The following is a 55995-nucleotide window of genomic DNA, read 5'->3' as shown; positions in this document are numbered from 1 at the left end:
TATACTTTTGGAAGTCCGCCAAATGGGTGAATGGGCTGCAGTTCACGACGCGTGATGAAGCTGGCTTCTGGGAACTGCGCGGCTATCACATCTACGGCGATCCGTGGCGCGAACAACGGTACACCCATGACTGAGATCGACGCGCAACCCGCGTCGTGGCAGTCATGTGTGATCGACGAGATCGTCCAGCAGACCCCAAGTATAAAGAGCTTTTTCCTGCTGCTACGGGAGCCTTTCTTCCATACCGCCGGCCAGCACGTTGACGTGCGCCTGACCGCCCCCAATGGCTATCAAGCGATGCGCAGCTATTCGATTGCATCGTCGGCTGCCTCGTCCCCGATCCTCGAGTTGGCAATAGAGCGTCTGCCCGATGGCGAAGTCTCGCCGTTCTTCCACGACGTCGCCGCTCCTGGCGACGAAATCGAACTTAGAGGTCCTCTCGGTGGCCACTTTTTGTGGCCCGAACCTGCTGACGACCCGGTGCTGCTGATCGGCGCAGGTTCGGGCTTGGTCCCACTGATGGCAATGATCAGGCAGCGCCAAGCACTGGCCCAGGCCGTTCCAGTTGCGCTGCTCTTGTCCGCTCGGACCAGTCGCGACGTACTCTTCTCCAGCGAACTTCGCTCGATCGAGATGCGTGATTCTGCGTTGGTCCTAGCCGTCGCGATAACGCGCGAAGCGCCAATGCGCGCCTCGGACTTTGGCCGACGGATCGACGCCGAGATGGTCAAGGAGACGATCGCCCGCCTGGGTCGAGATCCTGCCCACGTGTTCGTTTGCGGGTCCAACGGTTTCGTCAACATCGCGACGGACGGCGCGTTAGCGGCCGGGCTCGACGCCTCGATCATTAAGACTGAGCGCTATGGAGGGTAGAGGCAGCGAAATGGTCGAATCCCTCCAGACGAAAGCGCTCAACTACGGCCCAGGCCGGGGAGCCTGAGCGCACTACGCCGCGTCGCTTATTCGAACCTTTGTCTTTCGGGAGACCACTGTGAGCCGCTTTGCAGAACCAGTTTTCGTAGCCGCAGGCCTTCGGACCCCTTTTGGGCGCGGCGGGGGAGCACTGGCGAATTATGACGCGGTCTCCTTATCCGTGCCCGTCGTTCAGGAGATGGGGAAGCTTGCCGAGCCCGACCTCGTTGTCTGGGGAAGCGTCATCCCAAACCTGGGCTGGAGCAATATCGCTCGTGAGGTATGGCTAGACGCGAAACTCAATCCCAATGTCCCGGCATTCTCCGTTGTTCTTGCGTGCTCAACCAGCATGACCGCGTGTTTCGCTGCGGCCGGCATGCTCGGTGGCGGCCTTAACTTGATCATGGTCGGCGGCTCTGAGGTCATGAGCCGGCCATCGCTCGCGCTTACCCCCGAGGCATCAAAGCGGCTCACCGATTTGTTCGCGCAGGATGCCGCAGCAGCACTTGCCGCCTTGGGGGCGCTGGCTCCTACCGACTATGTGCTCCCGACGAAGGGATGGGCCAACCGCCTTACCGGCAGGACGATGGGCGATCACATGGAGGAGACCGCCAAGGCGTGGCGGATCTCGCGTGAGGCACAGGACGACTGGGCTCTCAAGAGCCACCAGCGAGCGATCGCCGGTTGGGACAGCGGTTTCTTCGATGACCTCGTGATTGCACTGCCGGAACTTGCCCGCGATGCAAACCCGCGTGCGGACACGTCCGCCGAACGGCTGTCAGGTCTGAAGCCGGCCTTTGATCGCGAGAGCGGCATGGGTAGCCTGACAGCTGGCAACAGCTCTCCGATCACAGATGGGGCGGCCGGCTGTTGGGTGTCCAATGAAGAAGGTTTGCAGAGGCTCCCCGAAGGCACGGCTCACGTGCGGCTCGTCGACTTCGAAATATCTGCGGTCGACCTCCACACGGAGGGGCTTCTGATGGCACCGTCATATGCCATTCCGCGTCTGCTCGCGCGACATCAGCTGGCATTCTCCGACATTGCCCTTTGGGAGATCCACGAAGCCTTCGCGGCACAGGTCTTGGCCAATGTCGCAGCCATCACCGATCCGAATTGGGTCCGAGAGAAGGCCGGCGTCTCGCCCGAGATGGGTAACTTCGACTGGGATCGCGTCAATCCCAACGGCGGTTCGGTAGCTATCGGGCATCCCTTCGGCGCGACTGGCGCGCGTGACCTCAGCCAAGCCGTCAAAGAGCTGTGGGCCATGCCGGTCGGGTCTCTCGGGATCGTCAGCATCTGTGCCGACGGCGGTCAAGGCACCGTCGCCCTCCTCGAACGCGTCTGATTGGGGGGTATGAGATGAAGGCGATCCGCTTCCATGAGTTCGGCGCTCCCGAGGTCCTCCGCTATGAGGATGCGCCACTAGCTGTCGCGTCAAGCCGGCACGAGGCTTTCCTCCGCGAACTGGGTGCTGACGAGTTCATCGACTACACGCAGACCAAGCCCGAAGACGATGTGCGCGACGTCGATCTCGTCGTCGACGCTGTCGGCGGCCCGGCCGCGAGCCGCTTTCTGCAGACCATCCGTCCGGGCGGCGCGCTGTTCCCGATTTTTCCCCTCGGCTTTGCCGGACACGACGAGGCTGCCGGCCGGGGGGTGACCGTTTCGGCGACTCAGGTTCGTTCCAACGGCGATCAGTTGGCCAAGCTAGCTCAACTACTCGATAGCGGTGCGGTTCGCGTCGCCGTGGACAGCACATTCCCGCTTTCCGAAGCGGCTGCCGCTCATCATCGAGCAGAGGCAGGCCACATCCAGGGCAAGATCGTTCTGACTATTGGTGCCGCCGCCGATCAGAGCCGCGACACGGGGGGCCCGTCATCGCAGTGGCCGCCGCGCGTGAGGGGGCACTGACGTGACTAAGCCAAAGCGCATGATCGGCCATGTTCAGGCTTCAAGGCCCCGACCGGGAGAGCTCTGGTGAGCCTGAACTCTGACAAAACAGATTTCGGGCCGGCACAGCGGGCGAAGGCGCTTGCGGACCTCATGGTCCTCGACACGCCGGAAGAGCAAGCCTTCGACGATCTCGTTTTCGTCGCGGCAAAGGCTTGCGACGTTCCGATCGCGCTCATCACTCTCCTCGACACCGACCGTCAATGGTTCAAGGCCAAGTACGGGCTCGAGGTGTGCGAGACCGAAATCGAACACTCGGTCTGTCGGATCGAGATCGATCAGGGCGACCTCTTGGAAATCGTCGATCTCACAAATGACGCGCGGACCAAGCGCAATCCGCTCGTCACCGGCGTCAGGCACTTTCGCGCCTACGCTGGCGCACCGCTCATGCTGCGATCCGGCGCGATCGTTGGTCGGCTCTGCGTCATCGATACCGCTCCGCGGCCTAAAGGGCTCAGCGAAGCGGAAAAGGCGATGCTTCAGGCACTTGCTCGCCTCGCCAGCGAAAATCTTGAACTGCGCCGTGTCGCCAACGCGAGCGAGCGCCTCACGGGGCTGCAGACAGCCTTGGTCGAGATCGGCGAGACCATACGAAGCAGTCACGACACCGCCGAGATGGCGTCGGCTACCGCCGCCATCGTGGGCAGGGCGCTTGCCACGGACCGGGCCGGGTTCGGATCCGTCGACGATGACGTCGAGACCATTGACGTCGAAACAGATTGGACGGCGCCCGGGATTATGAGCATCGCCGGCCGCCACCGTCTCGAAGAGTACGGAAGCTTGCGCAAGCCGCTCGTCGGTGGCGACCCCCTGATCGTTTGGGACGCCCTAACCGACGACCGCACGCTCCATAATCTCGAGAGCGCAGTGCGTGTCGGCGTTCGGTCTCTGGTCGACATGCCAGTGAGAGATCGAGGCAAGACCATCGCCGTCTTCTTTGTCCATTCGGCGCACCCCCGACCGTGGCCAGCAGAAGAAATCTCGTTCCTGCGGAGCGCGGCGGACCGGCTCGAGGCTGGGGTCGCGAGGCTCCGCACCGAGCAGCAGCAAGTCATCGTGAATGGTGAGATCGCTCACCGCTTGAAGAACATGCTCACTATGGTTCAGGCCATCGCGAGCCAAACGTTGCGAAACGTCACCGATCGCGATGCAGTCTACGCCTTTGAGCGCCGTCTGATGGCTCTTAGCGCGGCGCACGACGCCTTGCTTCAAATGAGTTGGACGCAGGCTGACTTGCAAACGATCGCCGCGACCGTGATTGACGCGATAGGATTCTCGGATCGGGTCGACATGAGTGGCCCTACGGTGGCCCTTGGGCCGCGAGCGGCGCTCTCTTTTTCGCTGATAGTGCACGAGTTGCTGACCAACGCCTGCAAGTACGGCGCGCTGAGCAATGATCACGGCGAGGTGTCTCTGACGTGGGGCATACTGAACGGGCAGGAGAGCGATCTTCTAAGCATCCAATGGCGTGAGCGCGGGGGACCACCCGTCGTCCCGCCGACGCGCAGAGGTTTTGGTTCGAAGCTGATCAACATCGGCCTTGTCGGCACAGGAGGCGTCGATGTCCGCTACGAGCCCTCCGGGTTAGCTGCTGATCTACACGCCTCCATGCGTCACCTGGTTCAAGGTTGATGGGAGTATGCGTGGAATGGTGAAACCCGTGGTGCTCGTCGTCGAAGACGAGCCACTCCTTCGTCTGTTCGCATCGGACATGATCGAGGAAGCAGGATTCGAAGTGCTTCAGGCGTCGGATGCGTCCGATGCGCTCGTAACTTTGCAAGATCGGCTCGACATCCGTGTCGTCTTCACTGATGTGAACATGCCCGGCGGCATCGATGGAATCATGCTCGCCATCCGCATTCGCGAGCGCTGGCCCGCCATCCAGATCATCATCACGTCCGGCAGGCCGTGGCCGGAAGCAGCGGTCGTGCCGCAGGACATCGTCTTCTTTCAAAAGCCTTATCGCCGGGACCGCGTCTTAGACACGGTCCGAAGGATGGCAGCGTGATGGCCCAACTCATCCGCAATCGGACTTTCGAAACCGAAACCCTTGAGCCCGCCGCTCGGTCCCATGCCTACACCTTCGCAGAGGTCGACGTCCCCCAAGCATCGGCCGCAACCCCACACATGAACGATCGGAGACGAGGAAATGAAACCAGACATCCTCCTTTACACCACGAGCTGGTGCCCGTTCTGCCGTCGCGCGAAGGCACTTCTCACTGAAAAAGGCGTGCAGTGGACCGAGCACGACATCGAGTCCGACCCGGCACACCGAAAGACGATGATCAAGGCGTCGGGCCGCAGCACCGTGCCCCAAATCTTCATCAACGGAACGCACGTCGGTGGCTCCGACGATCTCGCCCGGCTCGATGCCGATGGCGAACTGGACAAGCTTCTTGCGGGCGGGGCGCCCGCGAACTGACTGGGCTTCGCCTCGGCCTGCCGGCCCGAGGGCGATAGGCGACACAGGAGGTTTTTATGGTCTCAGCAATTTGGAAAGACGCCACCATCGCTACGAGCGACGAAACGGTAGTCGTCGACGGCAATCACTATTTCCCGCCCAAAGACGTCGACCACAGCCGGCTCGAACGGAGTGAGCAGACTTCGGTCTGCCCTGTGAAGGGATCCGCCCACTATTTCCACATTCGTGTAGGCGGCGAGCGCAACCTAAATGCCGCTTGGACCTATCCTGACCCAACGGCCAGCGCTGAAGCGATTAGAGGCTACTTTGCTTTCTGGAAAGGCGTGGATGTTGCGTAGCGGTCGGTCATTTTCCAACGCTCACAAAGCTGGGTTTCTTTGGGATGATAACGTGCGGATGACGCTTGGCCGACATTAGAAGTCTGAGCGCGGTCGGCTGACTCTGGACTCGTTGGCCGTTAGGGAAACAACGGGGTTCAAACCGTCCTTCAGATGAGTGTGGTGGGGTCGGATGGAGCGGGCAAAGTTTGATGCGGCCTTCAAGGAACTGCCGGAAGGTTACAGCGAAGGCATCTACGACGGTCGACGGTTCGGCGTGACCGTGCGTCGATCGAAGGATGGACGACGGAACAGTCTTTTCGCCCGGGAGTTGGCAGGCTCAGACCTTATCAGCTTCAATCTTTATCGCGTCTCTTCCGGGAAGGCGTCGCTCAAGCCGTGTGAGATGTCGGCGGATAAGGTTGTAGCGTTCGTTCTGAGCTATCGACCGGACGCCTGAAGAACAAGGCGCTCGCAGCGTCCCTAGGCATCGAATTTCAGCAGCGCCTTTCGGCTCCACCAAGGATATCGAAACTATAGCGACGATTTATTGGACGGGATCATTCAGTAAATCCTTCTTCTACACCGCAGCGTCAGAGGAGGCACGACGCTGATATCCCGCAGAATATTCAATCGAGGAAGTCCTAGCGATGACGAAATCTAGTTCCGCACCCGCTCCGACGCCATCTGACCTCGACGAAAGCGCGGCCATGACTGTCGCCGATGCTCTCAAGATCATCTTGGCGAACAGCTATGCTATTTACCTGAAAACGAAGAACTTCCATTGGCACGTCTCCGGGCCATATTTCAGGGATTATCACCTGCTCCTCGACGAGCAGGCGGCCGAGATACTCGCTGCCACTGACGCGATCGCAGAGCGCGCCCGGAAGACGGGTAACACCACGCTACGATCGATCGGCGATATCGCTCGCCATCAAACGATCAAGGACAACGACGCGGATTTCGTGACGCCGCAGGACATGCTCGCTGAGCTGCGCGCTGACAACCTACACATGGTGGAGTCACTGCGTCGCGCCAAGGACGTGGCGGACAAAGCCAAGGACAACGCAACTTCCGGCCTGATCGACACCTGGACCGACGAGGCGGAGCGACGCGCCTGGTTCTTGTTCGAAGTCGGTCGACCAGCCTGAAGCTCGATCTCACGGGAAGGGAAACTCGATGGCCTCGTCTCTTGTCCGCACCGAGTACATTGAGGTCGACAGCGGCCGTATCGCCTTCGACGACACCGGCGGTCCGGGGCACATCGTGCTGTGCATTCCAGGGATGGGCGATCTGCGATCCGAATATCGGCTCCTAGGGCCCGACCTAAAGCAGGCAGAATTCCGCGTCGTCACGATGGATGTGCGGGGATTCGGCGAAACGTCAGCGCGATGGACTGACTACTCCGCCCGGTCAGTGGGCCTGGACGCAATCTCTATCGTGAGACGCTTGGGCGCAGGCCCTGCCACCATCACTGGCAACTCTTTCGCGGCCGGGTCATGTATGGATGCCCCCGTTCATGCAAGCAGTTCTTCGAGCGGTTTTGAACGTGTGATCGGGTGCGGTCATGTATCAGGCCTGTTGTGCGGCTCGAGTACGACCGCTGGCCGGTATGGAGCTACGCGGACCTGGTGCAAAATCAGCTCTACGAGCTCGTGGCTCACTGACCCGGATGCATTTCCAGACCCACTCTCACCGATCTTCATCCTTACCGTTCGCTGACCTCCTCACACGCCGACGATCCGTCCTGACTTCAGCTCAGTACATACTACGCTGCAGCCAGAGCGGAATCTTTGTAATCTTCGTTCTTGGTCATCATTGCCCAGATGGATCGAGCCATTTTGTTGGCGAGGGCGATTGCAACTAGCATACGAGGTTTGCGCGCCAGCATCCGTGCCAGCCACGAGTTCTCGGGTGGAGCTTTCCGGCATGCCCATCGAATGACGGTCATCGCGCCGATGATAAGAAGCCGACGGATGTCGCGTTGTCCCATCTTCGACGTTCGACCGAGCACCTGCTTCCCTCCGCTCGAATGCTGTTTTGGCACCAAACCGAGCCAGGCCGCAAAATCTCGTCCCCTTCTGAAGGTCACCATGGTGGGCGCGAAAGCCTCTACTGCCATTGCCGTAATTGGTCCCATTCCGGGCATGGACATAAGGCGGGCGGTACTCTGCGAACGCTTCGCTTCCGATCTGAGAGCCTTTTCCAGCGACTCGATCCGAGAAGAGAGCGCCCCTATCTGGTCCAGATACAGTCGAGCGGTCTCCACAACAATAAGGTCGAGGCCCGTGTTGTGATCTTCAACAATCTCCGCCAACAAGGTCAAGCTCGCAATTCCCTGTGGTGCAATGACGCCATGCTCGGCCAGATGTGCGCGAAGGGCATTGATAAGCTGAGTTCGCTGGCGGACAAAGAGGTCCCGCGTCCGGAAGAGCATGGAGCAGGCCTGCTGGGATTCAGTCTTTGGAACCACGAACCGCATCGACGGTCGGGTGGCTGCTTCAACGATCGCTTCTGCGTCGGCCGCATCATTCTTCTGCCGTTTGACAAAGGGCTTAACGTAGGCCGGCGGGATCAAGCGAACATCATGGCCAAGTTTCCCGATCTCACGCGCCCAGTAATGCGCGGTGGCGCAGGCCTCCATTGCAACCTTGCATTTGGGCAATTCCGTAAAAAAGGTGACGACTTGGCCGCGAGACAGTTTCCTACGCAAGACCACGCTTCCATCGCTTCTGGAGGCATGAACCTGAAACACTCGCTTTGCTAGGTCCAGGCCGACGATGCTAACTTCCTTCATGGATGCTCTCTCCTCTAAGTGACGTTTTGGCGCACATCACTCTGGCACATTGCGATGCCGTCGGGAGGGGGCATCCACTCCATCAGCTCTATAGGGCGGCGAGAGAGAGTCCGGACCTGGTCCGCAGTGTCGTGCTCCTCGGTCCGATAGTCCGAGACCTTCCACTGACGAGCGTCCAGAAGCTCGTCCTTTCGATAGGGTTCGCCGGGCCATGGCGGACGTGGTTTTGGACGACATACTGGAGCAGCCTCTATCCAACGAAGCGAGCTTTTGACCACGAGGCGATCAAGTCGGCCATCGCTCGAAATCTCAGAGAGCCGGGACGGATGCAGGCGCTGCTGACGATGCTCTCGCTTTCGAAAGCCGACACGGCCGCCATTCTAGATGACAGCGCCGTTCGCGCGCTTGTTGTGATGGGGACGAAGGATCCGGACTTCCCAAACCCGGTCGAGGAAGCTCAGAACCTAGCAAGCCGGCTGCATGCCGAGACAATGATCGTGGAAGGTGCCGGCCATTATCCCCACGTCGAAATGGCCGACCAAGTGGCGCCGCGGATCATCTCGTTCCTCGGCAGCTTATCGCCCGCGCCGGCGGCGGCCGGGATCACCCGACTGCATAGGAGCTGATGAATGGAGAAAGTCGGCTTCGGCGGCGGATGCCACTAGTGCACCGAGGGCGTCTTTCAGGCGCTGCGAGGCGTCTCCCAAGTCGATCAGGGCTTTCTGCAATCAGAAACGCCGGCCGACACGTGGGCCGAAGGTGTGGTCGTAAGTTTCGACCCTGCGGCTATTGGATTGGCCACGCTCGCCGAAGTGCATCTAAGGACGCACTCCGCCACAAGAGCTCGCTCACCGCGCGGAAAATATCGAAGCGCCATCTATGTCTTTGAAGTCGGTCAGCGGATAGAAGCCGAGAAGGCAATCGCGCAGTTTGCCGCTGAAACAGACAAGGCTGTCCACACTCTGGTGCTCCCGTTCAAGGGTTTCAAAGCTTCGGACGAGCGCTATCAGAACTATTATCGCACCGATCCAAGCAGGCCCTTCTGCCAGCGCTACATCGATCCAAAGCTGGATTTCATCCGGAAGCATTTTTCGGAGATCGCGTTGCCGCGATGAATGAATAATTGGGCTGTCGTGCAGGTCGCGATCTCATATCCCAACTGTCTGTAGGATGCAGTCAATCAGCTTTCCGGGCAGCGGAGGACTTAGGCGGCGATCGGGAACGGGGTTCCTTACGAGACAACGTCTCTCATCACCCATTTAGGGTGCCGCTTTGGGTAGATGGTGCGGGCGGTCGGATTCGAACCGACACGTATTTCTACGGCGGATTTTGAAGTGAGTCGCGGCTTTCATCGGGCTGCTATTCCACGGATGACGGCGCTTCAAACAAGAACCCAAGGGTCAGCCGACACTCCTAGATGGCACTTGCCCGTTGAGACGGCCCGTCCGATGTGCACGCTATAGCCCGATATTACCGCATCCCTTCACGCGGCGGCTTCAAATCGGAAGATCTATCGCCTTCTATCTCCACAAGAGTAAAGAAGTGGAGATACGGTATGAGCGTTGCGCCGCATGTCGCCCGCAGGACAATTCGCCGGCATCAGCTACGAGAGATCGTGCCGCTTGCCGACAGCACAATCTACGACATGGAGCAGCGAGGAGAATTCCCGCAGCGCTTCTATCTCACCTCGCGTTGCGTCGTCTGGGATCTGGCAGAAGTCGAAGCTTGGCTTGACGCTCGACGCCGTGCCTCTCGGGCCAATGCTATCGAACGCGCTCCAAGCCCCGACGTGAGATTGCGCCGCTCTCGGCCTGTCAAACACTAGGCTCGAGCTCAAGCAGCTCCATCGTGGCCGGGAGCAGGGTCGGCACATACTTCCGACCCGCGACCCAAGCGTCCACCAGGTTGGACCACTCCTGCATCATATGCCGGCGCTGGTGCTCATACTCCGCCTTGTTGTAGACGCCACGCGAGGACCGTCCGTCCTCATGCGCCAAGCACTTCTCGATCCAGTCGCTGTTGAAGCCGAGTTCGTTCAACAAAGTGGACCCGGTGCGTCGAAGATCGTGAACAGTGAAGGGCTCAAGTGGCAGCCCCTCCTTTTTCGCTCTAGCGACCACGGCGGTCGTGATCCGGTTGAACGTCGCCCGCGACATTGGCGCGTCAGCGTCATATCGCGACGGAAGGACATAGCGCGAATTGCCGGCGCAGGTTTTCAACGCGATGAAGATGTCGATGGCCTGCTGAGACAGGTAGACGTTGTGTGCCTTCGACCGCTTCATTCTTTCCTTGGGTATCGACCAGACGGCGTTCTCAAAATCGACCTCATCCCAGGTGGCATCCTGGAGCTCGCTCTTCCTGACCATCGTCAGGAGGAAAAGCTTCATTCCCAACCGTATGGTCGGCAGTGTCGGCACATGCTCAAGCTGACCGAGCATGACGCGGATCTCCGCGGGCGATAGGGACCGATCCTTCGGCACGAAGGTCGCGATGGACGCAGGCCCAACCTCATCCGCTGGGTTGGCGACCTTCTCGCCATGCAGGATGGCGAATGCAAAGATCAGCTTCACGATATCGCGCACATGGACGGCCGTGGCTGGAGCGCCGCGATCCTTCACTTTCCCACACATCATACGGAGATCGTCCGGCGTGATCTCCGTTAGGAGCCTGTTTCGGAATGTCGGCAGAATGTCGCGCTCGTAGATGGAGCGCCGCATAGCCCGCGTGCTGTCCGCCATGCGCGACTCCTGGAACCACTTTTCGCCGAACTCGCCGAATCGCTTCGCCTCCTTCAGTCGCCGCTTGTCATGCTGCTTCTCTTGAGCAGGCGACCGCCCCTCTGAAATGGCCCGCTTCGCATCGATCAGCTTCTCGCGAGCCCTGGCAAGTGAGAGGCCGTCAGGGCCATATCGGCCGAGCGTCAGCGTCTCGCGCCGTCCGTTGAGTCGATAGTCGTACCGAAACACGATCGCCCCGGACGGCTGGACCACGACATACATACCGTCACGGTCACTCACCTTGTACAATTTCTTCTGTGCTTTCAGCGCCTTAATCGCTGTGTCCGTGAGCATGGAGACCTCCAAATCTGTCCAAAAACAGCAGAGAGGCACCGATTATACCGTCAGCCCAAAACTGGGGTCACTGAAAGTGAATTTCATTCGCTCTTTCAATGCCTTAAGGCCAAAAACTATACCGTCAGCAGCTCTCTTGGCCATGACGGTATAGCGAAATCTCTAACCGAACAAGTTCCCCCATACCGTCCACTATACCGTCAAACCGGAGCACTGTCCCTCGATAGATGGCGATAGACGATGACAGTTTTATCTTTGTTATTCAGATACTTATGCCGTACCCTGGCGTACAATCGGATACTGCCGGAGGGGCAAAAATCATTCCCACTCGATCGTGCCTGGCGGCTTCGACGTGACGTCATAGACAACGCGGTTGATGCCCTTGACTTCATTGATGATCCGCGTGGCCGCCTGGCCAAGGAAGCTCATGTCGTAGTGGTAGAAGTCGGCGGTCATGCCGTCGACGGAAGTGACGGCACGCAGGGCGCAGACGAATTCGTAGGTCCGGCCATCGCCCATGACACCGACGGTCTGTACCGGCAGAAGCACGGCGAATGCCTGCCAGATCACATCGTAAAGGCCCGCCTTGCGGATTTCGTCGAGATAGACCGCATCGGCTTCACGCAGGATTTCCAGCTTCTCGCGGGTGATACCGCCGGGGCAGCGGATGGCAAGGCCGGGACCGGGGAACGGATGGCGGCCAATGAAGGAATCGGGCAGTCCGAGTTCCTTGCCAAGCACGCGTACTTCATCCTTGAACAGCTCACGCAGCGGCTCGACCAGTTGCATGTTCATGCGCTCGGGCAGACCGCCGACATTGTGGTGCGACTTGATCGTCACCGAAGGGCCGCCGGTGAAGGAGACGCTTTCGATCACGTCGGGATAGAGCGTTCCCTGTGCGAGGAAATCCGCACCGCCAAGCTTCTTGGCTTCTTCCTCGAACACTTCGATGAACAGGCGGCCAATGGTCTTGCGCTTCTTCTCCGGATCGGATTCGCCTTCCAGCGCGTCGATGAAACGATCCTGCGCGTTCACAAGAATGAGCGGCAGGTTGTAATGTTCGCGGAACATGGCAACCACATCGGCTGCCTCGTTCTTGCGCATCAGACCGTGGTCGACAAGAATGCAGGTGAGCTGCTCGCCAACCGCTTCATGGATCAGCAAGGCAGCGACGGAGGAATCAACACCGCCCGAGAGGGCGCAGATCACCTTCTTGTCGCCAACCTGCTTGCGGATCGCGGCGACGGCCTGTTCGCGATAGGCGGACATGGTCCAGTCGCCCTTGATGCCGGCAATGCGATGCACGAAATTCTGCAGGAGCTTGGCGCCGTCGGGCGTGTGCACGACTTCCGGATGGAACTGCACGGCATAGAATTTCTTGGCTTCGTTGGCGATGGCCGCGAACGGCGCGCCGGTCGATGTGCCGACAACCTTGAAACCGTCGGGAATGGAAACGACACGGTCGCCATGGCTCATCCAGACCTGATGGCGTGTCCCCTTGGCCCAGATGCCGTCGAACAGGGCGCATTCTTCCTGAATGTCGAGGAAGGCACGGCCGAACTCGCGGTGATGGCCGCTTTCGACCTTGCCGCCAAGCTGTGCGCACATGGTCTGCTCGCCATAGCAGATGCCGAGAACCGGGATATCCGATTCAAACACGGCCTGCGGCGCGCGCGGGCTGCCGATATCCACGGTGGAATGCGGACTGCCGGACAAAATGACCGCCTTCGGCTTGATGCGGCGGAATGCTTCGTCAGCGGATTGGAAAGGAACGATCTCGGAATAGGCACCAGCTTCGCGCACACGACGTGCAATCAGCTGCGTTACCTGGCTGCCGAAATCGACGATGAGGACTGTATCGGGATGAGTGGGTGTGTTCATGGCGGGCCTTTAAAGCAATTGCCGGGTCGATGCAATGGGTCACTCCACCACACGCGGATGCCAATTGCATTTGTTCACAATTTGAGAGGAATCATCCTTGTGTTGTGGTGTTTGTTCGCATCCGAACCTCTAGCGCAACGATCGCTCCAACGTCATGACAACCCATTTGTTGAGACTCACCCCGGCGCGGCGCGCGGCACTGGAAATGGCCTTGTGCAGGACCGGTTCCGCACGCACGACAAACTGACCGGAAAATGGCTTCTCCGGCTCCTCGCCACGCTCGGCGCAAAAGGCCAGATAATCCTCGATGGAGCCGGCGAGCGCTTGCTTCAGCTCTGCCGCAGATGTTCCCTGAAAGGTAATGACGTCGCGAAGATTGATAACCTCACCGTGGAAAAGAGAAGCATCTTCGTCGTATTCGATAACCGCTTCATAGCCTTTGTAATGCATCGTACTCATGGTCGTATCTCCGCTTCCAGCAGAAAGCGCCTCACTGATTTCACTGCGCCCTTATCCGTTTCCTTTTGCGGATGCGGCCGATGAAACACCGCACGGATGCCATTCAGGGCGATACGAACACGCGAGCCCTGCCCTTCCGTAATCTCGCCTCCACAAGCGAGGATGAGCGCCTCGATATCCCGCCAAGCAATACCTGCACGGACGGGTTCGGCAAAAATGGCGGCAAGCGTCGCCCGATGCTTCCGGTTGAGATCCATATAATGATATCACTTTTCAGTATCAATAAAATAGTCGATAAGAAAATCAAAAAATTATAGCGTGATCGCTCCGGTCTCCAGCGCCTGGCCCATGGCTTCCACAGCCAGCGCCAGTTTTTCGTCGATCACATGCAGATATTCGGTCCAGTCGCCGACATGGCGCAGATCGGCAGCTCCGTCGGAAATGCCGCGCAACCCGATCAGCGGCAGGCCAAAACGCTGGCAGGCGCGCAATATGGCAAAAGTTTCCATCTCCACCATATCCGCATCGATCCGGTCATAGGCGCTGCCCGAGACGATGTTTGCGCCGGTTGAAAGCGATGCTTCCTTCACGCCCGGGATGCGCAGCGGCAAAGGTACAGTCACGGGCAGATCGAGAAACGGCGTTGCCCCCTTGGTAAAGCCAAGCGGCGAAGCGTCCATGTCGCGATAGGAGACGCTTGTCGCCTGATAGACTTCGGTCTGCTCCAGCGTCCGCGACCCGGCTGATCCCAGCGATACAACGAGGTCCGGTACGATTCCATCCCGTTCCAGCGCGGCGAGATTGGCCGCAAGGCTGACCGCTGCCTCCACCGGCCCGACACCGGTCATCAGCGGCCGGAACAGCCGCTGCAGATGCGCACCATACTCCGCATCCACAGCCATGACGAACAGCACCTGTTTGCCGCCAATAGCGGCCAGTTGATAGGGCAAACTCATGTCAGGACACCGGATTGAGCAGATACAGCGATGCGTTGAGAAGCGTGGCGAAGGCGACCCAGACGAGATAGGGAATGAACATGAGCGCGGCGGGCCGTTCAGGCTCCCATGTCACCCGGATGAAGGCGATGATCGAGACCAGCAAAAGCGCGATGACCAGCAAGGCAAATCCCATCTGCTGGAAGCCGAAAAAGGTCGGAGACCACAGGAAATTCAGGACGAGCTGCGCCCACCAGAATTGCTGGGCGGAGGTCATATCGAGATCCCACACCCGCCACCCGGCAACGGCGATCAGGATATACAGGATCGTCCACACCGGCGCGAAAATCCAGTTCGGCGGGTTGAATGAAGGCTTGACCAGCCCGGCATACCATTCGCCAGGCAGCGTGATATAGCCGATGGCAAGCCCGCCACCGACAGTCAACACGAGAAACAAGAGAAACCCTACGGACCGGGACATGGTAGAACCTTTCCTGCGGACAATGTCGCGGATGGTTGTACCGTTATTTCTCGCGTCTGAGAACAGAAATGAAGAAGCCGTCTGTCGACGTCGACAATGGCGACAGGATCGTATTGCCATCCTTGAACAAGGGCCCGAGACCGTCGCTCGCCGAGACCGCCTCCTGCCAGAGCGGGCGGGTATCGACCGGGGTATAATCAGGGTTTGCCCCCAGGAACGCAGCGACCTGCTGGCCGTTTTCCGGCGCAAACAGCGAGCAGGTGATGTAGACCAGCCGCCCGCCCGGTTTCACATAGGCCTTGGCCGCGTCAAGCACCTCACGCTGTTCCACCTCGCGCCGTTCCAGCTGCTGCTCGCTGAGGCGCCACTTCGCGTCCGGCCTGCGCCGCCAGGTGCCGGAACCGGTGCAAGGCGCATCGACCAGAACGAGATCCATCTGGCCTTCAAGCGGAATGAGTTCGCTGGAATTGGCGTGGGCCTGCGCATTGCGCACCCCTGCCCGTTTGAGCCGGTCAAAAATGGGGGCAAGCCGGGCACGTTCCGCGTCATAGGCGTGAATCTGCCCCTTGTTGCCCATCTGAGCCGCCAGCGCCAGCGTCTTGCCGCCGGCTCCGGCGCAGTAGTCCAGCACCTGTTCGCCAGGCCTCGCACCGCTGAGTTTGGCAGCGATCTGCGAGCCGAGATCCTGCACCTCGAAAAGGCCGCGCTGGAAGGCCGGTTCCGCCTGCACGTTCGGATGACGGCCCATGGCGCGCAGTGGCGGCACCCGGACGGCGGTTTCCAGCAGCGGCGCCGCATTGGCACCGGCGCGAACCAGTTCCTTCAGCACCTTTTCGCGATCGGCCTTCAGCGTGTTGACGCGCAGATCAACCGGCGGGCGGTCGCTGAGGGCAGCGGCTTCACCCACCCAGGCATCGCCGAAAATCGCCTGGAAATGCGGCACACACCATTCTGGCGTGTCGGCGCGCACATGATCGGGCGCCGCCGCGAGATCACGCTCCAGCCAGATGGCCATGCGGTCGGCTTCGAGCGGTGCGGGCGCAAACTTGTCACCATCCAGCGCGGCATTGATTTCATCGATAACCAGTTCGGCATCGGACAACAGCACGCCAAAGGCAATATGACGGGCCGCGTTGCTGTCCATGCGCCAGCCGAGCGACAATTTCCGCCGCAAGGCATCATAAACGATATTGCCGATGACCGCGCGGTCACCCGCACCGGCAAAGCGGTGCGACAGTCCCCAATCCTTGAGCGCATCGGAAGCCGGGCGTTTGCGGGTCTCAATATCGTCCAGTACTTCGATTGCCGCCTGCAGGCGTCCGCCAAGTCGCATGGGAATTCCTTCTTGTTGTCTACCGGCTTCGCATACATGGCAAAGCCAATAAAAGAAAGCCGGAGCATCACGCTTCGGCTTTCACATTGAACAACAAAGTTGTTGCAGGCAGCGATTACTCGGCCGCGGCGTGCTTTTCTTCGTTGGAAATCGCGTTGGCTTCATAGCCATGCGCTTCCTTGAGGGCAGCCCGCACGCCGGCTTCATACGCGGGATGAACGCGCTTGAAGTGCGCCAGCTGGCGCTCGATGATAGCACCGGGAACACCGCCCATTGCCGCGGCAATGTTGGAGAACAGGCGTGCACGCTGACCGGCGTCGAACAGGTTAAACAGTGCCGTCACCTGACCGTAGTCATCATTGCCGATGCGGTGGTTGTAGCGATCCGCATTGCCGGAAAGAGCCAGCGGCGGCTCTTTTGCCGACGGCTGTTCGACGGCGCCCGAGAAGCTGTTGGGCTCGTAATAGGCATCGACATTGCCGGTCTTCTGGCCAAAGAAGTTCATCTGGCCATCCTTGTGGTAGTGATGGACCGGGCACTTCGGCTGGTTGACGGGCAGTGCTTCATAGTGCGTGCCAAGGCGGTAGCGATGCGCATCCGCATAGGAGAACACACGGGCCTGCAGCATCTTGTCCGGCGAATGACCGATGCCGGGAACGACGTTCGACGGCGAGAAGGCAGCCTGCTCGATCTCGGCGAAATAGTTGTCGGCATTGCGGTTGAGTTCCATGACGCCGATTTCGATCGGCGGGAATTCAGCATGCGGCCAGACCTTGGTCAGATCGAACGGATTGTAGGAAGTCTTTTCCGCATCGCTTTCGCTCATGATCTGAACCTGAACGGTCCATTTCGGGAATTCACCGCGTTCAATGCCGCCAAACAGCTCTTCCTGGTAGGTTTCACGCGACTTGCCGATCAGGGTTTCAGCTTCCGCATTGGTGTAATGCTTGTGGCCCTGCTGGGTCTTGAAGTGGAATTTTACCCAAAAGCGCTCGCTATTGTCATTCCAGAAGGAATAGGTGTGCGAGCCGTAACCGTTCATATACATCGGCGCGACCGGCAGACCGCGATCCGACATCAGGATGGTGACCTGATGCAGGCTTTCCGGCGACAGCGACCAGAAATCCCACATGGCGGTGGCCGAACGCATGTTGGTGCGCGGATGGCGCTTCTGCGTGTGAATGAAATCAGGGAACTTCAGCGGATCGCGCACGAAGAACACCGGCGTGTTGTTGCCGACCAGATCCCAGTTGCCTTCGCTCGTGTAGAATTTGAGGGCGAAACCGCGCACGTCGCGCTCGGCATCGGCGGCGCCAAGTTCACCGGCAACCGTGGAAAAACGCAGCAGCAACGGCGTTTCGGCGCCCGGCTGCAAGGCCTTGGCCTTGGTGTAACGGGAGATATCGCCGGTGATCTTCAGCGTGCCGAATGCGCCCCAGCCCTTGGCGTGAACAACACGTTCCGGGATACGTTCACGGTTCTGGTGGGCAAGCTTTTCGAGCAGCTGATAGTCGTCCAGGAGAACAGGACCGCGTTCGCCCGCAGTCCTCGAATTCTGATTGTCTGATACCGGTGCACCGGCAGTTGTTGTCAACGTCGGACGGTCAGCCATTGGCTTCTCCTTGAATTTCGTTTTTGACACTATTTTCAGAATCGCACGGCGCGCGGGCTCTCTGCGATCTCAGGGGTGACCATAGAACTATTCCAATCATAGTTTCCAATTGAATTTAGAATTATTATTGATAGGATTTGGTTATCATGTTTTCCGTCCGTCAGATGCGCTATTTCGATATCCTCGCCACCACCCTGCATTTCCGCAAGGCAGCAGAACTCGCACGCATTTCGCAGCCGGCGCTTTCGGCGCAGATCGCGGAGATGGAGCAGCGGCTGGGAACCCCCCTGTTCGAGCGGACGCGCCGCACAGTGGTTCTGACCGATATGGGCAAGCGGCTTTTGCCGCGGGTTCGCGGCATCCTGAACGGCATCCGATCGCTGGAGGAACTGGCGTCGCAGCGGCGCGGCATTCTGCAGGGCCGCCTGCGGCTCGGGATCATCCCGACCATAGCGCCCTATCTCCTGCCCATTCTCATTCCGGAACTGCGCGAAGCCTACCCTGAGCTGACCATCGAGTTGCGCGAGGCGGTGACGTCAAAGCTGGTCGAGGATCTGCGGCTCGGCGATCTCGACGCGCTGATCGCCGCCTTGCCGATCGACAGCGATGGCATTGTCGCCAAACCGCTGTTCCGCGACCGGTTTCTGATTGCCACGTCAAGCAACGATACCGACATTCTCACCTCGCCGATGACCCAGGAGAGCGTGGCGCTGGAACGGCTGCTGCTGCTCGAAGAAGGCCACTGCCTGCGCGATCAGGCCCTGGCGGTGTGCACCAGCGTCAAGCAGCGGCAGCTGGTCAATTATGGCGCCACCAGCATGACAACCCTGCTGCAGATGGTCAGCCATGGCATGGGCCTGACGCTGATCCCGGAAATTGCCGTGCGCACGGAGGCCAGCCGCAACAATGTGCGCATCCTTGCCTTTGCCGATCCCGAACCCTCGCGGGAGATCGGCCTGATCTGGCGCCGGCAAAGCGAAAGGCGCGACGATTTCGAGGCCCTTGCCGCTACGATTGTCGAGTGCGGCAGGCGATTGCTGATCTCAGCCGACGAGCTGGACGATCTGGCGGCTTAGTTCCTGACCGTTCCCTTCAATCCCTTGACCGCTTCTAAGCCGTTGCGGGTATCGCCAGATGCAGCGCGAGTATGAGCCAGAGAATACCGTTCAAGAGATAGCCGATGGTGAAGATCGGCTGGCGCAGCCTCAAACGGTTCGACGTCACATGCACGACGGTGTGGGCGACGCGTGCTGCCACAAACAGCCAGGCAACAATGACGGCAAGAAACGATGAGCCATTGACCACATAAAGCGAAATGCAGACGGCGTAGAACAGGACGGGCAGCTCATAAAGATTGATCAGGTTGCGGATCACCGTGACGCTGACCTCCGGCTCCTTCAGCGGCAGCTTGAAATCGCGGGGCGACGCCTGGCCGCTCTTGACCGCCTCCATGCGGCGAAGGAATACCAGGCCGTAGACGATATAGATCAGCGCGGTCAGTGCGATCATCGGCCAGAAAATTGCGGTCTGCGACATGGTTCCTCCAACGTTGGCGCATCTTACGTCTACGTTCATTTTTTTCGCAAGCTGTTAATTCAACCCGGGAATTCCGGACAAGCCAGCCGCGAGATGATCGACAAACGCCTTTACCTTGCGCGGCAGAAACTTGGCCGAGGCATAGACCACGTGCATATCCATGGGGGCATAGCGGTAAGCGGGCAGCACGCGAACCAGCGTGCCGTCGTCGAGCAACGGTTGGACCAGCGGCACCTGCGCCCCGCCAATGCCCACGCCCGCACACAAAGCCTGATTGAGCACGAAAGCGTTGTTGGCAAGAAAGCCTGATTTGACCGGCACGACAATCGGCCCCTCCGGGCCGATCAGCGGCACCGCCTCGCCCTGCGGCGACCAGATGAACCTGACATGCCGGTGCTCTGACAGTTCCTCCGGCAGCAGGGGGCTGCCATGGCGCGCGAGATAGTCCGGCGAAGCCACGAGAATACGCTCGAACGTCGCCAGTTTCCGTGCCACCAGCCCCGAGGAGGCCAGTGCGCCGAAACGGATGGCAACATCCACGCCCTCGGCCACCAGATCGGCAAAGCGATCATCGAGAATGAATTCGACAGTCAAATCCGGGTGCTGGCGCTGAAAATCGATCAGCACCGGCGTCAGGTGCATCTGGCCGAACCCGACAGGCGCATGCACGCGAAGGTTGCCTTGAATCGAAGCTGTTAGGCCAGCCACCGCCTCTTCCGCCTCGTCGACGCTCTGCAGGATATGCCGCGCCCGCTGGTAATAGGTCTCGCCGCTGTCGGTCAGGGCCAGCTGGCGTGTCGAGCGATGCAGCAGCCGCATGTTCAGATGACGCTCCAGCGCCGCCATCTGCTGGCTGACGGCCGGTTGCGTGAGCCCCAGCTCCCGCGCCGCCGCCGACAGCGAGCCAAGCTCCGCCACCCGTACGAATGTCTTCATTGCAGCAAAGCGATCCACTCATCACCTCAAATATTTTCTTATGAATGATATCACTATTGATAGGCTACGCAAACCTATGCAAATGGATGATGCTGACGGCACCAACAAATATGGAGCTGTTGAAATGACGCAGGACATGAAAAAGGCCGTGATTGTGGGTGCCAATGGCATCATCGGCGGCAACCTCATTGCATATCTCAAGGAATTGGGTGACTGGCAGATCGTCGGCCTGTCCCGGCGCGGCGGGATTGCGGATGGCAGGCTCAACCACATCGCCGTCGATCTGCTCGATGCGGCGGATGCCAAGGCAAAGCTCGCGCACCTCACCGATGTCACCCATATCTTTTATGCGGCCTATCAGGACCGTCCGACCTGGGCCGAGCTGGTGCCGCCGAACCTTGCCATGCTGGTCAACGTGGTCGATGCCATCGAACCCATCGCACCCGGCCTCCGGCACATCAGCCTCATGCAGGGATACAAGGTCTACGGTGCGCATCTCGGCCCGTTCAAGACACCGGCGCGCGAGAGCGATGCCAATCACATGCCGCCGGAATTCAACATCGATCAGCAGGACTTTCTCGAAGCCGCGCAAAAGGGGAAACGCTGGACATGGTCCGCGCTGCGCCCGTCCGTCGTTATCGGATACGCGCTGGGCAACCCGATGAACCTTGCCTCGGTAATCGCCGTCTATGCCTCGATGTCCAAGGAGCTCGGCATTCCCCTGCGCTTTCCCGGAAAGCCCGGGGCCTATGACGGCCTGCTTGAAATGACCGATGCCGGTCTGCTGGCGCGGGCGACGGTGTTCATCGCCACCGATCCGGCTGCAGGCAATCAGGCCTACAACATCAACAATGGCGATCTCTTCCGCTGGAGCGAGATGTGGCCGAAAATTGCCAAGTTTTTCGATCTGGAGGTTGCCCCGCCGCTGCCCATGTCCCTGAACGTGGTGATGGCCGACAAGGAACCGCTCTGGGAGAAAATGGTTGGAAAGCACGGTCTTGCGGCAGTCCCCTACAGGGATGTCTCGTCATGGGGATTTGGCGATGCGGTGTTCGGCTGGAATTACGATTTCTTCGCCGACGGCAGCAAACTGCGGCGCGCCGGCTTCCACGACCATATCGATACGGAAGAAATGTTCCTGAACGTCTTCCGGGATCTGCGGGCGCGGAAGATTATTCCGTGAACTGCCCCCTTTAGGGAGGTCAAGTCGCGAAAGGTTCGCCCTTGCGGCGCGCAATATCGTAGTTCAGGAAAAACTCATCAAGCTGCGGCGGGGGCACTTTTGTTCCCGCCAGCATCGCATGTGCCTGCCCGCGATGATGAATCTGGTGGACGAACAGATGGGACAGAACAAGCCGGATCGGCTCCTGTGAAACCTGCCCGTCCTGCCATTCGATCATAACGATCCGGTCGAGATCCGGCGCACTCAGACTGTCGCAAAAGGCGATCAGGTCGGCGTCGAAAACGTCCTGCGCTTCTCTGAGATCAGCCAGTTTTGGAAAGGGAATATCCCCGACGAGGCTGATGTTCTTGCGCCCGACGCCGGTCATGTCAGCCAGATAGATGTGATCGACAATGAGATTGTGGTTCAACGTCATCTGCAGCGACGGGAAGAAACTGACCCGTTCCTGCGCGAATTCCGCATCCGTCAGCCCGGCACAGGCGCCAAGCAGCCGATGGTTCGACCAGGCGCTGTTGCGCGCCATGGCCGAGAAGTGGTCGCGGAGGGCGTTGTCAGACATGGCCTCCGCGCCCCGATCAGTTGCCGCCCGGATAGTTCGGGCTTTCGCGCGTGATCGTCACGTCGTGGGTGTGGCTTTCCCGCAGGCCCGCATTGGTGATGCGGACAAAGGTCGCCTTGTCGCGGAACTCTTCCAGGTTCTTGGCACCGACATAGCCCATCGATGCACGAAGACCGCCGGCAAGCTGATGCAGCACGCCCGACACCGGCCCCTTGTAGGCCACCTGGCCTTCAATGCCTTCCGGCACAAGCTTGAGCTCGTCGCGGACTTCCGCCTGGAAGTAGCGATCCGCCGAACCGCGGGCCATGGCGCCGACCGAGCCCATGCCGCGATAGGCCTTGAAGGAACGCCCCTGGTAGAGATAGACCTCCCCGGGGCTTTCCTCGGTTCCGGCAAGGGCGGAACCCGCCATGGCAGCGGCGGCACCGGCCGCAAGCGCCTTGGCGAAATCGCCGGAATATTTGATGCCGCCATCGGCGATGACCGGAACACCGGCCTTGTGCGCGGCTTCCACGGCCGACATGATGGCGGAAAGCTGCGGCACGCCGACACCGGCAACGATGCGCGTGGTGCAGATCGAGCCCGGTCCGATACCGACCTTGACCGCATCGGCACCCGCATCGATCAGCGCCTGCGTGCCCGCAGCCGTTGCGACGTTACCGGCAATGATGCGCACGGCGTTCGACATCTTCTTGGCGCGGGTGACCGCATCCAGGACACGCTGCGAATGGCCGTGAGCGGTATCGATGACGAGCACGTCGACACCGGCGGCAATCAGCCGCTCGGCGCGTTCGAAACCGTCTTCGCCGACGCTGGATGCAGCGGCAACCCGCAGGCGTCCCTGTGCGTCCTTGGCGGCATTCGGGTTCAGCTGCGACTTTTCCATATCCTTGACGGTGATCAGACCGACGCAGTGACCCTTGCTGTCCACCACCAACAGCTTCTCGATGCGGTGCTGGTGCAGGAGGCGCTTGGCTTCCTCGTGCTGGACATTGTTTTCGCGCACGGTGATGAGGTTTTCACGCGTCATCAGCTCGTAAATCTTCTGATTGGGATCGGACGCAAAGCGCACGTCGCGGTTGGTCAGGATGCCAACGAGACGGCCCGGCTTGCGGCTGCCCTCGCCGGCGTTCTCGACCACCGGAATGCCGGAAATGCCATGGGCGCGCATCAATGCCTGCGCATCGGCAAGCGTTGCGTCCGGGCCGATGGTGACCGGGTTGACGACCATGCCGGATTCGAACTTCTTGACCTGCCGGACCTCTTCGGCCTGCAGCTCCGGTGTGAGATTGCGATGGATGACGCCCATGCCGCCAGCCTGAGCCATGGCAATGGCAAGGCGCGACTCGGTAACGGTGTCCATGGCAGCGGAGAGCAGCGGCAGGTTCAGTTCGATATCGGGAGCAATGCGGGTGCGAATGTCAGTCTGGCCGGGCATGACTTCGGAATGACCCGGCTGAAGCAGGACATCGTCAAATGTCAGTGCCAGCGCGCCCGTCGCGGATTCAACAATTTTTGCCATAACCAATTCCTTAAAATGCGACAAGCGCACCACGATGGCGGTGCGCCGAGTCAGTAATGTTCCGGTGAATTGGCACGGGCTGGTAACATGGATATGTCGGTTTGGAAAGGTGGAAACGTATTTATTCCGCAATCAGGGATACGCGATCTCCCTCTAGGGGTGGATGGAAACCGGCCTTACTGCGCATAATATTGAAGTTCCTTGATGCGCGCCCGCACGGCGTCCACATTCAGCGCCTCAATATCCATGCTGGCAATGGAACCCCGGTCGGCGCGCCATGGGCCGTTGTCGGCCTTGATCTGGGCCTCGCGCCACGCCACCCATTTGCGCTGCGCATCGCGAATCTGTTTGGCTGATTCCGGATCGACCGATGCCAGGACTTTCTTGTAGACAGCGTTCAGCTGCTTGTCATAGGCGACAAAGGCCTTGTGCGAGCAGTCGACCATTCCTGAAGTCGTCTGCCCTGCCGGGCTGTTCAGACATTCCGTTGCCGCCTTGTCGATCGGATCGACCTTTTCTTCCGGTGAAGCGGCGACCGCTGACGACACAGCCCCGAGCGACAGTGAGACACAAAGCATGGCAAAGAATCGTTTCATGGCGTCCTCCTTGGTGGCAAAATGCCCTATGCATCTTGGCAGTAAAAGGGTGAATTGTTGAGACTGGCCCATCGTTTTCCCGCATGTTAGGACCATACGACCCCTTGGACGGTTGAATGCAGGAGATATGGTGCGCCCGATTTACCGAAAAGTTTCCTTCCTGCGCCGGTCCCGTGCCATGTGGGGCAACACGCGGGTCTGGCGGCCGCGCCTGGTGTTCTGGGCGGGGGCGGTTGCCATTGGTGTGATCAGCGTCCTCTTCGCCAAGCTGGCGGATCTTGCCCAGGAAACGTTTCATGGCGTGATCGGAACCAGCGGCTGGACGACATTCCTGCCCTTGATCATCACGCCGCTCGGCTTCATCTTCTGCGCCTATATGGCCTACTGTTTCTTCCCCAACGCCCAGGGCAGCGGCATTCCGCAGGCCATCGCGGCCCGTCATCTCAACGATCACGAGGATCGCGTCAGGCTGCTTTCCCTGCGCATGGTTTTCGGCAAAATCCTTTTGACCGTTGTCGGCCTGTTTTCCGGCGCCTCCATCGGCCGCGAAGGCCCAACCGTCCAGGTCGGCGCGTCGCTGATGCTGCAGGTGGCGCGCTGGGGCGGCATGGCGCAGGCGCGCGGGCTCATCCTTGCAGGCTCGGCCGCCGGAATTGCCGCGGCGTTCAATACGCCGCTCGCCGGTATCGTCTTTGCCATCGAGGAAATGGGCCGCTCCTATGAGGCACGCACCAACGGCCTTGTTCTGACCGCCGTCATCCTCTCCGGCCTCGCCGCCATCGGGCTTGTCGGCAATTACACCTATTTCGGTGCATCCGTTGCCGTTGCAACCAGCTTTTCCGATTGGCTTCTGGTGATCCTGTGCGGTGTCGGCGGCGGTGCGTTCGGTGCCTTTTTCAGTGCCGGTGCCGTCAAGGCATTGCGCAGGATCAAGCGCTGGACGGCACCCGATCCGTTTCGCCGTACCCTGCTGCTCGCCGCTGTGTGCGGTTTTGCCGTGGCGCTGATCGGGGTCGCTTCAGGCGGTACAACCTTCGGCACGGGCTACGAACAGGCGCGCGGCGCCGTGGAAGGCCATGCCCTGCCGTGGTATTTCTTTCTGGAGAAACTGCTCGCCAGTTTCCTTTCCATGGTCTCCGGCATTCCCGGCGGCATTTTTGCGCCTTCGCTGTCCGTCGGCGCGAGCTTCGGCAGCACAATCGGTCTGCTCACCGGCAGCAATATCGGCCTCGCCGCCGTGCTCGGCATGGCCGGCTATTTCGCCGGGGTGGTGCAGGCACCGATGACGGCTTTCGTCATCATTCTGGAAATGACCGGCAGCCATGACAGCGTCATTGCGCTGATGTGCACATCCATGCTCGGTTACGGCACGGCACGCATCATCTCGCACGAACCGCTCTACCACGCATTGTCACGGGTGTTCATTGCGGATGCGATCCGGCGCAAGCGCGCCGAAGCCGCATCGGCAACGCCCGCACAGGGTCAGACATCGAACTGATAGGTCACCGGTACGAAACGGTAGCCGCTTCCCTGCCGGTCGAGATAACCAGCCGACGGGAACGGCATGTGATAACCGATGAACGGCACGCGGTCGGTGGCGATCATGTCGAGCACCCGTTTGCGCGTCTCGATGCCCTTGGCCCGGTCCGTATCGAAAGCCACCTCCCATTCCGGATGCTGCAGGGCTGCAACGTAGTGATTGGCGGTATCGGCGGTCAGCACCAGACGCTTGCCCGCGGATTCCACGTGGAAAATCATGTGGCCGGGCGTATGGCCGTAAGCCGCTTCGCTGGTAATCCCTGACACAACCGCATCACCCGCCTTGATGAAGGTGGTCTTTTCCGCCAGCGGTTTCACCTTGGCCGCAACACCCTTGGCACCCGCTTCCGCCGGCGTGCCCGCCCGGGCCGGATCGGTCCAGAAATCATATTCGATCTGCCCCGCGATATAGCGCGCATTGGCAAAGGCAGGCTTCTCGCCGTTCATCAGGCCGCCGATGTGGTCACCATGCATATGGGTGATGACGACGACGCTCACCTGATCGGGCGTGTAACCCGCCGCTTTCATATTGGCTTCCAGCTGGCCGAAACCGTTGTCGCGTCCTGCAGCGCCAAAACCCGTGTCGAACAGGATCAGTTCAGCACCGGTATTGATCAACACCGGGGCAAAACCATTGACGAACTTCGTTTCGGGCAGAAAGTTGGCGCGCATCAGTTCTGCCACCTTCTCCTGCGACTGATCGGCACCGAAGGTGGGAAACGGGCCATCGGACAGGCGCAGGCCATCGAGAAGCGTGGTGACCTCAAATTCACCCAGCTTGAAGCGCTTGAAACCCGGCGACTTCACCGGCGAAAGCGGAACCGCCGCGGCGGCAGCATCCGGCATGACCTGCGACATGGCGAGCCCACCGGCTATGGCGCTCGACGCAAGAAACAGGTCGCGGCGGGAAATCTCGTATGACGTCATGAATTCATCTCCTTCTGGCAGTCTTGGGGTCTGCGGTTGAGATCGTGCACAGGCAACGTCATGGCTGCCGGGCCGTTCCCTTTTGCATAGCGGAAAATCGTATTGTGCTGGATCACATCTGATTGATCGGTGCTTGAGCACCCGCCACACTGGTGCTATCGCAGCGCCAGCAAGGGTTGCTTTTCATTGTGAGTCCCGCGACGGACCCCGATTGCTGACGAAGCTCTTTATTGAGAACTGGAATTCATTGTGAATCGCATTGTTCCGCTCGTGCTCGCTGTCGCCCTGTTCATGGAACAGATGGACTCGACCGTCATATCGACATCCCTGCCCGCGATTGCCGCCGACATCGGTACGAGCCCCATCGCGCTGAAACTCGCGCTGACCGCCTATCTCGTCTCGCTCGCCGTGTTCATCCCGGTCAGCGGCTGGATGGCCGACCGGTTCGGCGCCAAAAATGTGTTCCGCGCGGCCATCGTGGTGTTCGTGCTTGGGTCGATCGCCTGCGCAGCCTCCAACTCCCTGCTGGCCTTCGTCGTCTCACGCTTCGTGCAGGGTGTCGGCGGTGCCATGATGACGCCGGTTGGACGGCTGGTGCTGGTGCGCTCGACCCCGCGCAGCGAGCTTGTCGGCGCCATGGCCTGGTTGACCGTGCCCGCATTGGTCGGGCCGCTGGTCGGGCCGCCCATCGGCGGGTTTCTCACCACCTATTTCACCTGGCACTGGATTTTCCTGATCAACGTGCCGATCGGCCTGCTTGGCATCTGGTTTGCGACACGTTACCTGCCGGATGTGGAAACGCTGATCCAGCGCAAGCTTGACGTGCCCGGTTTCTTCCTCAGCGGCATTGCCGCATCCGGCGTGGTGTTCGGGCTTTCCGTGGTCAGCCTGCCGGCGCTCCCCGCATGGGTCGGGTTCTCGACGCTCGGCGTCGGCATCGTTTCGACGGTGCTCTACCTCATCCATGCCAAACGCACGCCGGAACCTCTGCTGGCGCTCGACCTGTTCAAGAACCAGGTGTTCCGTGCGTCGATTTTTGGCGGCAGTCTTTTCCGCATCGGCGTCGGTGCGACACCGTTCCTGCTGCCGCTGATGTTCCAGATCGGCTTCGGCATGACACCGTTCCAGTCCGGCCTCATGACCTTCATATCGGCCGCCGGTGCCATCGGCATGAAATTCGTGACCAAATGGTTCTTCCGCAAGACGGGCTTCCGCAATGCGCTGATGTATGGATCGCTGATTGCCGCAAGCTTCATTGCCATGAATGGTTTCTTCACGCCGGCAACACCGACCGCGCTTATTCTTGGCCTGCTTCTGGTCAGCGGCTTCTTCCGCTCACTGTTCTTTACCGGGGCCAATGCACTTGCCTATGCGGAAGTGCCCAATGAACAGACCAGCCTTGCAACACCGATCGCATCGGTCGCCCAGCAGATATCCATCGCCCTGGGCGTTGCGGTTGCCGGCGGCATTCTGGAAGTGTCCACCAATCTGCATGGCGGGCCGTTGCAGCTCTCGGATTTCCACACGGCATTCTTCCTGGTGGCCGCCATATCGTCGCTGGCATTCTTCTTGTTCATGCCGATGAAGCCGGATGCCGGCGCCGAAGTATCGGGGCATTACCCGGATGCGAAGCCCGCGCCTGCCGAATAGACCGTCGTTTAAGACCGGCCCTTGAAATCACGGGCGAGCAGGTAAAGTTCCACGGACTCAGCGCGCGAGGCCGGCGGCTTGACGTGATGCACGGATTTGAAGTGCCGCTTGAGCAAGGTCAGCACTTCGTTTTCCGTGCCGCCCTGAAAGGTCTTGGTCAGGAAGTGACCACCCGGCCGCAGCACGGAAACCGCAAAGTCCGCCGCCACTTCGCACAGATGCGTCGTGCGGATATGGTCGGTGCGGCGGTGCCCCGTGGTGGGAGCGGCCATATCCGACAACACGATATCCGGCTGGCCGCCCAGCGCTTCGATCAGTTTGTCCGGCGCGGCATCTTCGAGGAAATCCATCTCGAGCAGCGTTACGCCCGGCAAGGGATCGATGTGCAGATAATCGATGCCGACAACCGTCGGCGCGTCCTCGGGAGAGCCGACAATCCCCGCAGCAATCTGGCTCCAGCCACCGGGGGCGGCGCCCAGATCGATGATGCGCTGACCCTTTTTCAGGATCTTGTAACGATCGTCGATCTCGATCAGCTTGTAGGCCGCGCGCGACCGATAGCCGTCGGCCTTTGACCGCTGCACATAGGGATCGTTGATATGACGTTCCAGCCAGCGGCGCGACGATTCCTTGATCGTGCCCGCCTTCTTCTTGATCTTGGTATGCAGGCCGCGCGTACCCGTACCGCCGCGCCCGCCTGTTGTTGTCTTAGCCATTGGGAATGTACGCCCCTCTCTTACGCGACATTGGCGCGAAACCACCGATTGCGCCACGCGCCATCGCGCGACATGAGTTCAGTCAAAATACCTTCGCGCAGGCCGCGATCAGCCACACGCAGCTTCTGGCTGGGCCAGACATTGCGGATTGCATCCAGAATGGCGCAACCGGCAAGAACAAGATCCGCCCGGTCGGCACCGATGCAGGGATTGGCAACCCGTTCGTCAAAACTCCACGACAGGAGCCTGCTCGTCATCTCGGTCACGTCGTCGTTCTGCATCCAGATACCATCGATGCGGCGCCGGTCATAGCGGTCGAGACCAAGATGAATGCCGGCAAGCGTCGTCACCGTGCCGGAGGTGCCGAGCAGGTGAAAATTCTGGCTGTTGACGAGATCGCCGAGCTTGTGCCGTTCGGAGAAATCATTGAGGAGTTCCGCCACGTGATTGACCATGACGGCGAAATTGTCGGTCGTCACATCGCGGCCGCCAAAACGCTCTGCCAGCGTGACGACGCCAACAGGCAGCGATGTCCAGGCAATGATATGCTCAGCCAGACGCGGCGAACGGCGCTCCGACAGGTCGATCAGGGCAATCTCGGAGGAACCGCCGCCAATATCGAACAGCACAACCGCATCGGTTTCGCGCTCGACCAGCGTGCCGCAGCCGGAAACAGCAAGGCGGGCCTCGGTCTGGCGGTTGATGATCTCCAGATCAAGGCCGGTCTCGTGTTTGACCTGATGCAGGAATTCGGCACCGTTTTCCGCCTGGCGGCAGGCCTCGGTGGCGATGAGGCGGGCGCGCCGCACATCGTGGTTTTCCAGCTTGTCGCGGCAAATCTTCAGCGCCTCGATGGCGCGGCTCATGGCATTCGGGCTCAGGCGCCCAGTTGCACCCAGCCCCTCGCCGAGACGGACAATGCGCGAAAACGCATCGATGACACGGAACTGGCCCGGCCGCGTCGGCGTTGCCACCAGCAGGCGGCAGTTGTTCGTGCCCAGATCCAGCGCTGCATAGAGCGGAGCACCGGCATATCTGGGTTCGCGCCGCGGGTTGTCAGGTTCGGATGGCTTGGCCGGACTGTTCTGTTCCACAGTCGCCGCGACAACGGTTTCCTGTTGTTTTGCGCCGGAACGCCCCCGGCGTCTGTGGCGGTTGGGGCGGCGCTTTTTGCCGGTTTTGACCGGCGCTGCGGCATCGGCTTCTCCCGCCGGATGCGCAGGTGCGGCGGAGGCAACAGGGTTTTGCGCCGAAACAGCACCGTGTTTCGACTTGCCGCGCCGACGGCGGCGCGCCCGTTTCTTGGGGCTTTTCTCGAAGCGTCCTTCCTGGGAATCGGACCGGCTCTCCTGCGGTTGACGCGCAGAATCCCCTTGTGGTCCGGGTCCGTTCTTGGCGGGACCTGGGATGCCATTCGACACCGTATGACCGCCAGACGCCCCTTCGTTCGACGCTTTGCGGGCGCCCGATTCGGGGTCTTTCAAAATCTTATCCTTCGGGCGCCGCGCGAACCTCTGGAGGACGCAGGCAAGGCGCTTGTTCATTAACGTTGAAGCCAATGTAACATCATTTGCCGAATATAAAAGTGCCTGAGGCAAATTAGGCGGCCAGGACAGCATGTTGAAAGGTGGAACCGGGCATTTCCATGCACCCGATATCGGCGGCAATGAGCCCCAGCCCGATGCGGGCCTGCAGGCCGCCTTGCGGCCGCATAATTCTGCAAGAGCCTGCCCCGTGGGACAGGCCCTTCGCTTGTCGTCAGCCGAACTTCACCAGATTGAGGACGGCGAGCGGGCCGCCGGGGAACCCCGCCATCTTCTCACCCGTCGCCAGGCTGCCCAGATCGAGCGGGAAAAAGCCAAGCTTTTCAAACAGGGCGCCGACCTTCGCCTTGGCGTCCGCATCGTCGCCGGAATAGAACAGGACGCGCCGACCGCCTTCAGCCTTGGGGTCGCCCGCAAGCAAGGCTGCGGGCAGATGGTTGAGCGCCTTCACCAGTTTTGCACCCGGCACGAGATCGCCGACGACGTCGCTCGGCAACCGCCCCTTGAGATCAACAGGCTTGAAAGACGGAGCTTCGATGGCATTGTTGGCGTTGATGACGATGCGGCCGTTCCAGGCGGGCAAACCGGCCAAAGCCTGCGGCAGTTTCGACCAATTGACGGCAATCACCACAATATCCGCGCTTGCCGCCTGCTCTACGGTGCCGGCCTTGATGGACGGCCCGAGTTCGCCAACCAGTTCCTTCAACGAGTCCGGTCCGCGGCTGTTGGAAATGGTTGCTTCGATGCCGGCCCGGGCCAATACCCGCGCAAAAGCCGTGCCGATCAGCCCGGCTCCGATAATACCAATGCTCATGATCTTGTTCCTTTTTGCGAATGCATGAAATTGCATGACCTGAGAATGGGCCATCCATTCATTGACGAAAAGCAGGTAATGGCTTTAAATATTTTCAATGATCAGTTGAAGGTATGGATATGGAGACCCTGGCCAATCTGGAGTCGTTCGTGCGCAGCGCCGAAACCGGAGGTTTCTCAGCAGCGGCGCGGCGCCTGTCGCTGACGCCTGCGGCGGTCAGCCGGAACGTGGCCATGCTTGAACGCAATCTTGGCGTGCGGCTGTTTCATCGCAGCACGCGAAATCTGGCCCTGACGGAGGAAGGCGAGCGCTTCCTGCAGGCGGTCCGCACAAATCTCGAGGATCTGCAGGCGGCGATCGCCAATGTTACGGCGCATCGCGACGAACCCGCCGGTGTGCTCAAGGTCAGCATGAGCCCGACGCTCGGCATCGGGTTTGTCATGCCGCTGCTCCCGGCCTTTCTCGAGCGCTTTCCGTTGATCCGGCCGGAATGGCATTTCGAGAACCGGCAGGTCGACCTGATCGCGGAAGGTTTCGATGCGGCCATCGGCGGCGGCTTCGAACTTCTGCCCGGCGTTGTGTCCCGATCGCTTGCAACCCTTCATCTCGTAGCTGTGGCGTCTCCAGCCTACATGCGGGGCCGCGCATTTCCCGCGGATCCGGCCGGGCTGGCGACGATGGACGGGATTGTGTTGCGCCAGCAGCGCACCGGGCGCATTCCGGTGCGCATGATGCGCAACAGCGCTGGCATGGAAATGCCGGCGCATATCCGGGACAGGATTGTGGTCAACGACCCCGCCGCCATGCGTCAGGGGGCTCTGCTCGGCCTGGGCGTAACCATCCTCTCGGCCCCCGTTGCCCTGCCGCATCTGGAAAATGGCGAGCTCGTGCGCCTCTTGCCGGACTGGTATGCCGACGCCGGGGCCGTATCGATTTATTATGCCAGCCGCAGGCTGCTGCCCGCAAAAACGCGGGTATTCGTTGATTTTATCGCCGAGGCGTTCCGGCAGGGAAAGCTGACGAAAAGCTTTGCGGGCGTTCTGGGATAGAATGAACTCTCTTGAGAACGGCGCCACCGGGGAGCGGCGCCACGCCCTGCTTCAGATCAGATCAGCCGGTTGCATTCAACCATATGCTTTTGACGCCGTATTTTACCGTCGCTGTCCGCAATGTCGCGCCGCGTCTTGCTCTTGACCGACGGGATCGGCTTGGCTGGTTTGACACTGGCAACCGGTGCTTGGGTAACCGGCATCCTCATGCCTTTCAGAAAGCTCAACACTCGTAATAACATCATGATTTTTCCTCCAACGGAAATGCCATAGGGCCGCTGTGGACCGATGATCCAGCGGTTGGACGTGCAGCATTTTGGCAAGTGGGCGCACCCTATCACCGTTCCGCCACCAGAGATACAGGGCCGCAAATAAACCGCAAATCATGACGATTGTTTTGCTATCGCCTTTTGGATATCCTCGTTTCAGATTTGGCTCTTCGCAGCGTCAGAGGTTCTCGACCCGCCAATCTCGTTCCAAAATGACGACGGTTTTTTGAACGTTGCATGACGACTGATCTCCGGCACCCGCCGGGATGAGAACACAGCAGGCCAGCTTCCGCTGCTTGCCACTTCCAAAGGAGGATTGGCATGTTCACGCGCACAACACATTCCATCGTCCACTTCGACGCACCATTCGTGTTGAAGGGTGTGGACAAGCCATTGCCCGCCGGCGATTACGACGTGGATCAGGATGAAGAACTCGTTGACGGGTTGTCCCGCGCTGCATATCGCCGCGTGGCCACCTACATCCATGTTCCGGCCCGGTCGTCGAAGCTTGGCACCCAGCAGGTTTTCCCGATCGACCATTTCGATCTGGAAGCTGCGCTTCTTGAGGATCAGTCCCGGCCCGGCTAATCACTTCCCGCCCCGATCCCTACCCGAAACCTGAAGGAGAACCACCATGGCTAAAGGTCAACAACGCAGCAACCGCGAAGTACGCAAACCAAAGAAGGACAAGGTAGAGGTAAAGACCGCTGTTCCGTTTGCAAGTTCGATCGGCAAACAGACGGAAGTCGCCAGCAAGGGCAAGCCCAAGAGCTAACGGCATGCCCGGCACGCCAACACCCGATTGTTCAGGTGCGGCGCCATCCCGATGATGGCGCCGCACCGCACATGCATACCCCTGTCCCTGCGGCCGCTCCCCTTCTTCCAGCAATACAACCCGAAACACGCGTCAAGACTAAAATTAGAACAAAACAGGAACAAATTTCTTTTCACATGGACCGGATTGTGCCATTCTGGATTGCGAAGGAGAATCCAATGAATGCGATATTGAAACAGCCGGACGACGAAATTGACGAGGCATTGGCTTATCATCAGGGTGATGTCCGGGCGACAATAGCGGCGCTTCTGGCCGAGCGTGAGTTCCTGTTGCGGGAGATTGAATATGCCTCCCTGGCCATGTCCTATGGCTTTGCGCGGGGCTGGGCACCGGGACAGAATCGGAATGCACGATAGACTTGTGAACCGCCGCGTGCGATGATTGTGGCTCAAAAATGCGAGACACGATGAAACACAGTCCAAAACAATTGCCTGAAGTTGGTGTCCGCCCGAAGCGGGTTCTCAGTCCTTCGGAACAGAAAAGCCTGGCCACAACCGCAGCTGCATCCGCCATTATCAATGACGAGACCGCAAAGTGGGAAAGCAAGACCGCGCGCCTGAAGGCATTGCGTCTGGCCAAGGAAGCGGAAGAAGAAGCTGAGAACGCCTTGAAGCCAGCCAAGAAGCCGGCAAAAGCCAAGGCAAAGGTGACGCTCGCCACCAAGGGCAAATAGCGCCTCATACGTATCATGCCCGACTTTGACGAGGCCTTGCGGCCGCGTGCGAACCCGTTTATCTGCATCGGGAAATGCTTGCGCTTTATTAAATGATCGCTGGTATTGGCGAAATATTGTTCAATAAAAACATCAGAATCATTAGTCGAATTCCGCTAAGTTTTTATAATTAAATTATTTTTTCTGGCGCAGCATTGACGGAATGTCTCACAGTCACTATGTATGACCCATCGGTATTTGGTAGTTTGTTATTAGTTTTATTGCGCCAAAGCGCTCTCAACGATCCTTCTTCAAAAATCGAGCTAAAACTATCGTGCAGTCGCATGGTAGGTGACCAAAACATATTCCTTGAAAGGGTTCATTATGAGCACTGGAACAGTAAAGTGGTTTAATTCCACAAAAGGCTTCGGCTTCATTCAGCCAGACGATGGTTCGGCAGACGTGTTCGTTCACATCTCCGCAGTTGAGCGCGCTGGTATGCGCAGCCTCAATGACGGTCAGAAGATCAGCTTCGAGCTGGTTCGTGACAACAAGTCCGGCAAGATGACTGCTGACCAGCTTCAGGCTGGCTAAAAATAATTCGTCTTCGCGTCTTTGACCACGGATGTACTGGCACTGACAGCAGAGATGAATTTGAGAAGGTCGGGTTTACCCGGCCTTTTATTTTGCCCTGAATTCAGGCGCGCACTCCAAAAAACCAAGACATTTCAGCGCATTCCCCAAGAAAACTCTGGAAAGAATTTTCGCGGCATCCCAGAGTGCGAGTCACTCTTGCGCCGGCATCGGAAATGGCTGGCATATCTCGCGTTGTTTGAAGGAGCGTTCCGCTTATGAAAGTTCTCGTCCTTGGAAGTGGCGTCGTTGGCGTCACGTCAGCCTGGTATCTCGCCCAGGTGGGCCACGAGGTGGTGGTGGTCGACCGGCAGCCCGGTCCGGCTCTTGAGACGAGTTTTGCCAATGCCGGTGAAATCTCGCCCGGCTATTCCTCGCCATGGGCGGGCCCCGGCGTTCCCCTCAAAGCCATCAAATGGATGCTGATGCATTTCGGTCCTCTCGTCGTGCGGCCGAAATTCGACCCCTATATGGCGCTGTGGCTGGTGCGGATGCTGCGCAACTGCACGTCGGCGCGCTACGCCCGCAACAAGATCCGCATGGTCCCCATCGCCGAATACAGCCGCGACTCGCTGCGTGATTTACGCGCGGAAACCGGAATTGCCTATGACGAGCGCAGCCAGGGCACCCTGCAGCTCTTCCGCAAGCAGAGCCAGTATGACGGCACGGGCGGCGATATCGAAGTGCTCAAGCAGTTCGGCGTGCCCTATGAACTCCTTGATCCCGCAGGCTGCATCGCCGCCGAGCCGGCCCTTGCCAATGTGCGGGAGAAATTCGTCGGCGGTCTGCGTCTTCCCGGCGACGAAACCGGCGATTGCAAGATCTTCACGGAGAAGCTGGCGGCCCTTGCAGCCGAGAAGGGTGTGACCTTCCGTTACAACACCACTGTTACCTCGATCAACACCAGCGGCAATCGCATTGCCAGCGTGTCGACGGAGACGGAGGAACTGACGGCGGATGCCTATGTGGTTGCTTTCGGCAGTTATTCACCATTCCTGCTGCGCCGCATCGGCGTACCGGTGCCGGTCTACCCCATCAAGGGCTATTCCATCACCGTCCCCATCGCCGATGCCAGCTGCGCGCCGGAATCCACGGTCATGGACGAGACCTACAAGGTGGCAATCACCCGGCTCGGCGACCGCATCCGCGTCGGCGGCACCGCCGAAATCTCCGGCTATGACCTGACCTTGCGCGATGCGCGCAAAGCCACATTGCAGCATTCGGTCGGCGATCTCTTCCCCGGTGGCGGCGATCTGTCGAAGGCAACCTTCTGGACCGGCTTGCGCCCGATGACCCCGGACGGCCCGCCCATTATCGGTGGCGGCACCAGATACCAGAACCTCTACCTCAACACCGGCCACGGCACCCTTGGCTGGACCATGTCGTGCGGTTCCGGCCGGGTACTGGCTGACATTGTTTCCGGCAAAACGCCGGATGTCGACGCATCGGAACTCGGCATCGGCCGCTACGCCTGAGCTTTGTGAAGCAGTTGCCCTCCGCCCCGCGCATGTTGCCCGCAGGCGGAGGGCAACCAATCCACGACACCATCCATGCGCCAGCTAAGCCATTTAAAACATTACAAATTGTTTAGGTTGACGTTCAGTTTTGGTTCATCTCGCCCCTCGTAAAACAGCATGGTGTTTGATCATAAACCCTGCAATGAACGAGGAACCAACATGAAAAAGATCGCCCTGGCAGCCCTTGCCATTTCCCTGATTGCAACGCCTGCAGCCTTTGCGCAGCAGCAGCAAGGCTATGGCCATCAGCAGCAGGACCGGATGGTCAAGAAGCGGGTCGTCAACGAACGCACCGTCGTGAAGAAGACGCGCTGGGTGCGCGGCCACAAGCTGCCCAGCAACTATCGCCGCAACGTGGTGCGCGACTATCATCGCTATCACCTGAAGACACCGCCGCGCGGCTATCATTGGGTGCGCGTCAACAATGACTACGTCATGGTCAGCATTGCATCCGGCATCATCGCATCGATGATCCAGGGCCGGTAATGATCCCGGCCAAACCAGAGCGGCGCTTCGGCGCCGCTTTTCTGTTTCTAGTCGACAAAGATCCGGACGCTTGCGGCACGGCCGGCAGAATCAATGACCGTCAAGGTCGAATAACCGGCTCCGTCCGGCACCCACTGGTTGTCACGACGGCGCGACATATCGGGCAGAGGCTTGCCATTGGCCAGCCAGCGGAACGGCGCGCGTCCCCCCTGCAGTTTCAGCGCGAGGGGTGACAAGGTCCCGCCGGTCTTCGCCCCGAGCTCGATCCGCGCGCCTTCCGGCGGATAGACGATCTGCGGCGCCGGTTCGCGCGTCGTTGCAGCCAGCAGACCATTCGATGTCCGGGTGAAGCGGCGCTGGCTGATCGGTAGTTGCGCCTGCGCGATGCGCACCGCACCGCCCGGCGCGCGCGGCAGCGGCGTGACCGGCACACCGGATTTGACAAATCCCTCGAACAGGATCGGCGCCGCCGTGCCGAAACCGGTGATACCCGGCACAGCGCCGTTATCGGGACGGCCAACCCAGACACCAAGCACGTAATTGCCATCGAAACCGACCGACCAGGCATCGCGGTAGCCGTAGCTCGTGCCTGTCTTGTAGGCGATGCCGCGTTGCGCCGCGCCCAGCGGCGGCATGACGCCGGACAGGATATCGGCGACATGCCATGCGGCCACCGGTTCCAGCAACGGTTCGGCTTCGATGGGCTGTGGTTTGCCCTGGATACCATCCCCCAGAAGCACCGGCCTGCCGCGATTGGCCAGCGCAGCGTAGAGCTGCACCAGGTCTTTCAGCGTAATACCGACACCGCCGAGGCCAATCGCCAGACCCGGCGCTTCATTGGCGGGAAGCACGGGTCTCACCTCCGCCCGGCGAAAGCGAACCAGCAGCCGCGTCGGGCCCACCGCGTCAAGCAGGCGGACGGCAGGCACGTTCAGCGACAGTTGCAGCGCCTGCCTGATGCTGACGTCGCCCTGATAGCTCATGTCGAAATTGCGCGGCCGGTAACCGAAGAAGTCCGCTGGACGATCCTCGATGATCGTCTCCTGCGAAACGAGCCCGTCCTCGAAGGCGAGGCCGTAGATGAAGGGTTTCAGCGTTGATCCGGGCGAGCGCATCACCCGCGTCATGTCGATCCAGCCGGAGCGGCTGGCATCGAAATAATCGGCAGAGCCCACTTCGCCGACGATTTCACCGCTGCGGGCATCGGCCATCACCATGGCGATCGACACTTTGGGGCCAAGCTTGGCCGCCGCAGCCTTGGCAACGGCTTCAAGGCCCTGCTGGATCGGGCGGCGCAGCGTGGTCTGGTGCCGGTTGACCTGCGGCTCCCGGCGCAAGGCGGCTTCCGCCAGATGCGCGGCGTAGGCTGGAAGCTGCAGGCGGCGGGCAGGAATGGGTACCAGCCCGGCACGCTCGGCCTCGCCTTCCCCCACCACTTTGGCAACGGCCATGCGGTCCAGAACCCGCTCGCGCGCTGTCTCGGCTGCAGCGAGATTGCGGTCGGGGCGGCGCTTTTCCGGCAATTGCGGCAACGCCACAAGCAAGGCGGATTCGGATACGGTCAGGCGGCGCGGCTCCTTGCCGAAATAGGCGAGGCTGGCGGCACGGATACCCTCCAGATTGCCGCCATAGGGCGCGTGGGTGAGATAGAGATCGAGAATCTGCGCCTTGGTCAGACGGCGTTCGATCTGCAGTGCACGCACCAGCTGGGCAAATTTTGCACTGAGCGAGCGCCCTTCCCGTGGTTCGATTAGCCGCGCCAATTGCATGGACAGAGTCGAACCGCCGGAAACGATGCGGCCGTTGCGGACCAGTTGCAGTGCGGCGCGGGCCACGGCCCGCGGGTCGACGCCGCGATGCTGCCAGAAGCGCTGATCCTCGTAGGCGACAAGCATGCGAATGAACTGCGGATCGACATCCGCGGCCGTCGTCCGCAGGCGCCAGCGCCCCTCCGATGTGGCGAAGGCACGCAGCAGCTGGCCATTGGCATCGACCACTTCCGGCGAGACTTCCACCGCCTTTTCCAGCGGCGGCGGAAACTTTTTGTCGGCAAGATCAAGGCCGAAGGCCAGCGCCGTCGCCACCACCAGATTGGCGGAGATGCCGATACAGAATGTACGCCACGTGATCATCGGATCAACCGGTCTTGAGCCAAGGTTTGTTACTGTGCCGCCATTACCTCCATCCGGCCCGTGGCCGTGCGTGCGGAGAATTGCGGACGATACATGTCCTCAACGCTGGCTGCCGGATGATCGTAGGTACCCGGCGTCACGGCCCGGACCACATAGGCCAGGGTGATTTCCCTGTTGTCGCCGGTGTTGCGATCGAAGGCGGCAACGAAACGGTCGCTGCGGAATTCCGTGTGGGCGGCTTCCACCTCGCCGATCCAGTCGAAATTCGACAGTTGTGCACTGTTGACGAGGCCGGGATTGTCGATCTCGAAACCGGCGGGCAGAAGATCGGTGATCAGCACCCGCGACGGCCAGTTGTTGTTCTCGGTGACCTTGAGGACAACGACATAGCGCTCATTCTGCTTGGCTTCGCTGACATTGGCTTCCGATCCGTCGAGCGTGTAGTAAGTCCGCTGGATATTGAAGCCATCGCCACCCGCAGGCAGAGGCTGGGCCGGTGCGGCAACGGTTGTCACGACAGCCGAAACGGCCTCGGTCGATCCGTTGGTGATGCTGACCGGCTGGGCGATCAGCTCGTCGCCGGTCATCCGCGCGGCATAGCCACCCGTGTGCGCCACGCCATTGATGGCAAGCTTCAGATCGTTGTCGCCGCCCTGGATGGCGCGGGCCGCCAGCAGCATCCAGGTCTGTTCCTGCGTGCTGGTATAGATCTTGCGCTCCCATTCCTTGGCAACGATCTGCGACAGCTGCGGAATGATGGCCGGGACCGGCCGGCTTTCCGCAGCGAGCGCCAGAACCGCCGCATCGTCACGCAGGGACGAGCCATAATCCGAGCGCACAAGGCTGACATTGGTGGCCTTGGTCGACATCTGCAGCGAATTGGTAAAGATGCTCTGCGACCGCTGTGCATCCCCGTAAAGCGCCAGCGCCGCCGCCAGATGGGCGCGCGACAATGGCGTCGGGAATTCCGACAGCTTCGTATCGGCGTAGTAACGCAGATCGCTGACGGCAGCCTTGCGGTTGCGGGCCAGAACATAGAGCGCATAGGCGATCTGATTGCCCTGATCCTTGACATTCACGTCGTAGCTCAGCGAATTCTGCAGGTTTTCCAATGCCTGAACGAGCGCCTTTTCCGGCACGTCATATTTCTGTTCGCGTGCGCGGGTCAGGAAGTCCGTGACATAGGCATCAAGCCAGAGATCACCGGAACCCGGACCCCACAGGCCGAAACTGCCGGAAGAGGACTGGTAGGACAGGACACGGAAGATTGCCTCCTGCACCCGCTTCTGCACATCGCCATCGTCGGCAAGGCCCGACTGCCTGGCCAGCTCGCTGAGATAAAGCAGCGGCATGGCGCGGCTTGTCGTCTGCTCCGCACAACCATAGGGATAACGGTCGAGCGTCATGAGCAAGGCCGGTATATCGAAGGCCGACGACCGCGACACGTTGAGGCTGACCGATGCGCCCTGCAGCAGGCTGCTTGCCAGCAATTCGCGGTCGATCTTCAGCGTGCTGTTCGGTGCGATCTTGATGGGATTGCGCACCGTGATCGGCAGCGACGCCGGGCGGACCGGAATGTTCAGCGATTGCTCCAGCGAAATACCCGCGGCGTTTGACAGTTTGACCGAGACAACGCCGTCACCCGGCTGCTGGCCCTTGAGCGGCAGTGTCAGATTGAACTTTCCGCCCGCCGTCAGTTTTACCGTCTGCGCGGCCGCCTGCTGCTCGACGCCGACGGCCTGATTGCTCGTCACCTGCAACTGATAGTCGCCTGCCGGGGCATCCGTATTGGCGATATCAAGCCGCAGCGCCGTCTTGTCTCCGGGCGCCAGGAATTTCGGCAGGCTTGCCGTTACCACGACGGGATCGCGAATAATGACATCCTTGCTGGCATGGCCGACACCGGCCTTGGACCAGGCAACCGCCATGACCCGCGCCGTCCCGTTGAACTGCGGGATATCGAAGCTCACATTGGCCTTGCCCCCCGCGTCAAGCTTGACCGGACCGGAGAAGAACGCAACGAGCTTTTCCGTGGGCGGGCTGCCCTGCAACGGCATCTGTGCGCCATCGCCGCCGGTGCGCAGACGGCCGGCGGCACCTTGCGAGCCATCGATCAGACGGCCATAGAGATCGCGGATTTCCAGGCCCAGCTGCCGCTGGCCAAAATACCAGCCGTCGGGATTGGGCGCCTCGTAACGGGTGAGATTGAGGATACCGACATCGACGGCGGCAACCGTGACATAGGCCGTATCGCCAACGCCTGCGCCGGTCACCTGAACCGGAATGTTCAGCGGCTGGCGCGGCAATGTTTTCTCGGGCGTATCCAGCTTCACCGCGAGATTGCGGTCCCCCGGATTGACCCCCAGCCACTTCACGCCAATGGCGCGCATCGGCATGTGGCTGTCCCGGTCATTGCCGGGACGGTAGAGCGTTGCGGTGACATAGGCACCGGCGCCCCAGTCCGCGGTGACCGGAATTTCCACCTCGCCGCCTTCAGCGGGAATGCTCTGGCGCTTGGTCGCCACGAGGCTCTCGGCACCGACCGTCACCAGAAGCTCGCCGGCAAAACGCGGCGATACCTTTAGCTTTGCCGTGTCGCCCGGCGCATAGTTCTGCTTGTCGAGGGCGATCTCCAACCCATCAGGGGTTTCGGTCGAGGTGGCGGCAACATAATATCCCGCGTCGAATTCGACACTGGATGTCGGGCCTTCCACATCAGCCGTTTCAACCTCCAGGCGGAAGCGGCCCCAGGTCACGGGAACAGAAATCTCCGCGCCATCGGCGGTTGCATCGACCGTGCCATTGGCAACCAGCTTGGTCGAAACGATGGGCTCATATTTCCACGAACTGCCATCCCGGTACCATTGGTAATTGCGCTCGACCGCAACAAGTTTCCAGCTCAGGCCGCTCATGGCCTGCTTCTGGCCGTTGTTGTCAACGCCGATCACATGGAATTTGCCGATGGCATTTTCGGCCAGATCCCCGTCGAACTCGGGCTTGATGCCAATCTTCGCGCCCTGTGATTTCACCGGCAACGTCAAATTGCGTTCAATGGCCCGCCCGCCCGCCTCCTGCATGCGCACGACGATATTGGCGTTGAGCAATTGGGTGGTTGACGGGACTTCGTTCAACGTCACATCGAACGTTGTCTTGCCGTTCTCATCGAGTGCCTGCAAATCCTCAAGTGGAATGCGCGTATCCTGGTTGCCCTGTTCATCGGCCAGACCAAAGCGATAGCCTTTGAAATTGGCATCCTCGTGCGTCGGCTTGAGGCTGACCTCGCCCTCCAGCGTGAGACCTGCCGCTGGCGCACCATAGAGGAAGCGGCCATCGACACTGACCGGCGTGGGCGTGCCCACGGTGATGGCCTTTGCCTCGCTCGTCAGGTCGAACTCGACCCGGTCGGGCACAAAATCTTCGACCATGAAAGACTTTTCGGCGATGGGCGAGCCCTTCGGGTCGGTGTAGATCTGCATGTTCCAGGTGCCGCGCATGGCGTTGGCCTGCAGGGCCAGATCAAGCGTGTGGCCGCCAAGGGCCGCGCCATCGCTGACCATGCGGCGGTCTTCGACCCCATCCGGGCGGCGGAATACAAAGGTCAGCGGCAGATTCTCGATCGCCTTGGCGCCGATATCGCGGGCAAGGGCCGATGCATGCACGGTTTCACCGGCACGGTAGATGCCGCGCTCCGTCCAGGCGAGCACATCAATTGCGCCGGGAGCCGTGCGGCCGGTCACACCGCGGTCGGACAGGTCAAAGCCGGCCCGCGTCATATCAAGAAAGACATAGTCCGCGTCGCCGTTCTTGGCGGTAATGACAGCCGGTGTCATGGCGGCCGTGCCGCGCAGCAATCCGGCGGTAAATGTCGCACGCCCGTCCGTATCGGTGATCGCCGTGCCGAGAATTTCATTGTTCTTGGCCAGGAGCTGCAATTCCACGCCGATCAACGGCTGGGCGGTTGCGAGCGACCGCGCAAAGACATTGAGCCCATCGGTACCGGTATAGGTGGAGAGCCCGATATCGGAAACGACGAACCACTGGGTCGCCTGCGAATCCCATTCATTGCTGTGGGCATCGGTGGAGACGGCGGTCAGGACATAGACGCCCGGCTTGCGTTTCGGCAAAGCCTCGTCAACCGGGAAACTGGTGACGACATCCTTGTTGAGGTCGGATTGGATATCGATCGCCCCCTGCCAGACCAGTTCACCGGACTCATCCTGCAGTTTCTGGGCGTTGTAGCTATCAATCTGGGTGAGGAACTGCGAACTGGTGAGCAGCGAGGCGATGCCGCGGTCGCCGATGCGGTACAGCTTCAGGTTGGCGCTGGTGGTATTGACCGAGACAATCGGGATGCCGCGGCGCGCGGTGCTGGGCAGCACGAAACTGTCGCCGGTAAAGCGCACGACGGCCGAGCGGTCCTTGACGTAGATATCGAGATCAACCTGGCCTTCCAGTGCTTCGCCGACCGAAGACGGCAGTCCGGCACGCAGCGCCAGCTTGTAGCGCTGGCCGTGGGTCAGGCCTTCCACGCAGATCTCACTGCCCTTGGCTTCGACCGCCTTGGGGGCGGCGCCGTCCAGCGTCACGAACGGCGCATAATCCGTACCCATTTTGACCAGGGGCTCGGAGAACTGCACGCAGGCGCGCGGTGCGGCGCTGTCCGCATCGATGGTATGATTGACGATACGGAATCCCTGGCGGGCCTTCAGATCGAGATAGGCGGCGTTGACGGTCTTCGCATCGACAAGCGCAAGGCTCGCCTTGTAGGCGTTGAGCGCGGCGCGATAGTTCTGGGCATTCTGCAACGCGGTTGCCAGCACCGCGAGAGCGTCGGCACGGCTCTGGGTCGTGCGCGTCAGGAGATAGCCATTATAGGCGGCCAGCGCCGCCTGGCCGGCAACATAGGTGTTCTTGTCGGCGCGGTTGGCAGCGCGGGCGGTCTCCACCCACAGATCCGCATCCTCCGGCGAAACCGCCAGCGCGCCCTTGAAGGCATTCAGCGCATTTTCGATATTGCCGGCGGCGAGCTGCGCGCGGGCCGTTTCCTTCAGGCTGGCGGCGCCCTGCCCCTTCTGCTCGTCCGTCAGTGCGAGACGTGCCTTGACCTGGCGCGCATCCTGCACAAGCTGGTCGGACAGGAATACCAGTCTTGGCGGCGCGCCGATATCCGGCTCGCTCGTCGTTTCGACCACCTTGCCGGCGATGGCGCCGGGAAAACTGTGCAGTTCATTGAAGTCGGACTTCATGAAGCACCATTTCACCTTGGGATTGTAGGTGAAGGCCTTGCAGCTTGTCTCGGCCAGACAGACCGCCTCGCACTGGTCGAGGGTCACGTCCTGTTCGGTGCGCAGATCAAAACCGAAATAGTCGCCATCCTTGGTCGTGACAATGTCGCGATTCGTTTCGGCGGCACCGGCAGGTGCCCCTGAAACCAAGGCTGAGAGAAGAAAAACCGAAAAGCCGATAACCGCGCGCATAGACATGAAGTCCTCCCAACGCAACCCGTATGGTGGTGAGCCGCACTGTTCAAACTTCAGTATAACTTGTCAACAGATCATGCGGTGGGCGCGCGGTTGTCTTCGGCGATTTCCGAACGGATCCACGCCTGGAAATGCTGCATTTGCTGGGTCGGCTTGCGGTTTTTCGGCGAAACCAGCCAATAGGCGATATTGGAGGGCACGCGCAGCGGAAAGGGTGCGACCAACCGGCCGTCTGCCAGTGCGTCTTCGACGAAGAGCTCCCAGGCCAGCATGATGCCTTGCCCGCTGATCGTTGCTTCGACCGCCAGCCATGGATCGGAGAATGTCGGGCCATCAAAGGCGAGCGGGCCATCGAGCCCGGCAGCGGCCTGCCATTCGTCCCAGCTGAACATGGGGTTCTCGTAACAGATGATCGGCTGGCGGAAAATATCCGCCGGTCCGGTCAGGCGTTCGGCAAAGCCGCGCGTGCAGACCGGGAACATCCTTTGCGGCAGCAGGCATTCCGGCGTGCCGTCCCGCCACTCGCCGCTGCCAAGCCGGATCGCGAGATCGATGTCGGAACTCTTCAGGTCGAGCACCCCAGGCGACGGATCGATGCGGATCTTCATCTCGGGATGCGCGGCCCGCAGCCGTCCCAGACGCGGCACCAGCCATTTTGATGCGAAGGTCGGGGCGACGGAGAGAAGCAGGGTCTGTTCGACATCGTCCGCCAGCGCCACAGCGCGCGACAGGTGCTGAAAGCCCTCTTCGAGCCGGGCGATGAAGGCCTTGCCAAAGAAGGTCGGGACCAGCCCCGCCCGGGTCCTGTCGAACACCGCATGGCCGATCTGTGCTTCCGTCCGGATCAATTGCTGGCTGACCGCACTGACCGAAACACCAAGCTCGGCGGCGGCTTTCGGCAATGATCCCAGCCGCCCGATTGCCTCGACAGCGCGCAATCCGTTGATGTGAACCCTATTCAAATTCTTCATCATGCAAATTCTTCATCCAGTTTTTCTACATCAAGATATCGCCATTCTTGATTGCTGACCGCAGAGAACGGGATCAAAATAGCACATTCCTCGATTCATGGGAGCTGTGTGATGAAGATTTTCTGGCTAATAAAATGGTTTGCAGAGACTCTCGTTCCGCCCAGCGAGGAGAGTAGTCCTGTCGATCATGATGCGCTGGATCACTGGCGCCGTGATCCGCTCTCTCACCCGGCACTGCAAGCCATGGGCCTCGATGAACTGGCCGACCTGCCCTTCGATCCATGCGGCCTGCGCAGCTGCTGAACGGGAATCAAAAAACAGGCCCCGCGAACGGAGCCTGCCTTGATCTATATGAACGCTGTTATCGGAACAGCACGACCGCCTGCTGCACGGTCACCCAGACACCCCAGAGAATGGGAATACCCACCGCGGCCCAGGCGAGCGCCGCCTTGGCATCGAGCCCGCCATGGCCGATGCCGAACGAGCCGGTGGCGCCAGCATCCGCCGTCTTGGTCTTGGCCTGCAGCGCGGCAACCTCGGCGTCGGACATGAACCATTTCGATGCAAGCGGGCGGATAAAAAAGTTGGCGATGAAGCCCAGCGCCAGCATGCACGCGAGAATATACATGGTGCGGTCATAGACCTGATCGCGCGGCACGCCCGCATTGATCTGGAACTCACGGATGTAATTGACCACGACAGGCCCAACGATACCCGCCGTTGCCCAGGCCGTCAGCAGCCGGCCATGGATGGCGCCGACGAACTGCGTCCCGAAAATATCGGCGAGATAGGCCGGGACTGTGGCAAAGCCGCCGCCATACATGGACAGGATCACGCAGAAAATCGCGACGAACAGCGCCTGGCTGCCCATATGGGCGGCGGTCGGCGCCAGCGCATAGAGCACGATGCCAAGCGCAAAGAAGGTGAAATAGGTGGCCTTGCGGCCGATCCGGTCGGAGAGCGAGGCCCAGAAGAACCGCCCGCCGATGTTGAACAGGGAAATCAGACCGGCAAAGCCCGCGGCAATGGAGGCGATGGCGGTTTTCTGGCCCGCATCCAGCTGGGTGAAGCTGACATCAGGCAGGCCGATGAGCTTGCCCGCAAAGATTTCCTGCAGCATGGGCGAAGCCATGCCGATCACACCGATACCGGCGGACACGTTGAGGCAGAGCACGGCCCAGATCAGCCAGAACTGCTTCGTCTTGTGAGCATCGCGCAGATGCACGTGCCGCGTGGTGATCATCGCCTTGGCGTCCGTCGGCGGTGTCCAGCCTTCCGGACGCCAACCGGCCGGCGGAATACGGTAGCCGAAGGCACCGCACATCATGAACACGAAATAGCCGGCGGCCATGACCAGAAAGGTCTGCCAGACGCCGACAGTATCCGGTGCCTTGAAATGATTCATCAGAAGGTTGGCCAGCGGCGCCCCGATCATGGCACCGCCGCCAAAGCCCATGATGGCCATGCCGGTCGCCATACCCCGCCGGTCGGGAAACCATTTGATCAGCGTGGACACCGGAGAGATGTAACCGAGCCCGAGGCCGATACCGCCGATCACACCGGCACCGACCCACATCAGCCAGAGCTGGTGCGTGATGACGCCAATGGCCGCCAGCACCATGCCCCCGCACCAGCACACCGCCGAGACCACGCCAGCCTTGCGTGGCCCGACGCGTTCGAGCCAGCCACCCCAGATGGCGGCGGAACAGCCAAGAAGCACGAAAAACAGCGTGTAGATCCAGCCGAGATCGCTGACGCGCCAATCACAGCTCGTGGTGAAAAGCGCTGTCAGAAGGTTGAGATCCGCGCAGGCAACCGATTGCTCGACACCGATGGCGCGCGACAGCGGCAGCCAGAACACGCTGAACCCGTAGGCCATGCCGATACAAAGGTGAATGGCAAGCGCTGCGGGCGGCACCAGCCAGCGGTTGAAACCCGCTTTGGCAACGATGCGTTCCCGGTCGAGAATACCCGGGGTTTCATAAATCCGCGGCTCTGCCCTGTCGGTTGCTGACATGTGAATTCCTCCTCCAAGCCCTTATGGCGGTGATTCATGTTTTAATATTTCAGTTTATCGGCCGGTTCCGGCTCGGCCTGATCGTCTTCTTGTTCGGGTGTTCTCCGGCCTTCTGGTAATCAAGAGGCAACGCATGTCGAGCAGCCGAAATGCCGCCCTTGCAACGTTCAAGCCGAGGCGGGAGCCGGCTTGCGGATATGGGACGCTGCCTCGACCACGAGCGGGTCAAGGCCATTGTCATCCTTTTCCAGGATGGCAAAGAGCTGGGTACGCATGCGCGGCTCCCAGAAATTGTTGATGTGGCCAGCCACACCCTCTACCGCCTCATCCTTGGGCTGGGTGTGAAAGAAGGTGGCGATCTGGTTGGCCATATAGACCAGCTTGTCGGCGGTCGACTGCCGGTGATTCTCATTATCCATATTGCACCAATCGAACAGTTGGACTTTGCACAAGGGTGGGCGAGGCCTGATCCAGGTTGGATTTTCCGGACGCAGCGGTGTCATCGGTTGCACCCGCCACTGCATTTACAGCGATCGGAATACGCTCGGCACGCGTGAAGACATCGAATTCATCGCCGCGTACCAGCGCAACAAGCGTCATGCCCGCCGCCTGCGCGGTGCGCACAGCCAAGGCCGTTGGCGCAGATACGGCAATCAGGACGGAAGCGCCGATGATTGCCGCCTTCTGCACCATTTCGATGGAGACGCGGCTGGTGATGACAACGGCGCCCGATGCACCGCTGATGCCGGTTCGGCACAGGGCACCGGCAAGCTTGTCGAGGGCGTTGTGGCGGCCGACATCCTCGCGCGCGGCCACGATACCCTGGCCGGGAACATAGAATCCGGCCGCATGCACCGCACCGGTTTCATTGTGCAGCGGCTGCAGCGGCGACAGCAGCCGCACCGCCTGCGCCAGATCGCCCGGCGTCAGTTGCAGGCGCGTCGCGTCGACCGAAGCCACCGGCTTCAACGCCTGCTCGATGGACTCGATGCCGCACAGCCCGCAGCCAACGGGTCCCGCCATGCGGCGGCGGCGGTCGGTGAGTTCCTGTCCGGCCGCATCGGCGAGGCGCAGCTGGATATCGATGCCCTCGCCATGCTCTTCAACGGCGATTTCACTGATTTCGTCGAGCAGGGCAATAATGCCTTCCGACAGGCTGAAGCCGACGGCAAAATCCTCCATGTCGGCCGGGCTTGCCATCATCACCGCGTGGGTGGTGCCGTTGTAGCTGAATGCGACGGGCGTTTCCTCGGGCACCATGCGGCTGCCGGTCGCGTAGACATCGCCCTCGCCCTTGCGGCGGCGGGTGATGCGCGGGACCTGCAACCGTGTGGGGCGCCCGGCCATGGTTATTCCGCCGCGTCGAGCGTCTGGGCGATGCGCCGGCTCTGGCGGGCCTGCTCGTCATATTTGACCTGCCAGTCACTCGGCCCGTTGGACGCACCCACCTGCACCGCCGTCACCTTGTATTCCGGGCAATTGGTTGCCCAGTCTGTGAAATCCGTGGTGATGACATTGGCCTGCGTCGTCGGATGGTGGAAGGTTGTATAGACCACACCCGGCGAAACCCGGTCGGTAATCAGTGCGCGCAGCGTGGTCTCACCGGAGCGGCTTGTTATCTTCACCCAGTCGCCGTCGCGGATACCGCGCTGTTCGGCGTCGTGCGAATGAATCTCCAGCCGGTCTTCCTCGTGCCAGACCACGTTGTCGGTGCGGCGGGTCTGCGCACCGACATTATACTGGGAGAGAATACGTCCGGTGGTGAGGAGAAGCGGGAATCGCGGCCCGGTCTTTTCGTCGGTTGCCACGTACTCCGTGCGGACGAACTTGCCCTTGCCACGAGCAAAACTCTCGATGTGCATGATCGGGGTGCCCAGCGGCGCCTTTTCATTGCACGGCCACTGAACGGAACCCTCCTTTTCCAGGAGATCATAGGACACACCGGCAAAGCTCGGCGTGGTCAGGGCAACTTCATCCATGATCTGCGACGGGTGCGTATAATTCCAGTTGAGGCCCATGGTCTGCGCCAGTTTCTGGGTAACTTCCCAGTCGGCAAAACCGTTCTTGGGGCTCATGACCTTGCGCACGCGGTTGATGCGGCGCTCGGCATTGGTGAAGGTGCCGTCCTTTTCGAGAAAGGTCGAGCCCGGCAGGAACACATGGGCGTAGTTGGCGGTCTCGTTGAGGAAGAGATCGTGGACCACGACGCATTCCATGGCGGCAAGACCGGCGGCCACATGCTTTGTATCGGGGTCGGACTGGAGAATGTCCTCACCTTGGATGTAGATGCCCTTGAACGTGCCATCGACGGCCGCATCCAGCATGTTGGGGATACGCAGGCCCGGCTCGTCCTGCAATTTGACGCCCCACAGCTTGTCGAAGATATCGCGGGTGGCTTCGCCGGAAACATGGCGGTAGCCGGGAAGCTCGTGCGGGAACGAACCCATGTCGCAGGAACCCTGCACATTGTTCTGGCCGCGCAGCGGGTTCACGCCAACGCCCTTGCGGCCGATATTGCCGGTGGCCATGGCCAGGTTGGCGATGGCCATGACCGTTGTCGATCCCTGGCTGTGCTCGGTCACGCCGAGGCCATAATAGATGGCGCCATTGCCACCGGTCGCGAACAGCCGGGCGGCTTCACGCAGCGTCTGCGGCGGCACACCGGTCAGTTGTTCGATCGCTTCGGGGCTGTGTTCGGGTGCGGATACAAAGGCAGCCCAATCCTGGAACTCATCCCAGTCGCAGCGCTCGCGGATGAATTTTTCATCGAACAGGCCTTCCGTGACAATGACGTGGGACAGCGAGGTGACCACGGCCACATTGGTGCCGGGGCGCAGCGGCAGGTGGTACGACGCCGCCACATGGGGCGAGCGTACGAGGTCGATGCGGCGCGGGTCGATGACGATGAGCTTGGCGCCCTTGCGCAGACGCTTCTTCAGGCGCGAGGCAAAGACCGGATGACCATCGGTCGGGTTGGCACCGATGACGATAACCACATCCGTATGCTCGACACTGTCGAAATCCTGCGTGCCGGCGGATGTGCCGAATGTCTTGTTCAGGCCGTAACCGGTCGGCGAATGGCAGACGCGGGCGCAGGTATCGACATTGTTGTTGCCGAAACCGGCACGAACCAGCTTCTGCACGAGGTAGGTTTCCTCGTTGGTGCAACGCGACGAGGTGATGCCGCCGACGGAGTTGCGGCCATACTGGTACTGGATGCGGCGGAATTCATTGGCAACGTGCTTGTAGGCTTCATCCCAGGAGACTTCGCGCCACGGATCGGAAATCTTCTCGCGGATCATCGGGTTGAGGATGCGATCCTTGTGGGTCGAGTAGCCATAGGCAAACCGGCCCTTGACGCAGGAATGACCGCGATTGGCCTTGCCGTCCTTGTAGGGAACCATGCGCACCAGTTCCTCGCCGCGCATTTCCGCCTTGAACGAGCAACCGACGCCGCAATAGGCGCATGTGGTCACTTTGGAATGTTCCGGCTGGCCGATCTGGATAACCGACTTTTCTGTCAGCGTTGCGGTCGGGCATGCCTGCACGCAGGCACCGCAGGAAACGCACTCGCTGTCGATGAAATGTTCGTGCATGCCGGGTGAAACGCGGCTGGAAAAACCCCGCCCTTCGATGGTCAGCGCAAACGTGCCCTGCACCTCCTCGCAGGCCCGCACGCAGCGCGAGCAGACGATGCATTTCGATGGGTCATAGGTGAAGTAGGGATTGGATTCGTCCTTGGGCAGCCAGCGGTCATTGGCAACGTTGTCCGCCTTGGCAAAGACGTGGTTGTCGCCCTGATAGCCATAACGTACGTCGCGCAAGCCGACCGCACCGGCCATGTCCTGCAGTTCACAATCGCCATTGGCCGCGCAGGTCAGGCAGTCCAGCGGATGATCGGAAATATAGAGCTCCATCACACCCTTGCGGATGTCCTTCAGGCGCTGGGTCTGGGTGTGAACGACAAGACCTTCCATCGCCGGGGTTGTGCAGGAGGCAGGCGTGCCGTTGCGCCCTTCGATCTCGATCAGGCAAAGACGGCAGGAACCGAAGGCATCAACCATGTCGGTGGCGCAGAGTTTAGGGACCTTGATGCCCGCTTCCATCGAGGCGCGCATGATCGAGGTGCCTTCGGGTACCGTGATCTCGTTGCCGTCGATGGTCAGGGTGATCATCTTTTCAGATTTGGAGGCTGGCGTGCCGAAATCGATTTCGTGGATCAGAGACATTTTGGGCTCCTATTCCGCCGCGTGCGCGACGGGCGCAGGACGAAAATCTTCAGGAAAATGCGTCAGCGCGCTCATCACCGGATAGGGCGTGAAACCGCCCAGCGCGCAGAGCGAACCGAACTTCATCGTGTTGCAGAGGTCGGTGAGAACCGCGATCTGCTTTTCCGGCTCGACATTGGCGGCGATGCGATCGACGACCTCGACACCGCGGGTCGAGCCGATACGGCAGGGCGTGCACTTGCCGCAGGACTCGACAGCACAGAACTCCATGGCGAAACGTGCCTGTTTCAGCATGTCGACGCTGTCATCGAAGACAACGAGCCCGGCATGGCCAATGAGCCCGTCCTTGGCGGCAAAGGCCTCGTAGTCGAAGGGCGTATCGAAGAGTTCACGCGGGAAATAGGCGCCGAGCGGACCGCCGATCTGCACCGCCTTGACCGGACGTCCTGTCGCAGTCCCGCCGCCGATATCATCGACGATTTCGCCGAGTGTCAGACCGAAGGCGGTTTCGAAGAGCCCGCCATACCGAACATTGCCGGCGATCTGCAGCGGAATGGTGCCGCGCGAGCGCCCCATGCCGAAATCCTTGTAGAATGCCGCGCCCTTGTCGAGAATGACCGGCACGGAGGCAAGCGATATCACGTTGTTGATGACCGTCGGCTTGCCGAAAAGCCCTTTATGTGCGGGCAAAGGCGGCTTGGCGCGGACGATGCCACGGCGGCCTTCGAGGCTTTCCAGCAGCGCGGTTTCCTCGCCGCAGACATAGGCGCCTGCACCGACTCGCACCTCGATGTCGAAAGCATGGGCAGACCCCAGCACCGAAGCGCCGAGCACGCCAGCCTCGCGGGCGACATCAAGGGCCTCATTCATCACGGCAATCGCATGCGGATATTCGGAGCGGGTATAGATGTAACCCTTGGTGGCACCGACGGCGATACCGGCAATGGTCATGCCTTCGATCAGAACGAAGGGATCGCCTTCCATGATCATGCGATCGGCAAAGGTGCCACTGTCGCCCTCATCGGCATTGCATACGATATATTTGCGTTCGCCCGCCGCATCGAGGACGGTCTTCCATTTAATGCCCGTGGGAAAGCCGGCACCGCCGCGCCCGCGCAGGCCGGATTCCGTCACCTGGGTGACGATTTCGAGCGGCGAAAGGGCAAGAGCTTTCTCCAGTCCCTTCAAGCCGTCATGGGCGCGGTAATCATCGAGCGAGACAGGATCGGTTATGCCGCAACGGGCAAAGGTCAGGCGGGTCTGTTTTGCCAGGAACGGCAAGTGCTCGGTCAAGCCAAGCCAGAGCGGATGGGTCCGGCCTTCGGCCATGCCCGTATCGAGAAGCGAAGCCAGGTCGGAATGTTTGACCGGGCCGTAAGCCACGCGGCCGGACGGTGTTTCCACCTCGACCATCGGTTCGAGCCAATACATGCCGCGCGACCCGTTGCGAACGATACGCGCATCGAGATTGCGGGCAGCAATCTCATCCTGCAGTGTCCGGGCAACCTTTTCGGCGCCGAGGGCAAGCGCGCCGGAATCGCGCGGGACAAAGAATGTGACCGTCATAGCCGCACTCCCGTCGCTATTTCTTCGAGTTTTTCGTCGTCCAGACGGCCAATGACCTCGCCGTCCAGCATCGCGGCGGGCGCACAGGCGCAAAGGCCGAGGCAATAGACCGGTTCGAGCGTCACCGCACCGTCGGCGGTTGTTCCATGCCAGTCGATGCCGAGCAGTTCGCGGGCTTTTCGGGCCATGGCATCGCCGCCCATCGACTGACAGGCCTCCGCACGGCACAGCTTCAGCACATGCCGGCCTGCCGGATGATCGCGGTAATCGTGATAGAACGTGACAACACCGTGCACCTCGGCGCGCGATATGTTCAGCGCCTGGGCAATCAGCGGCAAAGTCTCCTGCGGCACATAGCCGAACTCGCCCTGCAACTCGTGCAGAATCGGAAGGAGCGGGCCTTCTTGACCCTTCAACTGATTGATAATGTCTATCGCTCTCCCAGCGATATCGGTACTTGCGGTCTGCATTTCGTGCAGCGCCCTCCCTAAATGCTCCTCGTAGCCTAGAACAGATCAAAAACGACGCAACTAATCAATATACCAGTCCCGTTGATCGATAGAAGATTTCTATCAAACCATATTGAGTTCGATGGCAAGCGCCCGGGCCTCATGCAGCAGGGCGGACACCAGCGGCGTATGGGGTTCGCGGTCGGCAGCCACTAGCCCGACAAGATGGCGTGCATCGGGCTCGACAATGGGAATAGCGCGGATCGGCTCGGAAAAACCCAGTGTTTCCGCAAGGTTGAGCGGCATGATGCTCGCCCACTTGCCGGTCCGTATGTGCGAGAACAGCACAATCATCAAATTGGATTCCAGCGTCGGATGCACGTCCACCCCCGCTTCGTGCAGGTGTTTGTTGATGATCCGGCGGTTCTGCATGTCCTGGGTGAGCAGGCAGAGCGGCAACTGACCAACCTCCGCCCAGGTCACAAATTCGCGATCCGAATAGGTGCTGCCCGTCGAGGTGATCAATTGGTAGCGTTCCGAGTAGAGCGGAACCGAAGTCACCCGCCCGAGCGGCTCATTGTCGAGATAGCTGATTCCCGCATCAATCTCGAAATTGCTGAGCAGCGTCAGGACTTCCAGCGAGGTGCGCGAGGTCACCGAAAAGGTCACATCGGGGTGTTTTTCGCGAAATGGCGTCGTCAGGCGCGAGACCATGGCAAGCGCCGTGGGGATTGCCGCTATCTTCACATGCCCGGACAGACCATAGCGTGCAGCGCGGATTTCTTCGCGCATCGTCCGTGTATCGCCGACAATGCGCCGCGCCCATTCGAGCACGCGCTGGCCCTCCGGCGTCAATCCCTTGTAGCGTGAGCCGCGCTGAACGAGGACGACACCCAGCGTATCTTCAAGCTGGCGGATCGCGGCCGACAGGGTTGGCTGCGTGACGCCGCATTCCTCCGCCGCGCGGCCAAAATGCTGGTTGCGCGCCAGAGCGATAAAAAATTCCAGCTTGTCGATCATCGAAATCCGTCCTCCGACAAGACTCTATCGATGATTACCCGCCGACAGCAAGAGCGGTGGTCCATTCAGACCGTCAGGAACTTGCGCACCTCCGGCCTGTCGAGACTTGCCGCATCGCCGGAATGGACGATCTCGCCGCGATCCATGATGTAGACATGGTCTGCCAGCTTGCGGCAGAAATCGAGATATTGTTCGACGAGAAGGATGGCGAGACCGGTCTGATCGCGCAGAAACCGGATGGCGCGGCCGATATCCTTGATGATCGACGGCTGGATGCCTTCGGTCGGCTCATCCAGAACAAGCAGCCGTGGACGCGTGACCAGCGCACGACCGATGGCGAGCTGCTGCTGTTGGCCGCCGGACAGGTCCCCGCCCCGACGTCCCAGCATGGTCTTGAGCACGGGGAAAAGCTCGAAAACCTCCGGCGGCACATTGCGGTTGCCGCGTCTGGCGGCGGCAAAGCCCGTCGCCAGATTTTCACGCACGGTGAGCAGCGGAAAGATCTCGCGCCCCTGCGGCACGAAAGCAATGCCGGCCCGCGCCCGGTCGTAGGGCGGCTTCCTGCCGAGCGGCGCACCATCGAAGCTGATCGACCCCGACGATAGCGGGTGCTGACCGACAATCGCCCGGAGCATGCTGGTCTTGCCGACACCGTTACGGCCGAGGACGCACGTGATGGATTGCGGCTTCACCTCAAGCGATATGCCGCGCAATGCTTGCGCGGCGCCATAGTGAAGAGAAACATTTTCAACCGTAAGCATCAGAAAATTCCCTCCCGTTGATGTGCCACACACCGCCTCATCGCCCGAGATAGACCTCGATAACACGCGGGTCGTTGCTGACATGATCGAGCGAGCCCTCAGCCAGCACCGAGCCCTCGTGCAGGCAGGTGACCTTCACGCCGAGCTCGCGCACGAAATGCATGTCATGCTCCACCACGATCACCGAGCGGGTGCGGGCGATGTCGCGCAGGAGTTTCGCCGTCTCCGCGGTTTCCG

56 protein-coding genes and 2 pseudogenes (2 of these 58 running past the window's edge) are annotated in these 55995 nt (G+C 60.5%); 27 read left to right on the top strand and 31 right to left on the bottom strand.

The features are described 5' to 3' along the window. From ACZ5FP_RS07000 to ACZ5FP_RS06950, 11 genes and pseudogenes are all read left to right on the top strand, one after another. On the top strand, positions 1-134 hold the final stretch of the coding sequence (locus tag ACZ5FP_RS07000; RefSeq protein ID WP_058193725.1) for a sulfite oxidase-like oxidoreductase. Its footprint begins 472 nt before the window's first position; 134 of the gene's 606 nt are visible here — the last part of the coding sequence; its start codon lies off the left edge, out of view; the stop codon is at positions 132-134. Then, positions 127-873: a ferredoxin reductase gene (locus tag ACZ5FP_RS06995; RefSeq protein WP_058193722.1), complete on the top strand. Its 747-nt coding sequence runs from the start codon at positions 127-129 to the stop codon at positions 871-873. The genes ACZ5FP_RS07000 and ACZ5FP_RS06995 overlap by 8 nt, the downstream gene beginning before the upstream one ends. Positions 874-991: 118 nt before the next feature. Beyond that, positions 992-2257, top strand: a complete 1266-nt coding sequence (locus ACZ5FP_RS06990; protein WP_071537973.1) for a thiolase family protein — start codon at positions 992-994, stop codon at positions 2255-2257. 77 nt (positions 2258-2334) lie between these two features. Further along, a pseudogene (locus ACZ5FP_RS06985) lies at positions 2335-2823 on the top strand (zinc-binding dehydrogenase); the annotation flags it as partial. Between the two features lie 66 nt (positions 2824-2889). After that, positions 2890-4494 (top strand): sensor histidine kinase, encoded by a 1605-nt coding sequence (locus tag ACZ5FP_RS06980; protein ID WP_058193720.1) that lies wholly within the window; start codon positions 2890-2892, stop codon positions 4492-4494. A 16-nt stretch (positions 4495-4510) separates the two neighbouring features. Then, positions 4511-4870 carry a response regulator gene (locus ACZ5FP_RS06975; RefSeq protein ID WP_200969033.1) on the top strand — a complete coding sequence of 120 codons (360 nt, stop codon included), beginning with the start codon at positions 4511-4513 and terminating at the stop codon, positions 4868-4870. Positions 4871-5011: 141 nt separating this feature from the next. After that, the gene (gene grxC, locus ACZ5FP_RS06970; protein ID WP_058193717.1) at positions 5012-5284 is read left to right on the top strand and encodes a glutaredoxin 3; all 273 of its coding nucleotides are present in this window, start codon (positions 5012-5014) and stop codon (positions 5282-5284) included. 56 nt (positions 5285-5340) lie between these two features. After that, positions 5341-5622, top strand: coding sequence for a DUF427 domain-containing protein (locus ACZ5FP_RS06965; protein WP_058193715.1), 282 nt, complete (start codon positions 5341-5343; stop codon positions 5620-5622). A gap of 172 nt (positions 5623-5794) precedes the next feature. Next, entirely contained in the window at positions 5795-6061 is a 267-nt protein-coding gene (locus ACZ5FP_RS06960; RefSeq protein ID WP_058193713.1) for a hypothetical protein, read from the top strand. Between the two features lie 190 nt (positions 6062-6251). Beyond that, entirely contained in the window at positions 6252-6752 is a 501-nt protein-coding gene (locus tag ACZ5FP_RS06955) for a Dps family protein (protein ID WP_099503724.1), read from the top strand. A 28-nt stretch (positions 6753-6780) separates the two neighbouring features. Further along, positions 6781-7323 carry an alpha/beta fold hydrolase gene (locus tag ACZ5FP_RS06950; protein WP_464662865.1) on the top strand — a complete coding sequence of 181 codons (543 nt, stop codon included), beginning with the start codon at positions 6781-6783 and terminating at the stop codon, positions 7321-7323. A gap of 46 nt (positions 7324-7369) precedes the next feature. Here the strand turns inward: ACZ5FP_RS06950 and ACZ5FP_RS06945 are convergent, their stop codons facing one another. Continuing rightward, a complete protein-coding gene (locus ACZ5FP_RS06945) occupies positions 7370-8398 on the bottom strand; it encodes an IS110 family RNA-guided transposase (RefSeq protein ID WP_464662864.1) in 1029 nt (342 codons plus the stop codon). Between the two features lie 2 nt (positions 8399-8400). Between ACZ5FP_RS06945 and ACZ5FP_RS06940 the strand changes: the two genes are divergently transcribed. The 3 genes and pseudogenes from ACZ5FP_RS06940 (at position 8401) to ACZ5FP_RS06930 (ending at position 10223) form a co-directional block, all read left to right on the top strand. Continuing rightward, positions 8401-9024 (top strand): alpha/beta fold hydrolase, encoded by a 624-nt coding sequence (locus ACZ5FP_RS06940; RefSeq protein WP_464662863.1) that lies wholly within the window; start codon positions 8401-8403, stop codon positions 9022-9024. Positions 9025-9075: 51 nt separating this feature from the next. Further along, positions 9076-9513, top strand: a pseudogene (locus ACZ5FP_RS06935) (peptide-methionine (S)-S-oxide reductase); the annotation flags it as partial. A 440-nt stretch (positions 9514-9953) separates the two neighbouring features. After that, positions 9954-10223, top strand: a complete 270-nt coding sequence (locus ACZ5FP_RS06930; protein WP_099503730.1) for a helix-turn-helix transcriptional regulator — start codon at positions 9954-9956, stop codon at positions 10221-10223. On the opposite strand, the gene ACZ5FP_RS06925 is transcribed toward ACZ5FP_RS06930, so the two are convergent. The 8 genes from ACZ5FP_RS06925 to katA form a co-directional block, all read right to left on the bottom strand. Then, positions 10213-11469: a tyrosine-type recombinase/integrase gene (locus ACZ5FP_RS06925; protein ID WP_099503732.1), complete on the bottom strand. Its 1257-nt coding sequence runs from the start codon at positions 11467-11469 to the stop codon at positions 10213-10215. The genes ACZ5FP_RS06930 and ACZ5FP_RS06925 overlap by 11 nt on opposite strands. 318 nt (positions 11470-11787) lie before the next feature. Further along, positions 11788-13350: a glutamine-hydrolyzing GMP synthase gene (gene guaA / locus ACZ5FP_RS06920; protein WP_464662862.1), complete on the bottom strand. Its 1563-nt coding sequence runs from the start codon at positions 13348-13350 to the stop codon at positions 11788-11790. A 129-nt stretch (positions 13351-13479) separates the two neighbouring features. Next, positions 13480-13809 carry a type II toxin-antitoxin system HicB family antitoxin gene (locus ACZ5FP_RS06915; protein WP_223611611.1) on the bottom strand — a complete coding sequence of 110 codons (330 nt, stop codon included), beginning with the start codon at positions 13807-13809 and terminating at the stop codon, positions 13480-13482. Continuing rightward, the gene (locus tag ACZ5FP_RS06910; protein WP_464662861.1) at positions 13806-14066 is read right to left on the bottom strand and encodes a type II toxin-antitoxin system HicA family toxin; all 261 of its coding nucleotides are present in this window, start codon (positions 14064-14066) and stop codon (positions 13806-13808) included. Before ACZ5FP_RS06910 ends, ACZ5FP_RS06915 begins: the two co-directional genes overlap by 4 nt. Before the next feature lie 54 nt (positions 14067-14120). After that, positions 14121-14765 carry a 5'-methylthioadenosine/S-adenosylhomocysteine nucleosidase gene (locus tag ACZ5FP_RS06905; RefSeq protein WP_464662860.1) on the bottom strand — a complete coding sequence of 215 codons (645 nt, stop codon included), beginning with the start codon at positions 14763-14765 and terminating at the stop codon, positions 14121-14123. A 1-nt stretch (position 14766) separates the two neighbouring features. Beyond that, complete coding sequence (locus ACZ5FP_RS06900) at positions 14767-15225, bottom strand: TspO/MBR family protein (protein ID WP_464662859.1); 459 nt, start codon at positions 15223-15225, stop codon at positions 14767-14769. Between the two features lie 43 nt (positions 15226-15268). After that, entirely contained in the window at positions 15269-16558 is a 1290-nt protein-coding gene (locus ACZ5FP_RS06895; protein ID WP_464662858.1) for an RsmB/NOP family class I SAM-dependent RNA methyltransferase, read from the bottom strand. Between the two features lie 115 nt (positions 16559-16673). Next, a complete protein-coding gene (gene katA / locus ACZ5FP_RS06890) occupies positions 16674-18170 on the bottom strand; it encodes a catalase KatA (protein WP_464662857.1) in 1497 nt (498 codons plus the stop codon). 146 nt (positions 18171-18316) lie between these two features. Here katA and ACZ5FP_RS06885 point away from each other — a divergent pair, with 146 nt between their 5' ends. After that, entirely contained in the window at positions 18317-19246 is a 930-nt protein-coding gene (locus ACZ5FP_RS06885; protein WP_464662856.1) for a LysR substrate-binding domain-containing protein, read from the top strand. Between the two features lie 34 nt (positions 19247-19280). On the opposite strand, the gene ACZ5FP_RS06880 is transcribed toward ACZ5FP_RS06885, so the two are convergent. After that, positions 19281-19706: an MAPEG family protein gene (locus ACZ5FP_RS06880; protein ID WP_464662855.1), complete on the bottom strand. Its 426-nt coding sequence runs from the start codon at positions 19704-19706 to the stop codon at positions 19281-19283. Between the two features lie 54 nt (positions 19707-19760). Further along, on the bottom strand, positions 19761-20642 hold the full coding sequence (locus ACZ5FP_RS06875) for a LysR family transcriptional regulator (protein ID WP_464662854.1): 882 nt from the start codon (positions 20640-20642) through the stop codon (positions 19761-19763). A gap of 124 nt (positions 20643-20766) precedes the next feature. On the opposite strand from ACZ5FP_RS06875, the gene ACZ5FP_RS06870 reads away from it, so the two are divergent. Beyond that, positions 20767-21825 carry an SDR family oxidoreductase gene (locus ACZ5FP_RS06870; RefSeq protein WP_464662853.1) on the top strand — a complete coding sequence of 353 codons (1059 nt, stop codon included), beginning with the start codon at positions 20767-20769 and terminating at the stop codon, positions 21823-21825. A 19-nt stretch (positions 21826-21844) separates the two neighbouring features. On the opposite strand, the gene ACZ5FP_RS06865 is transcribed toward ACZ5FP_RS06870, so the two are convergent. The 3 genes from ACZ5FP_RS06865 to ACZ5FP_RS06855 all read right to left on the bottom strand — a co-directional run bounded on the left by ACZ5FP_RS06865 (position 21845) and on the right by ACZ5FP_RS06855 (position 24502). Next, on the bottom strand, positions 21845-22384 hold the full coding sequence (locus ACZ5FP_RS06865) for a DinB family protein (protein ID WP_464662852.1): 540 nt from the start codon (positions 22382-22384) through the stop codon (positions 21845-21847). 16 nt (positions 22385-22400) lie between these two features. After that, on the bottom strand, positions 22401-23906 hold the full coding sequence (gene guaB / locus ACZ5FP_RS06860) for an IMP dehydrogenase (RefSeq protein WP_223611621.1): 1506 nt from the start codon (positions 23904-23906) through the stop codon (positions 22401-22403). A 176-nt stretch (positions 23907-24082) separates the two neighbouring features. Beyond that, positions 24083-24502 carry a lysozyme inhibitor LprI family protein gene (locus tag ACZ5FP_RS06855; protein ID WP_464662851.1) on the bottom strand — a complete coding sequence of 140 codons (420 nt, stop codon included), beginning with the start codon at positions 24500-24502 and terminating at the stop codon, positions 24083-24085. A 127-nt stretch (positions 24503-24629) separates the two neighbouring features. On the opposite strand from ACZ5FP_RS06855, the gene ACZ5FP_RS06850 reads away from it, so the two are divergent. Then, positions 24630-26000, top strand: a complete 1371-nt coding sequence (locus tag ACZ5FP_RS06850) for a chloride channel protein (protein ID WP_464662850.1) — start codon at positions 24630-24632, stop codon at positions 25998-26000. On the opposite strand, the gene ACZ5FP_RS06845 is transcribed toward ACZ5FP_RS06850, so the two are convergent. Continuing rightward, positions 25985-26968, bottom strand: a complete 984-nt coding sequence (locus tag ACZ5FP_RS06845; RefSeq protein ID WP_464662849.1) for an MBL fold metallo-hydrolase — start codon at positions 26966-26968, stop codon at positions 25985-25987. The two genes, ACZ5FP_RS06850 and ACZ5FP_RS06845, sit on opposite strands and share 16 nt — an antisense overlap. A gap of 249 nt (positions 26969-27217) precedes the next feature. Between ACZ5FP_RS06845 and ACZ5FP_RS06840 the strand changes: the two genes are divergently transcribed. Further along, positions 27218-28618: an MFS transporter gene (locus ACZ5FP_RS06840; RefSeq protein ID WP_464662848.1), complete on the top strand. Its 1401-nt coding sequence runs from the start codon at positions 27218-27220 to the stop codon at positions 28616-28618. An 8-nt stretch (positions 28619-28626) separates the two neighbouring features. Here ACZ5FP_RS06840 and ACZ5FP_RS06835 read toward each other — a convergent pair whose 3' ends face one another. From ACZ5FP_RS06835 to ACZ5FP_RS06825, 3 genes are all read right to left on the bottom strand, one after another. After that, positions 28627-29334, bottom strand: a complete 708-nt coding sequence (locus ACZ5FP_RS06835) for an RlmE family RNA methyltransferase (RefSeq protein ID WP_464662847.1) — start codon at positions 29332-29334, stop codon at positions 28627-28629. 20 nt (positions 29335-29354) lie between these two features. Further along, positions 29355-30818, bottom strand: coding sequence for a Ppx/GppA phosphatase family protein (locus ACZ5FP_RS06830; protein WP_464662846.1), 1464 nt, complete (start codon positions 30816-30818; stop codon positions 29355-29357). Between the two features lie 274 nt (positions 30819-31092). Then, positions 31093-31692: an NADPH-dependent F420 reductase gene (locus ACZ5FP_RS06825; RefSeq protein WP_464662845.1), complete on the bottom strand. Its 600-nt coding sequence runs from the start codon at positions 31690-31692 to the stop codon at positions 31093-31095. 119 nt (positions 31693-31811) lie between these two features. On the opposite strand from ACZ5FP_RS06825, the gene ACZ5FP_RS06820 reads away from it, so the two are divergent. After that, a complete protein-coding gene (locus tag ACZ5FP_RS06820) occupies positions 31812-32741 on the top strand; it encodes a LysR family transcriptional regulator (RefSeq protein WP_464663205.1) in 930 nt (309 codons plus the stop codon). A gap of 56 nt (positions 32742-32797) precedes the next feature. Here the strand turns inward: ACZ5FP_RS06820 and ACZ5FP_RS06815 are convergent, their stop codons facing one another. Beyond that, entirely contained in the window at positions 32798-32986 is a 189-nt protein-coding gene (locus ACZ5FP_RS06815; protein ID WP_346307326.1) for a hypothetical protein, read from the bottom strand. A gap of 345 nt (positions 32987-33331) precedes the next feature. Here ACZ5FP_RS06815 and ACZ5FP_RS06810 point away from each other — a divergent pair, with 345 nt between their 5' ends. From ACZ5FP_RS06810 to ACZ5FP_RS06780, 7 genes are all read left to right on the top strand, one after another. Further along, positions 33332-33598 (top strand): hypothetical protein, encoded by a 267-nt coding sequence (locus ACZ5FP_RS06810; protein WP_464662844.1) that lies wholly within the window; start codon positions 33332-33334, stop codon positions 33596-33598. 46 nt (positions 33599-33644) lie between these two features. After that, positions 33645-33785 (top strand): hypothetical protein, encoded by a 141-nt coding sequence (locus ACZ5FP_RS06805; protein ID WP_171974043.1) that lies wholly within the window; start codon positions 33645-33647, stop codon positions 33783-33785. Between the two features lie 218 nt (positions 33786-34003). Then, the gene (locus ACZ5FP_RS06800; RefSeq protein ID WP_464662843.1) at positions 34004-34201 is read left to right on the top strand and encodes a hypothetical protein; all 198 of its coding nucleotides are present in this window, start codon (positions 34004-34006) and stop codon (positions 34199-34201) included. A gap of 50 nt (positions 34202-34251) precedes the next feature. Then, entirely contained in the window at positions 34252-34518 is a 267-nt protein-coding gene (locus ACZ5FP_RS06795) for a hypothetical protein (RefSeq protein ID WP_105736820.1), read from the top strand. 363 nt (positions 34519-34881) lie between these two features. Then, positions 34882-35091: a cold-shock protein gene (locus tag ACZ5FP_RS06790; protein WP_091881096.1), complete on the top strand. Its 210-nt coding sequence runs from the start codon at positions 34882-34884 to the stop codon at positions 35089-35091. Positions 35092-35348: 257 nt separating this feature from the next. Continuing rightward, positions 35349-36605, top strand: coding sequence for a D-amino acid dehydrogenase (locus ACZ5FP_RS06785; protein WP_464662842.1), 1257 nt, complete (start codon positions 35349-35351; stop codon positions 36603-36605). A 201-nt stretch (positions 36606-36806) separates the two neighbouring features. Beyond that, complete coding sequence (locus ACZ5FP_RS06780) at positions 36807-37133, top strand: RcnB family protein (protein ID WP_288194877.1); 327 nt, start codon at positions 36807-36809, stop codon at positions 37131-37133. Between the two features lie 47 nt (positions 37134-37180). Here ACZ5FP_RS06780 and pbpC read toward each other — a convergent pair whose 3' ends face one another. The 3 genes from pbpC to ACZ5FP_RS06765 all read right to left on the bottom strand — a co-directional run bounded on the left by pbpC (position 37181) and on the right by ACZ5FP_RS06765 (position 45719). Next, positions 37181-39265 (bottom strand): penicillin-binding protein 1C, encoded by a 2085-nt coding sequence (gene pbpC, locus ACZ5FP_RS06775; RefSeq protein WP_464662841.1) that lies wholly within the window; start codon positions 39263-39265, stop codon positions 37181-37183. A gap of 29 nt (positions 39266-39294) precedes the next feature. Continuing rightward, on the bottom strand, positions 39295-44742 hold the full coding sequence (locus ACZ5FP_RS06770; protein WP_464663203.1) for an alpha-2-macroglobulin family protein: 5448 nt from the start codon (positions 44740-44742) through the stop codon (positions 39295-39297). 77 nt (positions 44743-44819) lie between these two features. Beyond that, a complete protein-coding gene (locus tag ACZ5FP_RS06765; protein ID WP_346307330.1) occupies positions 44820-45719 on the bottom strand; it encodes a LysR substrate-binding domain-containing protein in 900 nt (299 codons plus the stop codon). Positions 45720-45827: 108 nt separating this feature from the next. Between ACZ5FP_RS06765 and ACZ5FP_RS06760 the strand changes: the two genes are divergently transcribed. Continuing rightward, a complete protein-coding gene (locus tag ACZ5FP_RS06760; RefSeq protein WP_288194879.1) occupies positions 45828-46019 on the top strand; it encodes a hypothetical protein in 192 nt (63 codons plus the stop codon). A gap of 58 nt (positions 46020-46077) precedes the next feature. Here the strand turns inward: ACZ5FP_RS06760 and ACZ5FP_RS06755 are convergent, their stop codons facing one another. The 9 genes from ACZ5FP_RS06755 to urtD all read right to left on the bottom strand — a co-directional run. Further along, positions 46078-47733: an OFA family MFS transporter gene (locus ACZ5FP_RS06755; protein WP_464662840.1), complete on the bottom strand. Its 1656-nt coding sequence runs from the start codon at positions 47731-47733 to the stop codon at positions 46078-46080. A gap of 167 nt (positions 47734-47900) precedes the next feature. After that, positions 47901-48152 (bottom strand): formate dehydrogenase subunit delta, encoded by a 252-nt coding sequence (locus ACZ5FP_RS06750; protein WP_346306658.1) that lies wholly within the window; start codon positions 48150-48152, stop codon positions 47901-47903. Then, positions 48145-49080, bottom strand: a complete 936-nt coding sequence (gene fdhD, locus ACZ5FP_RS06745) for a formate dehydrogenase accessory sulfurtransferase FdhD (protein WP_464662839.1) — start codon at positions 49078-49080, stop codon at positions 48145-48147. The genes ACZ5FP_RS06750 and fdhD overlap by 8 nt, the downstream gene beginning before the upstream one ends. A 2-nt stretch (positions 49081-49082) precedes the next feature. Then, positions 49083-51962 (bottom strand): formate dehydrogenase subunit alpha, encoded by a 2880-nt coding sequence (gene fdhF, locus ACZ5FP_RS06740; RefSeq protein WP_464662838.1) that lies wholly within the window; start codon positions 51960-51962, stop codon positions 49083-49085. A gap of 9 nt (positions 51963-51971) precedes the next feature. Beyond that, positions 51972-53528, bottom strand: a complete 1557-nt coding sequence (locus ACZ5FP_RS06735; protein WP_464662837.1) for a formate dehydrogenase beta subunit — start codon at positions 53526-53528, stop codon at positions 51972-51974. Beyond that, a complete protein-coding gene (locus tag ACZ5FP_RS06730; RefSeq protein ID WP_463011657.1) occupies positions 53525-53998 on the bottom strand; it encodes a formate dehydrogenase subunit gamma in 474 nt (157 codons plus the stop codon). The genes ACZ5FP_RS06735 and ACZ5FP_RS06730 overlap by 4 nt, the downstream gene beginning before the upstream one ends. Before the next feature lie 102 nt (positions 53999-54100). Beyond that, a complete protein-coding gene (locus tag ACZ5FP_RS06725) occupies positions 54101-54997 on the bottom strand; it encodes a LysR family transcriptional regulator (RefSeq protein ID WP_464662836.1) in 897 nt (298 codons plus the stop codon). 65 nt (positions 54998-55062) lie between these two features. Then, a complete protein-coding gene (gene urtE, locus ACZ5FP_RS06720; RefSeq protein WP_464662835.1) occupies positions 55063-55758 on the bottom strand; it encodes an urea ABC transporter ATP-binding subunit UrtE in 696 nt (231 codons plus the stop codon). Positions 55759-55795: 37 nt separating this feature from the next. After that, positions 55796-55995: the end of an urea ABC transporter ATP-binding protein UrtD gene (gene urtD, locus ACZ5FP_RS06715; protein WP_464662834.1), read on the bottom strand. Its footprint extends 547 nt past the window's final position; 200 of the gene's 747 nt are visible here — the last part of the coding sequence; the start codon falls outside the window, past its right edge — the gene reads right to left on this strand; it ends in the stop codon at positions 55796-55798.

This window comes from Phyllobacterium sp. T2-21, assembly GCF_055378485.1.
This window is presented reverse-complemented; position numbering and strand designations above follow the sequence as displayed.

Excerpts from the sequence above, each read along its gene's own strand:
- ACZ5FP_RS06785 (WP_464662842.1), top strand. The coding sequence starts at position 35,349 with ATGAAAGTTCTCGTCCTTGGAAGTGGCGTCGTTGGCGTCACGTCAGCC.
- ACZ5FP_RS06900 (WP_464662859.1), bottom strand. The coding sequence starts at position 15,225 with ATGTCCCGGTCCGTAGGGTTTCTCTTGTTTCTCGTGTTGACTGTCGGT.
- ACZ5FP_RS06925 (WP_099503732.1), bottom strand. The coding sequence starts at position 11,469 with ATGCTCACGGACACAGCGATTAAGGCGCTGAAAGCACAGAAGAAATTG.
- ACZ5FP_RS06800 (WP_464662843.1), top strand. The coding sequence starts at position 34,004 with ATGAATGCGATATTGAAACAGCCGGACGACGAAATTGACGAGGCATTG.
- ACZ5FP_RS06995 (WP_058193722.1), top strand. The coding sequence starts at position 127 with ATGACTGAGATCGACGCGCAACCCGCGTCGTGGCAGTCATGTGTGATC.
- ACZ5FP_RS06975 (WP_200969033.1), top strand. The coding sequence starts at position 4,511 with ATGGTGAAACCCGTGGTGCTCGTCGTCGAAGACGAGCCACTCCTTCGT.
- ACZ5FP_RS06755 (WP_464662840.1), bottom strand. The coding sequence starts at position 47,733 with ATGTCAGCAACCGACAGGGCAGAGCCGCGGATTTATGAAACCCCGGGT.
- ACZ5FP_RS06945 (WP_464662864.1), bottom strand. The coding sequence starts at position 8,398 with ATGAAGGAAGTTAGCATCGTCGGCCTGGACCTAGCAAAGCGAGTGTTT.
- ACZ5FP_RS06880 (WP_464662855.1), bottom strand. The coding sequence starts at position 19,706 with ATGTCGCAGACCGCAATTTTCTGGCCGATGATCGCACTGACCGCGCTG.
- ACZ5FP_RS06730 (WP_463011657.1), bottom strand. The coding sequence starts at position 53,998 with ATGCAGACCGCAAGTACCGATATCGCTGGGAGAGCGATAGACATTATC.
- ACZ5FP_RS06750 (WP_346306658.1), bottom strand. The coding sequence starts at position 48,152 with ATGGATAATGAGAATCACCGGCAGTCGACCGCCGACAAGCTGGTCTAT.
- ACZ5FP_RS06790 (WP_091881096.1), top strand. The coding sequence starts at position 34,882 with ATGAGCACTGGAACAGTAAAGTGGTTTAATTCCACAAAAGGCTTCGGC.
- ACZ5FP_RS06905 (WP_464662860.1), bottom strand. The coding sequence starts at position 14,765 with ATGAGTTTGCCCTATCAACTGGCCGCTATTGGCGGCAAACAGGTGCTG.
- ACZ5FP_RS06820 (WP_464663205.1), top strand. The coding sequence starts at position 31,812 with ATGGAGACCCTGGCCAATCTGGAGTCGTTCGTGCGCAGCGCCGAAACC.
- ACZ5FP_RS06810 (WP_464662844.1), top strand. The coding sequence starts at position 33,332 with ATGTTCACGCGCACAACACATTCCATCGTCCACTTCGACGCACCATTC.
- ACZ5FP_RS06895 (WP_464662858.1), bottom strand. The coding sequence starts at position 16,558 with ATGCGACTTGGCGGACGCCTGCAGGCGGCAATCGAAGTACTGGACGAT.
- ACZ5FP_RS06795 (WP_105736820.1), top strand. The coding sequence starts at position 34,252 with ATGAAACACAGTCCAAAACAATTGCCTGAAGTTGGTGTCCGCCCGAAG.
- ACZ5FP_RS06780 (WP_288194877.1), top strand. The coding sequence starts at position 36,807 with ATGAAAAAGATCGCCCTGGCAGCCCTTGCCATTTCCCTGATTGCAACG.
- pbpC (WP_464662841.1), bottom strand. The coding sequence starts at position 39,265 with ATGATCACGTGGCGTACATTCTGTATCGGCATCTCCGCCAATCTGGTG.
- ACZ5FP_RS06735 (WP_464662837.1), bottom strand. The coding sequence starts at position 53,528 with ATGACGGTCACATTCTTTGTCCCGCGCGATTCCGGCGCGCTTGCCCTC.
- ACZ5FP_RS06960 (WP_058193713.1), top strand. The coding sequence starts at position 5,795 with ATGGAGCGGGCAAAGTTTGATGCGGCCTTCAAGGAACTGCCGGAAGGT.
- ACZ5FP_RS06955 (WP_099503724.1), top strand. The coding sequence starts at position 6,252 with ATGACGAAATCTAGTTCCGCACCCGCTCCGACGCCATCTGACCTCGAC.
- ACZ5FP_RS06870 (WP_464662853.1), top strand. The coding sequence starts at position 20,767 with ATGACGCAGGACATGAAAAAGGCCGTGATTGTGGGTGCCAATGGCATC.
- ACZ5FP_RS06835 (WP_464662847.1), bottom strand. The coding sequence starts at position 29,334 with ATGGCTAAGACAACAACAGGCGGGCGCGGCGGTACGGGTACGCGCGGC.
- guaA (WP_464662862.1), bottom strand. The coding sequence starts at position 13,350 with ATGAACACACCCACTCATCCCGATACAGTCCTCATCGTCGATTTCGGC.
- ACZ5FP_RS06875 (WP_464662854.1), bottom strand. The coding sequence starts at position 20,642 with ATGAAGACATTCGTACGGGTGGCGGAGCTTGGCTCGCTGTCGGCGGCG.
- ACZ5FP_RS06855 (WP_464662851.1), bottom strand. The coding sequence starts at position 24,502 with ATGAAACGATTCTTTGCCATGCTTTGTGTCTCACTGTCGCTCGGGGCT.
- ACZ5FP_RS06940 (WP_464662863.1), top strand. The coding sequence starts at position 8,401 with ATGCTCTCTCCTCTAAGTGACGTTTTGGCGCACATCACTCTGGCACAT.
- urtE (WP_464662835.1), bottom strand. The coding sequence starts at position 55,758 with ATGCTTACGGTTGAAAATGTTTCTCTTCACTATGGCGCCGCGCAAGCA.
- ACZ5FP_RS06915 (WP_223611611.1), bottom strand. The coding sequence starts at position 13,809 with ATGAGTACGATGCATTACAAAGGCTATGAAGCGGTTATCGAATACGAC.
- guaB (WP_223611621.1), bottom strand. The coding sequence starts at position 23,906 with ATGGCAAAAATTGTTGAATCCGCGACGGGCGCGCTGGCACTGACATTT.
- katA (WP_464662857.1), bottom strand. The coding sequence starts at position 18,170 with ATGGCTGACCGTCCGACGTTGACAACAACTGCCGGTGCACCGGTATCA.
- ACZ5FP_RS06930 (WP_099503730.1), top strand. The coding sequence starts at position 9,954 with ATGAGCGTTGCGCCGCATGTCGCCCGCAGGACAATTCGCCGGCATCAG.
- ACZ5FP_RS06845 (WP_464662849.1), bottom strand. The coding sequence starts at position 26,968 with ATGACGTCATACGAGATTTCCCGCCGCGACCTGTTTCTTGCGTCGAGC.
- ACZ5FP_RS06950 (WP_464662865.1), top strand. The coding sequence starts at position 6,781 with ATGGCCTCGTCTCTTGTCCGCACCGAGTACATTGAGGTCGACAGCGGC.
- ACZ5FP_RS06825 (WP_464662845.1), bottom strand. The coding sequence starts at position 31,692 with ATGAGCATTGGTATTATCGGAGCCGGGCTGATCGGCACGGCTTTTGCG.
- grxC (WP_058193717.1), top strand. The coding sequence starts at position 5,012 with ATGAAACCAGACATCCTCCTTTACACCACGAGCTGGTGCCCGTTCTGC.
- ACZ5FP_RS06910 (WP_464662861.1), bottom strand. The coding sequence starts at position 14,066 with ATGGATCTCAACCGGAAGCATCGGGCGACGCTTGCCGCCATTTTTGCC.
- ACZ5FP_RS06815 (WP_346307326.1), bottom strand. The coding sequence starts at position 32,986 with ATGATGTTATTACGAGTGTTGAGCTTTCTGAAAGGCATGAGGATGCCG.
- ACZ5FP_RS06805 (WP_171974043.1), top strand. The coding sequence starts at position 33,645 with ATGGCTAAAGGTCAACAACGCAGCAACCGCGAAGTACGCAAACCAAAG.
- ACZ5FP_RS06885 (WP_464662856.1), top strand. The coding sequence starts at position 18,317 with ATGTTTTCCGTCCGTCAGATGCGCTATTTCGATATCCTCGCCACCACC.
- ACZ5FP_RS06725 (WP_464662836.1), bottom strand. The coding sequence starts at position 54,997 with ATGATCGACAAGCTGGAATTTTTTATCGCTCTGGCGCGCAACCAGCAT.
- fdhD (WP_464662839.1), bottom strand. The coding sequence starts at position 49,080 with ATGGCCGGGCGCCCCACACGGTTGCAGGTCCCGCGCATCACCCGCCGC.
- ACZ5FP_RS06760 (WP_288194879.1), top strand. The coding sequence starts at position 45,828 with ATGAAGATTTTCTGGCTAATAAAATGGTTTGCAGAGACTCTCGTTCCG.
- ACZ5FP_RS06850 (WP_464662850.1), top strand. The coding sequence starts at position 24,630 with ATGGTGCGCCCGATTTACCGAAAAGTTTCCTTCCTGCGCCGGTCCCGT.
- ACZ5FP_RS06770 (WP_464663203.1), bottom strand. The coding sequence starts at position 44,742 with ATGCGCGCGGTTATCGGCTTTTCGGTTTTTCTTCTCTCAGCCTTGGTT.
- fdhF (WP_464662838.1), bottom strand. The coding sequence starts at position 51,962 with ATGTCTCTGATCCACGAAATCGATTTCGGCACGCCAGCCTCCAAATCT.
- ACZ5FP_RS06965 (WP_058193715.1), top strand. The coding sequence starts at position 5,341 with ATGGTCTCAGCAATTTGGAAAGACGCCACCATCGCTACGAGCGACGAA.
- ACZ5FP_RS06765 (WP_346307330.1), bottom strand. The coding sequence starts at position 45,719 with ATGATGAAGAATTTGAATAGGGTTCACATCAACGGATTGCGCGCTGTC.
- ACZ5FP_RS06865 (WP_464662852.1), bottom strand. The coding sequence starts at position 22,384 with ATGTCTGACAACGCCCTCCGCGACCACTTCTCGGCCATGGCGCGCAAC.